This window comes from Streptomyces sp. NPDC020875 (genome assembly GCF_040641415.1).
Classification (GTDB): Bacteria; Actinomycetota; Actinomycetes; order Streptomycetales; family Streptomycetaceae; genus Streptomyces.
Map to the genome: position 1 here is coordinate 54,129 of NZ_JBFADP010000021.1, position 56,827 is coordinate 110,955.

Consider the following 56,827-nt stretch of genomic DNA (forward strand, 5'->3'; position numbering starts at 1 on the left):
CACCGGGCATCGGCTGCTGTCCGGGGCCGCCGGGACCACCGGGCACGGGCGGCAGATACGCCGTCTGCTCGGCGGCCGACCCGGGACCACCGGGCGCACCGGGGCCAGTGCCGTACGCCTGGCCACCGGGCGTCGGCGGCGCGTACGGCGCCTGCCCCGCGGGTGCGCCGGGCGTGCCGGGATGGAAGACGTATCCCTGGCCACCGGGCATCGGCTGCTGTCCGGGGCCGCCGGGACCGCCGGGCACGGGCGGGAGATACGCCGTCTGCTCGGCAGCGGACCCGGGACCACCGGGACCACCGAAACCAGGGCCGGGGCCGGGGCCGCCCGGGATCGGGGGAAGATACGCGGTCTGCTCGGCGGCGGACCCGGGGCCGCCGGGAGCGGCGGGACCACCGAAGCCGGAGCCCTGCGGCGCGTAGGGGGCCTGTCCGGTGGACGGACCGGGCGCACCCGGTCCGCCGGGGCCACCGGGCACGGGCGGCAGATAGGCCGTCTGCTCGGCGGCCGACCCGGGACCACCGGGACCACCGAAACCAGGGCCGGGGTCGGCGGGGACGGGCGGCAGATACGCGGTCTCCGCCGCGGCCGACGACGGCGGCTGCGGATAGCCGTAGGAGGGTGCCGGGCCCGCGGGCGGTACGGGGGGCAGGTAGGCCGTCTCCTCGGCGGGGCCCGTACCGAAACCGGGCACACCGTCTCCGGGGCCGTACCCCTGCATCGGACCCGGACCCGGACCCGGACCATTCGGACCGGCACCCGGAACCGGCGGCAGATACGCCGTCTGCTCCGCCGGGCCCGCCCCGGCCGGTCCGCCCGGTCCGGCCGGGGGCAGACCCGGCTGGTACTGGGTGTCCCAGGTGTCGCCCTGCCAGGTCTGCGCGGGCTGCTGCGGCTGCGCGGGCTGCGGATATCCGTAGGAGGGCGCCTCCTCCGGCTCAGGCCGCCGGTGCGGATCGTACGGATCGTACGGGTAGTGCTGATCGCTGCTCATACTCTCCGGATCACCCTCCTGCGAACGGCGGCAGCACCTCGACCGTGCCGCCTTCCGCAAGCCGTACGGTCTCATGGTCACGTGTGCCGACGGGGTCGCCGTCGACGAGGAACGAGCAGCGCTTCAGGACCCGCGACAGCTCGCCCGGGTGGCGCTCGCGGACCGCGTCCAGCGCCTCGGCCAGCGTCCCGGCCGCGTACGGCTCCTCCGCCACCCCGGCGGCGGCCCTCGCCGCCGCCCAGTAGCGGATGGTTCCGGCGGGCATGCGCCGCTCCCCTCGTCCCTCGGTCGTCTCTGCCATCTCAGCCAACCCGGCCAACCCGGCCAACTCTGTGTATCCCTCGTCCGCGCCGCGCGCCCGCCCGGGGCGCGCGCGTCGCACGGTTCTCCATCATGAGCCATCCGAGGGGGCCGCACGGTCCGCCAGCCAGCCCGCGAGGCGCTCCAGCAGCGGGCCGGGGGCGGCGTTCTCGGCGTGGCCCATGCCCGGTTCCAGCCACAGCTCGGCCGGTCCGGCGGCGGCGAGCGACCTGGGGTGGTCGAGCGGGAAGTACGGATCGCGGTCGCCGTGCACGATCAGCAGCGGGGTGGGGGCGATCAGCGGGACCGCCTCGACCGGGGAGAGGGGGACGGGATCCCAGTCCCGGCGCTCGATCCGGGTCCGCAGTCCGTAGCGGCCGACGGCCCGGCCGAGGGGGCGCGAGATCACCCAGTGCACCCGGCGCATCTGCGGCGTACCCCGGTAGTACCAGCGCGCGGGGGCGCTTACGGACGCGACGGCATCAGTGCGTGCTTCCGTACGCCCCCCGCGTGCGGCGGAGTAGAGGGCCGCGTGCCGGAGCGCGACGGAGCCCCCCATGGAGAAGCCGACGGTGGCGACCCGGTCATGGCCCAGGGCGCGGGCCCATTCGACGGCCGCCGCGAGGTCCAGCACCTCCCGGTCGCCGACCGTGGACCGGCCGCCGGACCGGCCGTGACCTCGAAAGGAGAAGGTCACGACGGCCGCGTGGGCGGCGAACGCGGCGGCGGCCCGGCGGACGGCGGGCCGGTCGGCCGAACCGGTGAATCCATGGGCGACGACGATCGCGGGCGTACGGCTCCGCTCCGGGCCGCCCCTCAGCCCGCGACCCGGTTGATAAATAGCCTCAATACGGACATCATCGGAGGTTCGGAGCAGGGTGCGCCGGACTCCGGACGTGATCGGGTCGACATCCACTGGGTGAGATCGGCCCTCCGGCTCGGAACGCATGTGGGCTATTCTGCTGGGAATGAGGATCCGGGCGACGCAGCCCCCGGGTCCTTTTGCGTTTTCGGCCTGTTGTTACAGGCAGGTGAACCGGCGGGGCCGCCGGAGCCGCGCGAAACCACGTCCTCGCAGGGACCGAGGAGGAACCGACGACATGGGCGAGCCAACCGTGCACGACAGCTGTACGAACGGGACGGACCGGGGAGCGGGTGAGCGGCGATGAGTTCCTTGCTGCTGCTGACCAACGCCCTCCAGCCGTCCACCGAGGTCCTGCCCGCCCTCGGGCTGCTGCTGCACAACGTGCGGGTGGCCCCGGCCGAGGGACCGGCCCTGGTCGACACCCCGGGCGCGGACGTGATCCTGGTCGACGGCCGGCGCGATCTGCCGCAGGTGCGGTCGCTCTGCCAGCTGCTGCGGTCCACGGGACTCGGCTCCCCGCTGATCCTGGTGGTCACCGAGGGCGGCCTCGCGGCCGTCACGGCGGACTGGGGCGTGGACGACGTCCTGCTCGACACGGCGGGCCCGGCGGAGGTCGAGGCCCGGCTGCGGCTGGCGACCGGCCGCCGCCAGATCGGGCTCGACGACTCCCCCATGGAGATCCGCAACGGCGATCTGTCCGTGGACGAGGCGACGTACAGCGCCAAACTGAAGGGCCGGGTCCTCGATCTGACCTTCAAGGAGTTCGAGCTGCTGAAGTATCTGGCCCAGCACCCGGGCCGGGTCTTCACCCGGGCCCAGCTCCTCCAGGAGGTCTGGGGCTACGACTACTTCGGCGGTACGCGGACGGTGGACGTCCATGTACGACGGCTGCGGGCGAAGCTGGGCCCGGAGCACGAGTCGCTGATCGGAACCGTACGGAACGTGGGATACCGGTTCGTCACACCGGAGAAGTCGCCCGACAAGGCGGCGGAGAAGCCGGCGGTGGAGAAGCCGGAGCGCGTGACGGCGCGCGCGGGGTCGCGTACGGGCGCGGAGTAGGCGGCGGGGCCGGGACGGAGCGCCTACGGGCTCTCCGCACGGGTGCCGTTCCGGTACCGGAGAGTAACCGGGAGGCTCCCCCGAGCGCTCGCCGCAACCCTCCCCTCCACGTTGTGAGATAACGCGAACGACCTGCCCGGAAGCGGGTCACCCCGCGTAGACTGCGGCGCGTGGCCAAGGTGACGCGGGACGACGTTGCGCGACTGGCGGGGACATCGACCGCCGTCGTCAGCTACGTCATCAACAACGGACCCCGGCCGGTCGCCCCGGCCACCCGCGAGCGGGTTCTCGCCGCGATCAAGGAACTGGGTTACCGGCCCGACCGGGTCGCCCAGGCCATGGCCTCCCGCCGGACCGACCTCATAGGAATGGTCGTCCCCGACGCCCGGCAGCCGTTCTTCGCCGAAATGGCGCACGCCGTCGAACAGGCCGCGGCGGAACGCGGGAAAATGGTCCTCGTCGGCAACTCCGACTACCGCCGCGAACGCGAGGTCCACTACCTGCGGGCCTTCCTCGGCATGCGGGTCTCCGGACTCATCCTGGTCAGCCAGGGCCTGACGGAAAGCGCGGCGGCCGAGATCGAGGCGTGGGAGGCGCGGGTCGTACTGCTCCACGAACGCCCCGAGGCGATCGACGACGTCGCGGTCGTCACCGACGACATCGGCGGCGCGCAACTCGCCACCCGGCACCTGCTGGAACACGGCCACCCCTACGTCGCCTGCCTCGGCGGCCCCGACACCACACCGCCCGTCGGGGACCCCGTCACCGACCACGTCGAAGGCTGGCGCCGGGCCATGCTGGAATCCGGCCGGGACGTGGAGGGCCGCCTCTTCCAGGCCCCCTTCAACCGGTACGACGCCTACCAGATCGCCCTCAAACTACTCTCCGGCCCCGACCGGCCCCCCGCGATCTTCTGCTCCACCGACGACCAGGCGTTCGGGGTGTTGCGGGCCGCCCGCGAACTCCGGATCGACGTCCCCGGGGAGCTGGCCGTCGCGGGCTTCGACGACGTCAAAGAGGCACATCTGACGGATCCGCCGCTGACGACGGTCTCGTCGGACCGGCCCGCGATGGCCCGCGCGGCGGTGGACCTGGTCCTGGACGACAGCCTCCGGGTCCCCGGCTCACGCCGCGACCGGGTCAGACAGTTCCCCTCGGGCCTGGTCATCCGCCGCTCCTGCGGCTGCGCCTGAGCTTCTGGGGGGTCCGCGCGCCCAAGCCCTCCGGGGCGCTGCGCCGAATACCCGGGTCGCGCCCGGGGGCCTGGTGTTGTCGGCGGTCTGCACCACCGTCGTGGCCGTTCGCGCAGTTCCGCCCCCTATGCCTCCGGCAATGGGGGGACCCCCAGCGCCTTGGCTCTCCGGGGCACCGCCCACAACCCGGCTCTCGCCCGGGGGCCTGATGTTGTCGGCGGTCTGCGGACCGCCTGTGGCTGGTCGCGCAGTTCCCCGCGCCCCTAAATGCTCTCCCCCGCAATGGCCCTGCAAGGGGCAGCCTCTGATAGGAGGGCCCGTCTCTTTCCGAAGGCCGTCAGGAGGAGCAACCAGGGGCGCGGGGAACTGCGCGACCAGCCAGCCACGGTCCGCAGGCCGGGGAAGACCTGAGGGCGCCGGGCGCGCGGCCCCCCGGGAAGCTCAGGCGCAGCCGGGCGGGTGGCGCGGCCGGGTTCGGAGAAGGCGGCAGCTTCAAACGTGGGCGTCGTGGGCGCCGCGCGCCGCCGGGTGCGCGGGGGCGACCGTCGCGACGTAGTCGGAGAAGTCCCGCGGCTCCCGGCCCAGCGCCTCGCGGACCCCGTCCGCCGGTGCCGCGCCCCGCTCCTCGCGGATGTGCCGGAAGAGGGTGACGTAGATGTCCGCCCCCTCCGGCGGAGCCTCCGCGTCGCCCGCCGCCAGTTCGGCCCGGAACTCGTCCTCCGTGACGGGCACGAACCGCATCCGGCGCCCGGTCGCGGCGGCGAGTTCCGCGACGGCTTCCCCGAAGCTGAGGGCCTTGGGCCCGGACAGGGTGTACGTACGGCCCGCGTGTCCGTCCTCGGTGAGCGCGACGGCCGCCACTTCCGCGAGGTCGTCGAGGTCGACGAAGGATTCCCGGCCGTCGCCGGTGGGGAGCCGCAGTTCGCCGTCCCGTAGCGGGGTGACGAAGAACTCCAGCTCGGTGAAGTTCTGCGAGAACCAGGTGGGGCGCAGGATCGTCCAGCCGAGCCCGGTGCCTTCCGCGGCCTCGCGGACCGCGTTCTCGGTGTCCAGGGCGCCGGGTACGTCCAGTTCGCCCCAGACCCGGGCGGACAGCAGGACGAGCCGCCGTACGCCGGACCGCCCGGCCAGTTCCACGAACGCGCGGACTTCGGCGGGGGCGTCCGGGCCCTGGGAGTCCACGACGTAGACGGCGTCGACGCCGTCGAGGGCGGGTTCCCAGGTCGAGGGGTCGGCCCAGTCGAAGCGGACGGTGCCGGGGCGGTCCTCACCGCCGGACCGGGACGCGACGACGGCGGTACGGCCCCGCCGCCGGAGTTCGTCGGCGACCCGGCGGCCGGTCTTCCCGGTGCCGCCGAGTACGAGTACGGAGGCGGGGCGAACAGCGGATGCGGATGTCGAGGATGTCGTCATGTCCGCCAGTACACCGGCCCGGAAGGGGACGGTCGATGGTTGATCCTCTCGGTTCGATGTCCGATCGTCTCGCGTCGGGTCGTCGTGTCGTCGGGTCGTCGGGTCGTGTCGCGTCGGGCGGTCGCCCCGAGAGGATCTCGCCGGACTACTCGGCCGGTGGCTGGAATCCCTCCGGCGGGGAGCCCTCCACGAACAGCAGCCCCAGCCGGACCCCGCCTTCCCGGATCTCCCGGGCCCGCCGGTACTCGGGCGAGTCGTACCAGGTGTGGATCCGTTCCAGGTCGGGGAACTCGATCACCACCAGCCGTCCGGAGTCCCAGCTCCCCTCGACCGGCTTCGGTACGGGTGTCGCGACGAGATAGCGTCCGCCGTGGCGGATGACGGCCTCCGCGGCCAACGGCGCGTACGCCATGGCCGCCGCTTCGTCGTCCACATCGATGGTGGCGATGACATATGCGGGCATGGATTCCCCCTGTCCTCTGCGTGCGTACGGAACGACGCGCGGACGGTCCATCCGCCGTCCCGGCCGAGGCTAGTCAGAAGCCGGCGGCCCGGGGAAGGCCCGGAACGGCCACCGCGAGCCCCTAAAACGGCCATCCCGGCGACCGCGGCGGTCATACGATCTGATGCCATGGATGACGCCTTGTCGAGCCTGCTGCACGGAGTCCGGCCCCGGGGCGCGATCTTCAACCAGTCCGTACTCGATCCGCCGTGGGGGCTGAGGTTCCTCGACCGCGCCCCGGTCTCGGTCCTCAGCGCCCTCGTCGGCGACGCGTGGATCGTGCCGGACGGCGGCGAACCCGTACCGCTGCGGCGCGGCGACATCGCGATCGTGACCGGCCCGGAGCCGTACACCGTCGCCGACTCCCCCGGCACCCCGCCGCAGGCGCTGGTCCACGGGGACGACCGGTGTACGACACCGGAGGGCGCGCTGGTCCTCGGCGATCTGCCCTGGTGCGGCTCGGACCCGCTCGGGGGCGGACCGGGCGGCTCCGGACGGTCCCTCGACGACCCGGGCGCGATCCTGCTGAAGGGCTCCTACCAGGCCGGTGGCAGCGTCTCCCAGCGGGTGCTCGGCGCGCTGCCCCGGATAGCGCTGGTTCCGGCCGGGCCCGACAACTGCCCGACCCTGTTGATGATCGAGAAGGAGATCGCCCGGGACGTTCCGGGGCAGCAGGCGGTCCTGGACCGGCTGCTGGATCTCCTGCTGGTGTCGTCGCTGCGGGAGTGGTTCGAACTCCCCGGCGCGCATGCTCCGGCCTGGTACAGCGCGCATGCCGACCCCGTGGTGGGCCGGGCCCTGAAGCTGATCCACGGCGATCCGGCCCGGCCGTGGACGGTCGCGTCGCTGGCGGCGGAGGCGGGGGCGTCGCGGGCCAGGTTCGCCCGGCGGTTCACGGATCTCGTGGGGCAGTCGCCGATGGCCTATCTGACCGAGTGGCGGATCTGCTGGGCGGCGGATCTGCTGGCCACGACGGACGCGACGGTCGACGCGGTCTCGCACCGGGTCGGCTACGCCAACGCGTACGCGCTCAGTGTCGCCTTCAAGCGGACCATGGGGCTCCGGCCGACGGAGCACCGCGCGCTGGCCCGCGTCCCGGCCTGACGGCGGGGGCCGGGAGCCCGAAGCCGTACGGACCCGAAGCCGTACGGGAGCGAGCCCGCACACCCCCGTACCGCCGCCGCCCTTATAGGGGGCATACGGAACTCTGCCCCCGTTCTCACCGCGCCCTCAGATCCTTCTCAGACTCGGCGGCGAGAGTCGATGACATGACCGACGACTACCGCCACCGCACCGACGCTCCCCCGTCCGCCTGGCCCGCGCCGCCCGCCGCGCCGCCTCAGTGGCAGCAGGAGTCCCAGTCCCAGTCCCATCCGCAGTCCCAGCCGCAGCCGCATGCGCGGCCCAGGGCGCGGCGGCCGGTCGCGCTGATGGTCGCCGTGGCGATCGCGGCGGCGGCCGTCGGCGGCGGGGTGTCGGCACTGGTGGACCGGGCGACCGAGGACCGGGCCGCCCCCGGGCGGTCCGGCGGGGTCGCCGGGACCGGGATCTCCTCGGTCTCCACCGGGACGGTCGCCGGGGTCGCGGAGGCCGTGTCGCCGAGCATCGTGGAGATCACCGCGACCGGCGGAGGCGGGAACTCCACCGGCTCCGGTGTGATTGTCACGGCGGACGGGGAGATCGTCACCAATAGCCACGTACTCGGCGGCGCCGACACCGTCCGGGTCCGGCTCGACGGCGGCAAGACCTATCTCGCCGATGTCGTCGGCACCGCCCCCGAGAAGGACCTCGCCCTGATCAAGGCGCGGGGCGCGAGCGGTCTCAAGGCGGCTCAGCTGGGCGATTCCGACGCGGTACGGGTCGGGGACGAGGTCGTCGCCATCGGCTCCCCCGAGGGCCTGACCGGCACGGTGACCAGCGGTATCGTCTCGGCGCTCGACCGGGACGTGACCGTCGCCAAGGACCAGGAGCGGCCCCGGCAGCAGGAACGCGGCTGGCCCTTCGAGTTCGGCGGGCAGCAGTTCAACGGGGAGACCGGCGGCGCGACGACCACGTACAAGGCGATCCAGACGGACGCGTCCCTGAACCCCGGCAACTCCGGCGGCGCGCTGATCGACATGAACGGGCGGATCATCGGCATCAACTCGGCGATGTACGCGCCGAGCGCCGCGAGCGGGTCGGCCGCGGCCGGCAGTGTCGGGCTCGGCTTCGCGATCCCCGTCGACACGGTGAAGAGCACCCTCGCCGAGCTGCGCGCCGGTGCCTGACGGGACCCACGGACCGGCCGGGTCCGGACTCAGATCGGGGTCATGGTCCGGGTCCAGGTCCGAGTCCGGGTCCAGGTCCAGGTCCGCGTCATGGTCCAGGTCCAGGTCCGGGTCATGGCCCGGGTCCGAGGAGGCGGGCGCGGGGGCCGCCCGAGCGGTGGCCGCGCCCGGTCCCGGTGCCCTTCGGGGCGCCCGCGCGCCCGGTCCCGGGGAGTTCGCGAGGCCGTGCGAGGCTGACGGTATGACCGAGAGCCGCGACCGCGACCGCGACACCGACCACGCCCCCGACCGCGTACTGATCGTGGACGACGAGCCCGCCGTCCGCGAGGCCCTTCAGCGGAGCCTCGCCTTCGAGGGGTACGGCACCGAGGTCGCCGTGGACGGCCTCGACGCGCTCGCGAGGACGGCGGAGTACGGGCCGGATCTGATCGTGCTCGATATCCAGATGCCCCGGATGGACGGGCTGACGGCCGCCCGCCGGATCCGCGCGGGCGGCTCCACCGTGCCCATTCTGATGCTGACCGCCCGGGACACCGTGGGCGACCGGGTCACCGGGCTCGACGCGGGCGCCGACGACTATCTGGTGAAGCCGTTCGAGCTGGACGAGCTGTTCGCCCGGATCAGGGCCCTGCTGCGGCGCAGCTCGTACGCCTCCCCCGCGCCCGCGCCCGGCGACGCCACCGGGTCCGGGGAGCCGGGGGACGTCCTGCGGTTCGGCGATCTGACCATGAACCCGGCCACCCGCGAGGTGTACCGCGCGGACCGGCCGGTCGAGCTGACCAGGACCGAGTTCACCCTGCTCGAACTGTTGCTGACGCATCCCCGGCAAGTACTGACCCGGGAGCAGATCCTCAAATCGGTCTGGGGCTTCGACTTCGAGCCCAGCTCCAATTCCCTGGATGTTTATGTGATGTATCTGCGGCGGAAGACGGAGGCGGGCGGGGAGCCCCGGATCGTGCACACCGTACGGGGTGTGGGGTACGTACTGCGGGCGCCCGGAGGCGAGGAGTGACCTACTCGGGGCCGCCGCCGTCGCCGCCCGTACCGCCCACGCCGCCCTCCACGCCACCGCCCACCGGTCCGACCGGCCCCACTGGCCCCGTCGGCCCCGCCCGTCGGAGTCGCCCCGGCCTGGTCCACCGGTTCCGCCGCCTCCCGCTGCGCTCCCGGCTGGCCCTGCTCGTGGCGGTCGCCGTGGCGCTCGCCGTCGCGGCCGTCGCCGTCGTCTCCTGGGTCCTGACCCGGGCCCAGCTCAACGCCGAACTGGACCGGTCCCTGGAGAACACCAGGGCGCCGCAGAAGCTGGTGGTCGAGGCCCTGAAGAAGTGCGCGGTCACCGCCGAGCCGGTCCCCGTCGACGAGGACCAGGAGTCGTTCGCGTACACCCAGATCGTCGCCCCCGACGGCTCCCGGTGCGTCACCGACTACAGCCAGCCGGTGAAGGTCACCAAGCTCGACATCGGGGTGGCCGACGGGCGGCTGGACAGCGCGCTGCACAGCGGAACCACGGACTCCGGCCGCAAGGTCCGGACGCACACCACGGCGATGGAGCTGGCCACGGGCGATATCGCGGTCTCCGTCTCCCGCCCCCTGGACGAGATCGACGCGTCGCTGAACCGGCTGGCGCTGCTGCTCACCGGGCTCGCCGGGCTCGGTGTGCTGGGCGCGGGCGCGGCCGGGTTGTGGGTGGCGCGGGCCGGGCTCCAGCCCGTGGACCGGCTGACGGACGCGGTCGAGCACGTGGCCCGTACCGAGGATCTGACGGTACGGATCCCCGCCGACGGCGACGACGAGATCGCCCGGCTCTCCCGCTCCTTCAACGCGATGACCGAGGCCCTGGCGTCGTCCCGGGACCGGCAGGCGCGGCTGATCGCCGACGCGGGCCATGAGCTGCGTACCCCGTTGACGTCGCTGCGGACCAATATCGATCTGCTGGCCAGAAGCGAGCGGACCGGGCGGGCGATCCCGCCGGAGGACCGCCGGGCGCTGCTCGCCAGTGTGCAGGCGCAGATGAAGGAGCTGGCGGCGCTGATCGGGGACCTCCAGGAGCTGTCCCGGCCGGACGTGCCGAACGGCGACGGCGGCCCGGCGCGGGTCGTCGCCCTGCACGAGATCGCCGCCACCGCCCTCGACCGGGCCCGGCTGCGCGGCCCCGAACTCACCTTCACCGCCGATCTCGCGCCCTGGTACGTCCGGGCGGACCCGGCGGCGCTGGAGCGGGCGCTGGTCAACATCATGGACAACGCGGTGAAGTTCTCGCCGCCGGGCGCGGAGGTCTCGGTCGTCCTGCGGGACGGCCGGCTGACGGTCCGCGACCACGGCCCCGGGATCCCGGCGGACGAACTCCCCTACGTCTTCGAACGCTTCTGGCGCTCCCCGTCGGCACGGGCGCTGCCGGGCTCGGGTCTGGGCCTGTCGATCGTGGCCCGTACGGTCGCGGCGGCGGGCGGCGACATCCGCCTGGACCCGGCCCCGGACGGCGGCACACTGGCGGTGGTCCGCCTCCCGGGCGCGGTGTCGCCGCCCCCGTCGGAGACACCGGGCGTCGCATAGGACCGACCAGGTGTGCCGGAACCCCCGCCGCCGACCCGGTGAAGGGCCCGGGCGGTCTCGGCGCGCGGCTACCCGGCCGGGGGCCGCTCGTACTGGTACCGGTTCGGTTTGCCGCTGAGGAGCGGAGTGGCACCGTCGGTGCAGCCGGTGGTGAAGGCTTCCTCGTGCTCCGGGATGTCGGTGGTCACGGCGTCGGTGTCCGTGTAGTCATCGGCCGCCCGCTCGCAGAGGATGTCGGCGACGGCACCGTCCGCCGCGAACGCGCTGCCCCGGGAACCGTCGTACCGGGGCAGCCGGTCGCGTTGGGCGGGTGAGAGCGTGACCTCCGCTTTCTCGGTGAGTGCCTTCTCGCCGACCGCGTAACCGGCCTCGTAGGACTCGCACAGCGAGTTCGTACACGGCTCTTCCGGCCGCTCTCCCGCTGCGGACTTCCCGTCGCCCGAAGCGCATCCCGTACCCGCGAGGCCCAGAACGACCATGCCGAGCAAGAGGTTTGCGGCCTTCCGCATACGCGACGCTCCTGTCTCCCGACGGCGATTCGCCATGCTAGTCAGTGCCCGGGCATCCGGGGTGCCGGATGCCCGGAACGGGCCCATCGGCGGCCCATCGGCGGCCCGTCGGCGGCCCGTTGGCCCGGCCCGGACGGCGGCACTCTGGCCGGTGGTCCGCCTCCCGGGCGCGGTCTGGCCGCCCCGTCGGAGACACCGGGCGCCGGATGCCGAGGGCCCGCGATTCGTCACCCCACGCGCCCACCACATCACTCACAGTCGAGGACTTGTCGATTATCGATATGCCGGGCTAGAGTCGGCATATCGAAAATCGATAGGCGCCCAGCGATGGGCGTGACGGCCGTGGAGGCGATGCCATGAACAACCGACTCACCAGGAATCTGGCTTCGGCCTCCCTCGGACTGTCCGCGCTCTGCGGGCTCGTCTTCAGTGGTAAGGCGTTCTCGCGGCTCATCGACACGGGGGACATCTGCGTCGAGACCGACTTCTGGCGCAACCCGGCACTCGTCGGCGAACTGCCGGTCAACCCGGGGGTGGAGGGGTCGGGCAGTGCCGTCCGGCTCTGCCAGGAGGCGCCCGCCGTGGCCCAGCGGGTCGCCGATCTCGGCAGTACGCTGCCCTGGCTGCTGTTCGGCGCGATCGCCCTGCTGTTCTTCTCCCGGCTGCTCAAGGTCGTGGTGACGGAGGGGCCGTTCACCACCAAGGCGGCGGGCGGGCTCACCGCACTCGGCTGGTTGGTTACCGTGGGGACGCCGCTGACGGGTCTCGTCGCCGGCTGGTCGCACTCCTGGCTGGTCCACAGCATGGCGCCGATCGTGGACTCCGGGCCCGAATTCTCCGGACCGCTGGTGCTGACGCTCGCCGGGCTGGCCGGGGTGGTCATGGGCAAGGTCACCCAGGAGGGCGTCCGGATGCGAGAGGACCTCGAAGGGACCATCTGATGGCCGAGGACGAGCCCCATGGGATCCGGATCCATCTCGACCGGGTCCTCACCGAACGCGGTATGACCCTCACCGAACTCTCCGAGCGGGTCGGGATCACCGTCGTCAATCTCTCGGTACTGAAGAACGGCCGGGCCAAGGCCGTCCGGTTCTCCACCCTGTCGAGGATCTGCGATGTGCTCGGCTGCCAGCCGGGGGATCTCATCACCCACGACCCGCACGGCGCCGACGGCCCGGCCTGACGACCCACCGGGCCCCGCCCCGCACAAGTACTTGTCACGCGCCACCCCGTGCCCGGCCCGACCCGGCCGGACCCGGCACACGTACGGCCCCGGGCGAGCGCCCGGGGCCGTACCGCGTCGATCGTCAGGGACCGGGAATCACCGGACTATGGTGATCCGGCCCGTCGCCGGGGGTGCCAGCGGGGCCGACGGGGTGCCGTTGGCCGTCAGATAACCGATGAAGACATCCAGGTCGGACGCGCCGACCAGCTTGTTCTTGTGCTCCTTGAAGACCGCGAAGCCGTCGCCGCCACCGCTCAGGAACTCGTTCATCGCGACCCGGTAGGTCTTCGCCGGATCGATCGGCTCACCGTTCAGCCGGACCGAGTCGGCCACGATCCGGTCCGCGCCCGCCTTCGTCAGATCCAGGGTGTAGGTGAAGCCCTTGGAGACCTGGAGGATCTTGGGGGCCGCCTGGTTGGAGCCGCTGACCTGCTGGCGCAGTGCGGTAATCAGCTGGGCGCCGGTCAGATCGACCACATTCATCATATTGGTGAAGGGCTGGACGGTGAACGCCTCGCCGTAGGTCACCACCCCGTCGCCCTCGGCGCCGGACGCCTTGTGGACCAGGGGCGCCCGGATGCCGCCGGGGTTCATCAGGGCGAGCTGGGCGCCGCCCTTGTCGGCCGGGGAGAGGGCCGCGAGCTGGGCGTCCGCGATCAGATTGCCGAGGGGGCGCTCCTCCGCGTTCAGCGGATTGTCGATATCCGACCCGATGTGCGCGACCGGCCGGTTGGCGATCGGCGCGGCCAGCGCGTTCCAGCGGTCGATCAGCCGGGTCATGTCCGGGGCCTTGGGCACGTCGCGGGTGACGACGTGGTTGGTGGCGTCGACCGCGGTCCGGACGATGTCCTTGGTCCGCCGGTCGTAGGTGAGGGTCGTCTCGGTGTAGAGCCGTCCCGCCGACGCCGCCGACGTCACCGTGCGCGGCTTGCCCGCCGGGTCCGGGATGGTGCAGGCGTACGCCTGGTGGGTGTGCCCGGTGACCAGCGCGTCGACCTGCGGGCTGACCTTCTTCGCGATGTCCACGATCGGGCCGGAGATGCCGTCGCCGGGGCCGGGGCTGTCGCAGTTGTAGTTGTACGAGTTGGAGGCCGGGAAGCCGCCCTCGTGCAGCAGGGCGACGATGGACTTGACGCCCTTGCGCTCCAGCACCTTGGCGTACTTGTTGATGGCCTCGATCTCGTCGCCGAACTTCAGGCCCTTGATGCCCTCGGCGTTGACGATGTCGGGGGTGCCTTCGAGGGTGACGCCGATGAAGCCGATCTTCACACCCTTGTGCTCCCAGATGTAGTACGGGTCCAGCAGCGGCCGGCCCGACTTCTCATGGGTGACATTGGCGGTCAGATAGGGGAACTCCGCGCCCTCGAACTCCCGGCCGGGCTGGAAGCAGCCCGCGGTGGGGTGGCAGCCGCCGTTCTGGATCCGGGCCAGCTCCTTGGCGCCCTCGTCGAACTCGTGGTTGCCGACCGAGGAGACGTCGAGGTCGAGCCCGTTGAGCGCCTCGATGGTGGGCTCGTCGTGGAAGAGCCCGGAGAGCATCGGGGTGGCGCCGATCAGATCACCGGCGGCGGCGGTGACGGTGTACTTCTCGCCCTTGCGGGCCTCCCGCAGATGGGTGGCCAGATATTCGACACCGCCCGCGTCGATGGTGCGGGTGGTGCCGTCGGGGTTGGTGTGGGTGACCCGGCCACCGGAGCCCGAGGGGGGCTGGAGATGGCCGTGGATGTCGTTGAAGGAGAGCAACTGGACGTCGACCGTACGGCCGTGGCCGTGGCCCTTGCCGCCCTTGTCGTCGCGGTCGCGCTCATGGGCGCCCGCGGTGCCCGCGGGCAGCGCCGCGAGCAGGGCGCCGACGGTGGCGAGTCCGGCGACGGCACCGAGCGCCCGGCGCGTACGGCGGCTCCGGCGGGCCCGGTCCGGTCTGCCGGGGACGCGGATTCCCGGCTCCTGTGGAGTGGCTGACATCTTTCCCTCGGATTCCCCTCGATCGGCACGGCTCAACGGCTTGGCCGCCCCGGCAGCCTAGGGTCAACGCGCGTAGCTGGACAGAGGTCTATGGGTCACAACTCGGCCATCTCGTCCCGTCTATCAACCATCGACGCCCCTTGTGTGGTCATTTCCCCCGATGGCCAGTCGGCAGCAAGACCAGCGGGGAGTGCGCGGATGACGGTGACGAGGACCGGGGCGGCCGGGACGACGGCGGTACGGCGACGGCGGGCGGCCCGCACGGGGGCGGCGGCGCTCATCGCGGGCGCGGTGGCGATGGGCACGCTGGCCGCCGCCCCGGCCCGGGCCGGTGAGCGCGACGACCGCGAGGGTGGACATTCGGCCACTCAGCGGGCGATCGAGGCGATGGTGGCGGGGGGCGTGCCCGGGGTCACCGTCACGGCAACGGACGCGAACGGGGTGTGGAAGAGCGCGGCGGGCGTCGGGGATCTGCGGACCGGCAAGAAGCGCGGCGAGAACGACCGGTTCCGGGTCGCGTCCATCACCAAGACCTTCGTGGCGACCGTCCTGCTCCAGTTGGAGGACGAGGGCAGGCTCGACCTGGACGACACGGTCGAGAAGTGGCTGCCCGGCCTGGTCCGGGGCAATGGACACGACGGCCGGAAGATCACCGTCCGCCAGCTCCTCAACCACACCAGTGGGGTCTACGACTACACCGAAGACCCGGACTTCCAGCAGAAGTACTTCTTCGAGGGCTTTCTGAAGCACCGGTACGACACCGTGCCCCCGGAGTACCACATCGCGGTCGCCATGGCGCATCCGCCGAACTTCAAGCCGGGCGCCGAGCACCGCTACTCCAATACCGGCTATGTCCTGGCCGGTCTGATCATCGAGAAGGTCACCGGTACTACTTATGAACACCAGGTCCGGAAGCGGATCATCAACCCGCTGAAGCTCCGGGCCACCACCAATCCCGGCAATACGTTCCATCTGCCTCAGCCGAGCAGCCGGATGTACTCCAAGCTCTCCCCCGACCCCAACGCCACCACGATCCACGACACCACCGTGATGAACGGCTCCCAGGGCTGGGCGGACGGCGACATCATCTCCAGCGCCGCCGATCTGAACCGCTTCTACCGGGCGCTGATGCGGGGCGAGCTGCTGTCGCCGAAGCAGCTCGCGGCGATGAAGACGACCACGGCCGAGGGGTACGGGCTCGGCCTCTACAAGACGTCCACGAGCTGCGGTAAGACACTCTGGGGCCATGGCGGCGGGGCGATGGGCAGTCTCTCCGACGCGGTGACCACCGAGGACGGCCGCCATCAGCTGGCGTTCAACGCCAACGGCGACTACGACGTCACACCGGCGGCCTTCACCCGGGTGGTGAACGCCGAGTTCTGCGGTGACACCTCCGGCACACCCGCGAAGTCGGCGGGCGAAACCGGTGCCGACGCGCCGTACGGCAGCCGGAACCGGTGACGGTCCGTACGGCCCGGCGGCGGGCGGCCGTCGTCTTGGTCGCCGGGGCGGTGGCGGCGGGCACACTGGCCGCCGCCCCGGCCCGGGCCGAGGAACCCGGCGACCGCCGGGGCACGCACACCGCCACCCAGCGGGCGATCGAACTGCTGGTGGCGGAGGGCGTGCCGGGGGTCACCGTCACAGCGACGGACCCCAGCGGCGTGTGGAAGAGCGCGGCCGGTGTCGGAGACCTCCGTACCGGCGAGAAGCGCGGCCGGAACGACCACTTCCGGATCGCCTCCGTCACCAAGACCTTCACCGCCACGGTCCTGCTCCAACTGGAAGCGGATGGCAGGCTCGACCTCGACGACACCGTCGAGAAATGGCTGCCGGGCGTGGTCCGGGGCAACGGACACGACGGCCGCGACATCACCGTCCGCCAGCTGCTCAACCACACCGCCGGGATCTACGACTACATGCTGGACCCGGACTTCCAGCGGGCCTATGTCCACGAGGGCTTCCTGGAGACCCGCTACGACTCCGTCCGCCCCGCCGAACTCGTCCGGATCGCCATGACGCATCCGCCGTACTTCGAGCCGGGCGCCGGATACCACTACTCCAACACCGGTTACGTCCTCGCCGGTCTGATCATCGAGAAGGTCACCGGTACTCCTTATGAACACCAGGTCCGGAAGCGGATCATCAACCCGCTGAAGCTCCGGCACACCGACAACCCGGGGCGGACCGTACGGCTGCCGGAGCCGAGCGGCCGGGCGTACTCCAAGCTCTCGCCCGACCCGAACGCCACGACCGTCCACGACGTCACCGAGCTGAACGCGTCACCGGGCTGGGCCACCGGCGACATGGTCTCCACCGCGGCCGATCTCAACCGGTTCACGGGCGCGCTGCTGGGCGGCGAACTGCTCCCGCCCCGACAGCTCGCGGCGATGCGGACCACCACACCCGGCGGCTACGGACTCGGCCTCCAGAAGGTCCCGACGAGCTGCGGGGCCGCCGTCTGGGGCCACGGCGGTATCGGTCCGGGCTCCCTCTCCTACGCGATGACCACCGAGGACGGCCGCCACCGGGTGGCGCTCAACGCCAACGGCGACTGGTCCCTGACCCGGCAGAGCTTCCGCCGGGTGGCCGACGCCGAGTTCTGCGGGATCGACCCGGGGCCGCCACCGGCCCCGTAGACCCGGGAGACCCGGGAAACCGGCGACACCGGCAGTACCTACAGACCTACAACAGCGGGCAGGGCCGGTACGGGGGACCGGCCCTGCCCTCGTACGGGAAGGAACGACCGACCATGAGCACGACCACCGCCAGAAGACGCCGTACGGCCACGATCGCCCTGATCACCGGAGCGCTCGCGGCCACCGCCCTGGCCGCCGCCCCCGCCCAGGCCGGACCCGCCACCGCCGATATCACCGCCGCCGGTACGACAAGCGGCACCGACAGGACCGCCACCCGGACCGCCCTGGCGACCATCGTCGCGAACGGCCACCCGGGGGTCACCGCCACCGTCACCGACGCGAACGGAGTGTGGAAGCACGCCACGGGCGCCGGGAATCTGCGTACCGGCAAGAAGCGGGGCGAGAACGACCGGTACCGGATCGCCTCCATCACCAAGACCTTCGTCGCCACCGTCCTGCTCCAACTGGAGGCGGAGGGCAAGCTCGACCTCGACGACACGGTCGACAAGTGGCTGCCGGGCGCCGTACAGGGCCATGGCCACGACGGGCGGAAGATTACCGTCCGCCAGCTCCTCAACCACACCAGCGGCGTCTACGACTACCTGGCCGACGCCGACTACCGGACCAAGTACCTCTCCGTACCCGGCTTCGCCAAGCACCGGTATGACTATCGGAGTCCCTGGGCGGCCGTACGGTACGCGATGAAGAACCCGCCCACCCATCAGCCGGGCGCGGGCCACACGTACTCCAACACCAACTACGTGCTGGCGGGCCTGATCATCGAGAAGGCGGGCGGCCGGACGTACGAGAAGGAGCTGCGGGACCGGATCTTCAAACCGCTGAAGCTCCGGGCCACCAGCAGCCCCGGTGACAGCAGTCTGATGCCGCGACCCAGCAGTCGGGCGTACACCTATCTCGCCGAGGAGCCGACGGGCGCTCTCATCGACGCCACCGTGCAGAACGCCTCCCAGTCCTGGGGCGACGGCGAGATGATCTCCGACGGTGCCGATCTCAACCGCTTCCTCGGCGCCCTGATGCAGGGCAAGCTGCTGCCGCCGGAGCAGCTCAAGGCGATGAAGACCATCATCCCGGACCCGGAGTGGCCGGGCTCGGGCTACGGACTCGGCCTGACGGCCTTCCCCACGAGCTGCGGCAAGACCGTCTGGGGGCACAGCGGCGGCTGGATCGGGTCCCTCTCGTTCGCGGTCACCACCGAGGACGGCCGCCATTCGCTGTCGTACAACACCAACGGCGACTGGCGGAACCCGGCGCTCTTCGCCCCGGTCGAAGCCGAGTTCTGCGGTACGACCCCGAAGCCCGCCGCCGCCGGCGCCCTCGACAAGAGCGCCTCCCTACGGATCGGAGACCGTTCATGACCACCGCCCCCACGCCTCGGCCCCGGCCCCGGCGCCGTACGGCATCCATAGCCCTGATCACCGGGGCACTCGCGGCCACCGCCCTGGCCGCCGCCCCCGCCCAGGCAACCACCGGCAGCACCGGTACGACAAGCGGGACCAGCACCGCCACCGGTACGACAAACGGCACCGACAGGACCGTCACCCGGGCCGCCCTGACGAAGATCGTCACGGATGGACTGCCGGGGGTCACCGCCACCGCGCAGGACGCGAACGGCGTCTGGCGGGCCGGAATCGGCGTCGGCGATCTGAAGACCGGCAAGAAACGGGGCGAGACGGACCGCTTCCGGATCGCCTCCATCACCAAGACCTTCGTCGCCACCGTCCTGCTCCAACTGGAGGCGGAGGGCAGGCTCGACCTCGACGACACCGTCGAGAAATGGCTGCCCGGCCTGGTCCACGGCCAGGGACACGACGGCCGGAAGATCACCGTCCGCCAGCTGCTCAACCACACCAGCGGCGTCTTCGACTACCTCGGCGACCCGGAGTTCAACTCCGTATACGCCGCCGGTCCGGGATATCTGAAGAACCGCCACGCCTCGCACGAACCGGAGGAGCTGGTCGGGTACGCGATGCGCAATCCGCCCACCCAGCAGCCGGGCGGTGTCCATCAGTACTCCAACACCAACTACGTCCTCGCGGCGCTGATCATCGAGGCGGTGACCAGTGACGCGTACGAGGACGAGATCCGGGAGCGGATCATCGACCCGCTGGGGCTGCGCGCCACCCTCAACCCCGGTGACCGCACCACCCGGCCGAAGCCCGGCAGCCGGGCCTACAGCACCCTGACACATCTGCCAGGACCCGAGATCTGGGACATCACCAGCTCCAACGCCAGTTCCGTGTGGGGCGCCGGGGACATGATCTCCGACGCCGCCGATCTCAACCGGTTCTTCCGGGCCCTGCTCCAGGGCAAGCTGCTGCCCCCGGAGCAGCTGGCGGCGATGAAGACCCCCGCCCCGAACCCCATGGAGATCGGTTACGGCTACGGCCTCGGCCTGGAGCAGTACACGACGAGCTGCGGCACGGTCGTCTGGGGCCACACCGGTGGCTGGAAGGGGTCGCTGACGATGTCCATGAGCAGTGAGGACGGCCGCCGCTCCCTCACGTTCAACACCAACGGCGACTGGCGGTTCGACGGTCTGATGCGGCCGGTCGACGCGGAGTTCTGCGGTACGGCGCCGAAGGCGGGAGCCGGTGCCGGAGCCCGTGCCGGAGCCGATACGGGAGTCGCGGAGACTCCCCCGTCCCTCAGGGCACTCGCCGACCGGGCCCGAACGGCGGCCGGTTCATGAGCGGGGCTCGGCGCCCCTGGCGTACGGCCGTGGCCGCCGTGATCACCGGCGCGACGGCCGCCACCGCCCTGGCGGCGACCCCAGTGGGCGCCGAGCCCCGCCCGGCGGGCGACCGCGACCGCCACACCGCGACCCGGGTCGCGATGGAACAGGCGGTGGTCGCGGGCGGCCCGCCCGGCATCACGGCGGCGGCCGTCGACGGGCACGGCCTGTGGCGGCACGCGGAGGGCACCGGCGATCTGAGGACCGGACGGGAACGCGGCGCGGACGACCGGTTCCGGACAGCCTCCCTCACCAAGACCTTCACCGCCACCGTGCTCCTCCAGATGGAGGCCGAAGGCGAACTCGACCTGGACGACACCGTCGAGAAGTGGCTGCCGGGCGTGGTGCGCGGCAACGGGCACGACGGGCGCCGGGTCACCGTACGGCAGCTCCTCAACCACACCAGCCGGATCTTCAACCACCTGGAGGACCCGGAGTTCCACGCCCGGTACGGCGGCGGCGAGGGGTTTCTGAAGAACCGGCACCAGTACTTGTCGCCGAAAACCCTGATCGGCTACGCGCTGCGCAACGCGCCGTACGACATTCCGGCCGGGACGCACCGGTACTCCAACACCAACTACGTCCTCGCGGCGCTGATCATCGAGAAGGTGGCCGGGACGTCGTACGAGCGGCAGATCCGGGAGCGGATCATCGAGCCGCTGGAGCTGGACGCCACCTCCAACCCGGGGGCTAGCACACGGATTCCGAAGCCGAGCGCCAGGAACTACTCCACCCTCGACGACGGGCCGCCGGGACCGGTCCACGACGTCACCGCGATGAACGGCTCCCAGGCGTGGGGCGGCGGGGACGTCATCTCCGACACGGCCGACCTCAATCGCTTCCTGCGGGCCCTGCTCCGGGGCGAGTTGCTGCCGCCGGAGCAGCTGAAGGCGATGAAGACGCTGGTTCCGCAGCCCGGCAGCACGGGACCCGGTTACGGGCTCGGACTGGAGACCTTCACCACGAGCTGCGGCAAGCAGCTCTGGGGGCACGGCGGCCGGCTGCGCGGCAATGTGGCGCGGATGGTCGCCACCGAGGACGGGCGGCACTCACTCGCGTACCACGTCAACAGCGACTGGGGGCGGGACAAGCCGCGTCGGCTGCTGGACGCCGAGTTCTGCGGTACGACCCCGGAGGCGGCTCCGGCCGCCGCGCGGGCGGACGCGCTCGGAAAATAACACCGGGCCCGGATGCGGCCGGGCCCGGTGTCGGCCCGGCCGCCCGGCCGCCCGTCGGCGCGTCGGCTCCCCCGGCCCTCAGGGGGAGCCGACGGGCTCGGCGCCGGGTCTGCCGTCGGAAGCGGCCTCGGCGACACCCTGATCCAGTCCCGCCGGGCTCGGTCCCGCCGGGTCCGGCAGGCAGTACTCCCGGAGCGGCCGGTTGGCCACCGCGACCAGGGCGACCGCCAGCACCGCCGAGAGCCCGCCGGTGACCAGGGAGAACGACGCGGAGGTGGCGGATGCCACCGCACCGCCCCGGAAGTTGCCGAGTTCGGGACCTGCGACGCCGATGACGTGCTCCATCGAGGAGACCCGGCCCCGGTAGGCGTCCGGGGTCTCCAGTTGGAGCACCGAACTGCGGCTGATGACCGAGGTGGTGTCGGCGGCCCCGGCGACGGCCAGACAGCCGAGGGCCAGCCACAGGGGCCCGGCGAGTCCGAATCCGGCCAGGGCGAGTCCCCACACCCCGGCCGCGAGCAGTTGGGTCCGGCCGGCGCGGCGGCCCCGGGTGATGGTGCCGGAGAGCAGCCCGGCCGTGATCCCGCCGACCGCCACGGCCGACAGGAAGAGGCCGAGGGTCCGTGGATCGCCCCCGAACCGGGCCTCGTTGACCAGTGGGAAGAGCGCGATCGGCATGGCGAGCAGGGTCGCGGCCAGATCGGTGGCGAGACAGCCCCAGAGCGTCGGCCTGCGCAGGGCGATCCCCCAGCCACCGGGCTCGGCCCGCCGTCGGCCGCCCGCCGCGATGCCCTCCGGCCGCATCGCGGGCAGCCGGATCAGGGCGAGCGCCGCGACGGCGACGGCCGCCGCCTGGACGGCGTAGGCGGCGGGGAAGCCGCCCCGGGCGATGATCAGCCCGGCCACCGCGGGCCCGGCCAGCATCGCCGCCTGGAACGAGATGTTGTTCAGCGCCAGACCGGCCGGGACCTGGTCCCCGGGCAGCAGCCGGACCGCGAAGGTACGCCGGGCGGGGGCGCCGAGCGCGCCGCAGGCGGCCGAGAGGGCGATCAGCGCGAAGAGCACCGGCACACTGCGGTTGTCCGCCAGCGCCTGGGCGCACAGCCCGGCGGCGGCCAGGAGTTGCCCGACGGTGGTGGCGCGTACCACCGCCCGGCGGTCGACCGAATCGGCCAGCACCCCGCCGAGCAGCCCGAACACCACCATCGGCACCCCGGTGGCCAGCCCGATGGCCCCGGTGCCCAGCGGGCTGCGGGTCAGCTCCCACACCTGGGCGAGTACGGCCACATTGGCGATCTGGCCGCCGAGTTGGGAGGCGGCCAGGCCGATCACCACATCGCGGAACGGCGGGCTGGTCCGCAGCGGCCGGAGGTCGACGAGCCGTCCGCCCCCGCTCGTCCCGCTCATTGCGGCGGCTCGATCAGATGGTCGAGGACCCGGCGCCGCATGGGCCGCCTGGCCAGTGCCCGCCGTACGTCGGCGACGACCGCGGTCATCGCGTACGGGGTCTCCCGGTCCAGCTCGGCGACGGTGGCGTGGGTGGCCCGCCACTCGGCCTCCAGGAACGGCACCAGGGACCGGCCGTACTCGGTGAGGGCGATCCGCCGGGTCCGGGCGTCGGGCCCCGGCTCGGAGCTGACCAGCCCCTCCTTGCGCATGGCTGCGACGGTCTGGCTGATCGCCGAGTGGGAGCGGTTCAGGGACTCCGCGAGTTCGCGGATGGTGAGCGGCCCGGTATGCGCGAGCCGGATCAGCGGATAGGCGAACCGGGGCCGTACGCCCTGGATGCCGTGCTCGGTGTAGACCTGCTCGATCTCGGCGTCCATGGCGGCCAGCAGTTCGTGCAGGGCGTGCCAGGGGTCGGGCAGTTCGGTCGGATCGGAAACTGTCACAGCGCTAATATAACAGCGCTGTGACAATTCTGTCCGGTGAGGAATCCGGTCATAAAAATGACCCGCCCCCTGTATGAGTCAGGGGGCGGGTCACCAGTCGGCCGGTCAGACCAGCGGATACCCTCTCGGCACCACCTGGAGGGTGGCCATCAGCTCCTCCGCCAGGGTCGCCACCTTCCGTGTGTGCGCCATATTGCGCCAGGTGAAGGAGGCCAGCACCAGACTGCGGAAGCCCGGCGGAAGCACCGCGTACGTCAAAGACCCGGTGTCGTGCCGGACCAGTCCGAGCAGTTGTCGCGTCCGCACCTGGGAGAGGACCCGGACGGCGGGCCCCGCGGGCAGATCGGGGTACGTCACCTCGGGCGTTCCAGCGGTACCGCCACCGGCCCAGTCCAGCAGCAGCGTCCTGGCCTGGTCGAGTCCACGCCTCGGCGGATCCGGGTCGTCCGCCGCGTCGGTATCGTCCACCGCGCCCGTCTCCTGCTGATCGAGATAGGTGTCGATCACGAAGTCGGCGACGGCCTCGCCGGTACCGGAATAGAAGACGGCGGCCATTACGGGCCCGTCGGCGTTCAAGTCCATGGCCCGATCGGCCACATCGTCGAAGAGCGCCTGCTCCTCGATCCTCAGTCCACGCGGTCCGTAGACTTCCACGGCCCGCCTGGCCAGCGCCTCCGCCTCGGTGCGGACACCCGTCGCGAGTGTCAGATCGACCCATCCGGGGCCGAGCCCGACACAGCACACGAGTTCTTCGACCGGGGGAGCATGTTCGTCCTGTGCGGTCACAATCCCTGTACTACCAGAGGGGGGAGCGCGCTGTCCGTGGTTACGCGATTCAGGCTTGTTGGCTGAAACGTTCCGTACGGGTTCGGCGTGATATCGGCACCGGACCGTCCTCGCCGACCGGGTCACCGAGCCGTTTCGGCGGCCAGATCGACCACGGCGCACCCCATCAGCCGGGTCACGGCGAGATCGGCCAGCAGCCAGGGCAGCCGGGGGTCCTCGTGGGGCAGTTGTACGGGTTCCCCGGCGGGCCGGAGGTCCGTGGTGTGCAGGACGCCCCGATAGCCCCAGGCTCGGGGGTAGCGGACCCGTACCGCCGTATGCCCCCGGGCGAGGGCCGGGCACTGCGCGACGGCGAGCAGCGCGCACGGATCGGGGCAAAGGGGCGGCCCGAGCACCAACGCGTCCTCCGCCGGATGGTCCGCCGCCCCGGGCAGCAGCCATAACAGCCCGCGCGGCGACGGCGGCGGCCGGCGCCCGCAGATCTGGCAGAGCAGCAGATCGGCGGCGTGGTGCTGGCGGCGGGGGTCGACCTGGTCGTAGAGGGGCCGCCCGCCGCCGCCCGGCGCGCGCCGGGCGCGTCCCCGGCCGAGCAGCACACCGTCGTACGTCCGGTCCCGCACGCCCTCGTCGGCGTACGCGATCCCCCGCCCACCGGGCGCGAGAACCAGCGGCTCCGGCAGGGTCGGCCCCCCGGACCAGGGCGTTATCCAGGGCACGACGCGCCCCTGGAACCGGGGCAGCTCGGGTCGGTTCACCGGATCACCTCGACATCGCGGGCGCGGGGCGCGCCGGTGTAGGCGTCGAGGATGTGCTCGGGGCAGACGACGACCCCGGGCCGCACCTCGACGGCGGCGGTGGTCTCCCGCGCACAGACCCGGCACACGCAGGCGCGCGGCGGCGGGAGTTCGGCGAGCAGGCTCTCGGTCTTCACGCGCCACCACTCCCGGCGGATACGGGGATCCGGCTCCACACGGTCAGCCCGTCGGCGCTGATCCCCCACCCCGACGAGAGCGCGGCGACGATGACGAGCCCCCGCCCGCTCTCGTCGCCGACCCCGGCCCGCCGATGCGCCGCCAGAACCGGATCGCGCCCGGTCACCTCGACGCAGATGTCCCGCCCGGAGCCGGTCACCCGAAGCGCCACGGGCCCGCGCCCGTGCCGGACGGCGTTGGTCACCAGCTCGGAGACGACCAGCTCGACGTCGTCGACGACTCCGGGGGCGTGCCCCCATCGACCGAGTCGGCCGCGAGCCAGCCCCCGCATCTCCCGCACACACAACTCGTTTGTCTCACAAATGACTTCGAATGCGTCACCGCCCGCCGGACGCGCCGTGGGCGGCATATCCCCGACCGTCGCGCCGGGCCGCCACAGCGTGTGGTTCGGCCTGGTGAGTCCCATCGCCCTACCTCCGTCGGGGATGCGGGCCCGCGCGGGGCGCGGGTCCTCGTGGGGTTCGACGCGGCTTCCCGTACCGGCTGTCGACGGGGCGCGTCCGCGGCCCGGAGCCGCCCGGGACGGTGGGACCGTTCGGGCGGGCGCAGACGAAGGCCGCACGGCAGGCATCTCCACCAAACCGCCCAACTACCGTGCGGCATGTGCGATTTACTGTGCAAGCGAACTCTCGGAGGCGTCGAAAGTGGCACATGCCAGGACACCGGACAGGGGTCTCTCCGAGAGCGGACAGGGGGTGTCGGGGCCCGGCACAGGGGCCGTCGCGACACCTGGCACAGGTCACGTTGAGCACCGACAGGACCGGGGAAAGGGTTAGGACAGTGGCAGCAAAGCGTGGAGCGACATTCCGCCGCCGCGAGCTCGGCAAGGAGCTTCGAAAACTTCGGGAGGAGAAGGGCATGACACTGCAATCGGTCTCCGACGCGCTCGGCTTCTCGCACTCGAAGCTGGCCCGCGTCGAGGTCGGTGAGAACGATCTGCCGCGCGTGGCCGACCTACAGCGGCTGATCGCCCATCTCGACCCGGAGATGAGCGAAGACGACCAGGAGACCCTGCTCCGGCTGCACCGGGAGTCCCTGAGCAAGGAGCCGTGGACGCCGTACAAGGCGTACATGCCGTCGAAGATGCCGACGTTCAGGGGGCTGGAACAGGACGCGACGGTGATGCGGGCATGGCAGCCGTCCTTCGTCTACGGACTGTTGCAGACCGAGGACTACTCGGCGGCGCTCTACCAGATCGCCAAACCGGTCGACGAGACCACGACCGAGTACATCGAACAGAACGTCCGGCTGCGGATGGAGCGGAAGGAGCTGATCACCCGCTCCGAGAACCCGCTGGAGCTGCGGGTCATCATGGACGAGGCGGCGGTTCGCCGGATCGTCGGCGGCTACGACATCATGCGCGCCCAGCACCGGGAGATCGTGGAGCTGGCCGAGCTGGACAACGTGACCGTCCAGGTCCTCCCGCACGATGTCGTCACCTATCGAACGGAGAGCAACTTCACGCTGCTCGACTTCGCCGAAACCCTGGCCCCGGTCGTGCAGACCGACATGTGGAACACGATCAGCGTCACGGACGAACGACGTGAGGTTCTACGGAGCGTCCGCCGCTTCGACGCCATGCGTGACAGCGCCCTGCCCCCGGCCAAGACGGCCGGGTTCCTCGAACAACTCACACGAGAGTGGACGTAGCCATCAACACCAACAACACGGCTTCCGAGCCGACCTGGTTCAAGTCTTCTTACAGCAACGACTCCGGAGGCAACTGCGTCGAGATCGCGGACCTCAGCGACGGCATCGGCGTCCGCGACTCCAAGACCCCCAGCGGCCCGGCCCTCCGGTTCACCCCGAACGCCTTCGCCCACTTCCTGACCACCACCAAGCAGACCGCACCCGACCAACACTGACCCACCGGTCATATGAAATGGCCCGTCTCCCCCGGCCCATAACTGGGGGAGACGGACCATCGCCATCAGCCCTACCCACCGGCACCCTCCGATACCGTCGATTCACCTCATTCCACGAAAATGTCGAGGGAGTCGAGATGGCGGGCACGGTCACCGGCATGGTCGCGTACATCAAGGCACGTATCGACCGGAGCACCCTGAAGGCGGGTGAACAACTACCGCCGACATCTGCCCTGATGAAGCAGTTCGAGTTGAGCGAGAGCGGCGTTTACCGAGGCATCTCCCTCCTGAAGGCGGAGGGCTATGTCCATGGCAAGCAGGGCAGGGGTGTATTCGTCTCCGACCGGCGGAAACTGATCTCGGGCCCTCAACGGATCAACAGCGGAATCACCCAGCAGGGTGAGACGATCGACCACAAGAGCAGCCTGCGGATTCCGGCTCCGCCGGACTGGGTCGCCGAACACCTCGGGCCGGGCGAGTGCGTCAACCGGGTCCGTACCGTCAACCGCGATGATCTCGTCCTTCAGGCGTCCCAGTCCTGGGTGCACCTCTCGGTCGCCGAGTTCGTCCCCGAGATCGAGGAACCGCGAGCGCTCGACCCCACCTGGCAGGCGGTCTACCAGGACAGGTCCGGCCTCACGGTGGCCGTCGCCTCGAAGACCGTGAATGCCCGGATCACCAGCCCGGAGGACCGCGAGGCCCTCCGCCTCGACCATGACGCGGCCGTCCTGGTCATGCGCAGCGTGTATATGACGGGGAATACGGTGATCGGGGTCGGTGAGGGTGTCTACGCGCCGGGGCACCCGATCGTCATCGGATAACGCCGGGGCCTGCTCAGGCCCCGTCATCAGGCCCATCCCGACCGAGGAGACCATGAGCGACACCCGGACGATCACCGCAGACGAGCAGAGGCAGGCCCACCTCATCAGTCGCCTCATGTGACCGGAGACTTCGATGAGGATCGAGCCGGGTCCTGTTTCCGCCTTCTGGGCCCGTGCGACCCCTCGGTAGGGTGACGCGACTGTCTGGAGGGGGAGTTGAGTATGAAGCGGTCCGCGTTACGAGCGGTAGTCGTCCTGGGCATATCGGGGGCGCTGATCACCGGATGTACCGATTCCGACGGCGGTGAGCGCTCCTCGGGCAGGTCCACAGAACGGACTTCGGCGGAGGAAGCGGCGAGGGCTTCGCGGGCGAAGATCGCCGAAGAGGTGAAGCGCGCCGTCGAGGGGCGCCTTTCGGTGGATGAACTGAAGTACGGGTCCGGCACGAACTCGCCCTGCTCGACGTCGTCGGCTCAGATGTTCGGCGCGAAGTGCCAGGCGGCCGCCGATGCCACATCCGCCGCCGCCGACGCGGCCCTGAACGCGATCAACGGGCGCCGGGGGTTCGCGACGCTCGACGGCGTCGCCCACAAGCTCAAGGACGCGATTCGCAGCTACGACGAGCTGGGCTGCGCCAAGGGGCCGACGGCGGTGAAGACGCGTACCGCCTGTCTCAAGCCTGCCGCCGTCATCGCGCAAGGGTTCTCGGATCTGCGGGACGGCGCCAATATGGGGCTGTCCGGTCAGTAGGTCGTACGAATGACGGCCGCCCGTCGATTTATATGACCGGGGCCGGGGTCGCGTCGGCCCCCGCGACCGGCGCTCCCACGGGAAACGGAACACGTCGCCGTAGGCTTTCCCCATGACGACAGACGGAGTGCTCCCGGAGCCCGGACGGCGGATCGACAGCCTCGACGTCCTCACGGCCGACCAGGCCGATGCCGTACTCGCCCTGCTCGAAGCCGCCACCGCGGCGGACGGAACGCAGGCCGTGTCCGAGCAGGGGCGGCTCCGGCTGCGCGGGGGAAAGCGGGACGGCGTACGGCATCTGCTGCTCTCCGCCGGTGGTGAACTCGTCGGCTACGCCCAGCTGGAGGACGTCGATCCCGTCGAGGCGCCCGCCGCCGAGCTGGTCGTACATCCTTCGCACCGGGGGCGCGGGCACGGGCGGGCGCTGGGGAGCGCGCTGCTCGCCGCGTCGGGGAAGCGGCTGCGGGTCTGGGCGCACGGCGGGAAGTCCGCCGCCCGTCATCTGGCGCAGGTCCTCGGGCTCACCCTCTTCCGCGAGCTGCGGCAGATGCGCCGACCGCTGGCCTCCCCCGACCGTCCCACCGAGGTCCCGGCCGATCTGCCGGAGCCGGTCCTGCCCGGCGGGGTCACCGTACGGACCTTCGTACCGGGTACGGACGACGCGGCGTGGCTCGCGGTGAACGCCGCCGCCTTCGCCCATCACCCCGAGCAGGGGTCGCTGACCCAGCGCGATCTCGACGACCGGATGAACGAGCCGTGGTTCGACCCCCGGGGCTTCTTCCTCGCCGAACGCGACGGCGAGATCATCGGCTTCCACTGGACCAAGACGCACGCCGCCGAGCAGCTCGGGGAGGTTTACGTCGTCGGCGTACGGCCCGACGCGCAGGGCCTCGGGCTCGGCAAGGTCCTCACCGCGATCGGGCTGCGGCATCTCGCCGCACAGGGGCTGCCGACGGCGATGCTGTACGTGGACGCCGACAACACGGCGGCCGTACGGGTCTACGAACGCCTCGGGTTCCGGACCCACGAGGTGGACCTGATGTACCGCACCGAGTCGTAGAGCCCCGAATCCGCCAGGCGCCCGGACCAGCACCAGGCGCCCGGCGTCGCGGACCGGTGCCGGAGTCCGGAGTCGTAGAAGCGTCAACCATGTCCGGGAGCCGTACGCGTACGGACACGTACCGCTCCCGGGCCGCACACGACCGGGGCGCACCCCGGCGCGGCCCCCGGGAAACGCCCGCCCGCCGCACGCCCCCGGGCACCCGAACGGGCCAACCCCGGCCACCGGCCGATTCCCGGACGTCATGTGGTCTTCACCGGCCATTCAGACAGCGCTGGGACCCTCACCCAATGCAGCCATCCGTATCCGGCCCCGCCTTCGGTCCCTCCTCCGGGTCCGGCCCGGAGTCCGTACGAATGCCCGCAGCCCGGTCCGACGCGCCCATCACGCGCCTGACGCGGAAGAATGGGTTCATGAGTCAGCAGCCTGCCGAGGCATCGGTCCAGCACCCCCAGCCGTCCGTCGGCTCCATCGCCGCCCACCGGCCCCACACCGTGGCCGCCACGGTGTCCGATCTGGAACCCGATCTCGACGCCGACCTGGACTCCTACGAGGAAGACCACCACGGCAACGGCGCCGAGCTGCCCCCCGGCCGCTTCCTGGACCGGGAACGCAGCTGGCTCGCCTTCAACGAGCGCGTACTGGAGCTGGCCGAGGACCCGGCGACCCCGCTGCTGGAGCGGGCGAACTTCCTCGCCATCTTCGCCTCCAACCTGGACGAGTTCTTCATGGTCCGGGTCGCCGGACTCAAGCGGCGGATAGCGACCGGTGTCGCCACCCGCTCCGCCTCCGGCCTCCAGCCGCGCGAGGTCCTCGATCTGATCTGGACCAGGTCGCGGGAGTTGATGGCCCGGCACGCCGCCTGCTACCAGCAGGACGTCTCCCCGGCCCTGGCCGAGGAGAGCGTCCATCTGATCCGCTGGCCGGATCTGACCGAGAAGGAGCAGGCCGGTCTCTTCACCCTGTTCCGGCAGCGGATCTTCCCCGTGTTGACCCCGCTCGCCGTCGACCCGGCGCACCCCTTCCCCTATATCTCCGGCCTCTCCCTCAATCTGGCCGTCGTGGTCCGCAACCCGGTCAGCGGCCACCGCCACTTCGCCCGGGTCAAGGTGCCGCCGCTGCTCAACCGCTTCCTGGAGGCGTCGCCGCAGCGGTACGTACCGCTGGAGGACGTGATCGCGGCTCATCTGGAGGAGCTGTTCCCCGGGATGGAGGTGCTGGCGCACCACATGTTCCGGGTCACCCGCAACGAGGACCTGGAAGTCGAGGAGGACGACGCCGAGAACCTGCTCCAGGCCCTGGAGAAGGAGCTGATGCGGCGCCGGTTCGGGCCGCCCGTACGGCTGGAGGTGGAGGAGTCCATCGACCCGTACGTCCTCGATCTCCTGGTCCGCGAGCTGAAGATCACCGACGCCGAGGTCTATCCGCTGCCGGGACCGCTGGACCTGACCGGCCTCTTCGGGATAGCGGCCCTGGACCGGCCCGAGCTGAAGTACCCCAAGTTCATCGCGGGCACCCACCGCGACCTCGCCGAGGTCGAGTCGGCGTCCGCGCCCGATATCTTCATGGCGCTGCGGGAGCGGGACGTCCTGCTCCACCACCCGTACGACAGCTTCTCCACCTCCGTCCAGGCGTTCCTGGAGCAGGCCGCGGCCGACCCTGACGTCCTGGCGATCAAGCAGACCCTGTACCGGACCTCCGGCGACTCGCCGATAGTCGACGCGCTGATCGACGCCGCCGAATCCGGCAAGCAGGTCCTCGTCCTGGTCGAGATCAAGGCCCGCTTCGACGAGCAGGCCAACATCAAATGGGCCCGCAAGCTGGAGGAGGCGGGCTGCCACGTCGTCTACGGCCTGGTCGGTCTGAAGACCCACTGCAAGCTGTCCCTGGTGGTCCGCCAGGAGGGCGAGACGCTGCGCCGCTACTCGCACGTCGGCACCGGCAACTACCACCCCAAGACCGCCCGGCTCTACGAGGACCTCGGGCTGCTCACCGCCGACCCGCAGGTCGGCGCCGACCTCTCCGACCTGTTCAACCGGCTCTCCGGCTACTCCCGCCGGGAGACCTACCGCAGGCTGCTGGTCGCGCCGAAGTCGCTCCGCGACGGACTGGTGGCACGGATCAACAAGGAGGCCGCGCACCACCGGGCCGGGCGCCCGGCCTACGTCCGGATCAAGGTCAACTCCATGGTCGACGAGGCGATCATCGACGCCTGCTACCGGGCGTCGATGGCGGGTGTCCCCGTCGACATCTGGGTCCGCGGCATCTGCGCCATCCGCCCCGGCGTCCCCGGTATGTCCGACAACATCCGGGTCCGTTCCGTACTCGGCCGGTTCCTGGAGCACTCCCGGGTCTTCGCCTTCGGCAACGGCGGCGAACCCGAAGTCTGGCTCGGCAGCGCCGACATGATGCACCGCAACCTGGACCGCAGGATCGAGGCGCTGGTCCGGGTGGTCGACCCGGCCCACCGCGCCGCCCTCACCCGGCTCCTGGAGACGGGCATGTCCGACACCATCTCGTCCTGGCACCTGGGCCCGGACGGCTCCTGGACCCGGCACTCGACGGACGCCGACGGGCAGCCGCTGCGGAACGTCCAGGAGATGCTCATCGACGCGCGGAGGCGCCGGCGTGCACAACCCTGACCCGATCCCGTCCGGCCACCCCGGCCACCCGGTCCGGACCGGCCGTCCCGGCTCGAACGGCCCGTCGGCGCCCGCGCGCCCCGGCGGGCCGCAGGACCCGTTCGCCGCGGTAGCGCCGACGGGACCGGTGGGACCGACCGACCCGCCGGTCACGGGGGCGGTGCCGGGCGCGGTGACGGTACGGGCCCCGGGCGGCGGCCCGGCACCGATCCCGGACCCCGTCCCGGATCCAGCGGCCGTACGGGCCTTCGGCGGGGCGGCGGCCGGGCCCGCCGGAAGCGGCGCGGGCCCCCGGCCGTACGGGGACCCACCGGCCCCGGCCCCTGCCCCGGGCCCCCGTTACGGCGCCGACTCCCCCGCGGGCGACGCCCTCGCCGGGTATCTGCATGCCAGGGCCGCCGACTTCCTGCGCGGACTGCGGCTGTACGAGGAGAGCCGGGCCACCGGCGCCGACGCCGAGGCCACCGAGCGGGCCGCCCGCGCGCTGCGGATGGCGTCCCGCCGGATCGGCGGCACCCTGCACACCTTCCGGCCGCTGCTCGACCCCGGCTGGGCCGACGGGCTCCGCACCGAACTCGCCTGGCTCGCCGAGACCCTCACCCGGGAACACGCCTGCGCCTCCCGGCTCGGCCGCCTGCTCGACGCCCTCGCCCGGCTCTCCGGTACGGCCCCGGCCACGGCGCCGGGCGCCGTACCCGTACCGCGTCACACCGCCCCCGGCCCCGCCGCGGGCCGGAGCGGCGCGCTCGCCGCTGGCACCGCCCGCGCCGGGGCCCTGCTGGAACGGCGGCTCACCCTCGCGAAGACCAGGGCCCACTCCGCGACGCTCGACGCCCTCGGCTCGGCCCGCTTCCACGCCGTCGCCGACGCCGTCGCCCTGCTCACCTCCGACCTCCCCCTCAGGCCACCGGCCGCCGCCCGCGCCGGGGACGTCCTGCTGCCCGTCGCCGACGACGCCGAGCGGCGGCTCGTGGAGGCCGCCGCCGCCCTGCCGCTGGGCCGCGCCGGGCACCCGTACACCGGGGACACCCCGTTCACCGGGCTCCCCGCCGAAGCGGCCCAGGACGCGACCTGGAACCGGGTCCGGCAACTGCTCCGGCTGCACCGCTACGCGCTGGAGGTACTGGAAGCCCTCCGGCCGGGCGCGGCACCGCCCGCCCTCAACCGCGCGAGCGGCCTCCTCGACCGGCACCGCGACGCCGCCGAAGCGGCCGAGGCCGCCGCCGAAGCCGCCGGAACGCCCAGGATCGCCCCGGCGACCGCGTACGCGCTCGGAGTCCTCCACGCCGACCAGCGCCACGAGGTCGAGGCCGTCCGGTTCGCCTTCCAGGAGGTCTGGCCCGGCTCCCTCGCGGTCCGGACGAGGATCCCGTGACCACGCCGCCGCCGGGCGGGCCCCCGGCTCCGGAACCGGACCTCCGGTCGGCGGAGCCGCCCCCGGACCCGGCCGCGAAGCCGATCCTGGCCGGGGGCTGCGTCCTGTGGCGGGCCGCCCCGGGCACCCCCGAGGGCCTGGAGATCTGCCTCGTACACCGGCCGAAATACAACGATTGGTCGCATCCGAAGGGCAAGCTCAAACGGGGCGAGACAGCGTACGCGGGCGCACTGCGGGAGACCCTGGAGGAGACCGGGATGGAGTGCGCGCCGGGGCCGTCCCTGCCCACGGTCCGCTATGTCGTGGAGGGGCGCCCCAAAGAGGTCCGCTACTGGGCCGCCGAGGCCGTCGGAGGCGTGTTCACGCCGAGTGACGAGGTGGACGAGGTGGTCTGGCTCGCGCCCGCGTCCGCCCGGGACAGGCTCAGTCAGGAGCGGGACCGGGACCTGGTCACGGCCCTGCTGACGGCGCTCGACAGCTGAGCGGGCGCCCCCGGCGCACGGCCGGGGCCCGAAGCCGCGCCCGGCGGGGGCCGCCCACGGCCCGGCCATGGGGCGAGAACGCGCCCCGATGGCCCGAACGCGTGCCACTCGTACGGGTAACGGCGGCCACGGCACCCGCCTTCGCGCGCTAGGTTGCGGACGGCGGTGACAGCACCGGCGTACCACCGGTATCACCCCGCCCACCAGCCCGTTCACCAGTTCGTACGCCCATACTTCCGTTCGCCCACCGTCGGGTGAGGGCACCCCCCTACGGCCCGCCGTACCCGAAACCCCGCCGTACCCGCTTCCCCCCACCGTTTCCCCCTCCTCCCCCCTTTTTCTCCGCCTTTCCGTCCCCGTTCCGTACCCTCCCGGCCCCCACGACCGCTGCCACCCAGCCGCCCGACACGGTTCACCTGCCGTTCATCCACCCCCTCGGGGCACTTCACCTGTTCTGCCTAATTTCGGCCCTACGTGGTGACCGGCACCGGGCCGGCTCCCCCCACCCCCGACCCACGCCGCCCGACGTCCCGGCACCGGAACCCCGGCGGCTTCTGGAAGGAACACCCGAAAGTGAAGCTTCAGCGCAAGAACGGGCTTCGCGCCACCGCATTCGGCGCCCTCGCCGTCACCGGGGCCCTGGTCCTCACGGCGTGCGGTTCGGACGACAACACGAACGGCACCGGCAACGGCGGCAAGACCTCCGCCGCGTCGAACATCAAGTGCGACGGCGCCAAGGGCAAGCTGCTGGCGTCCGGGTCCAGCGCGCAGAAGAACGCCATGGACCTGTGGGTCAAGAACTACATGGCCGCCTGCTCGGGCGTGGAGATCAACTACAAGTCGTCCTCGTCCGGTGAGGGCATCGTCGCCTTCACCCAGGGCACGGTCGGTTTCGCGGGCTCGGACTCGGCGCTGAAGCCCGACGAGGTCGCCGACTCGAAGAAGATCTGCAAGACCGGCCAGGGCATCAACCTGCCCATGGTCGGCGGCCCGATCGCGATCGGCTACAACCTCCCCGGGGTGGAGGGGCTGACGCTGGACGCCGCCACCATCGCCAAGATCTTCAACAACAAGATCACCAAGTGGAACGACCCGGCGATCGCCGAGCTGAACAAGGGCAAGGACCTGCCCGACACGGCGATCCAGGCGTTCCACCGCTCCGAGGACTCGGGCACCACGCAGAACCTGGGCAAGTACCTGGGCGCCACCGCCGACGCCGACTGGCCGTACGAGGCCGAGAAGAAGTGGCCCGCCCCCGGTGGCCAGGCCGCCTCCGGCTCCTCCGGTGTCGCGGCCCAGGTCAAGCAGGTCGAGGGCGCGATCGGCTACTTCGAGCTGTCGTACGCGACCTCGCAGTCCATCCCCACGGTCGACATCGCCACCGGTGCCGCCGCCCCGGTCAAGGCGACCTCGGAGAACGCCTCCAAGGCCATCGCCGCCGCCAAGGTCAAGGGCACCGGCAAGGACCTGGCCCTGGAGCTCGACTACGCCACCAAGGCCGACGGCGCCTACCCGATCGTCCTGGTCACCTACGAGGTCGTCTGCGACACCGGCAACAAGGGCGACACCCTCGACACGGTGAAGTCGTTCCTCACCTACACCGCGAGCGACGAGGGCCAGAAGGTCCTGTCGGACGCCGGTTACGCCCCGATCCCGGCCGAGATCAACGCGAAGGTCCGCGAGACGGTCGCCGGACTGAGCTGACGCCGGAACGGCACGGCGCCCGAAGCGCCCGAGGCTTCCGTATCGGCACCCCCGGGGCAGCGCCCCCGGCCCCCGGCCACGGCCCACACCGGGCCCGGCCGGGCCCCGAACGGCGGGGCGGTCACGGCCGGCCGCCCCGCCTCCCGCCCGCCCCCGTCCGCCTCTTCCGTCCGTCCGCCCATCCGGTGCACCGCCGCCAGGGGAGCCCATCCCCCACACAGACCGGAAAGACCATGGCTTCCACGACACCCATAGAACCACTGGACTCCCCGCCCCCCGGGGCGGCCACCGGCACGCTCGCCGCCCGCGGCGGGTCCACCGGCCGCGCGGGCGACAAGGTGTTCCTCGCCCTGTCGCGCGGCTCCGGCATCCTGCTGCTGGTGATCATGGCGTCGATCGCCGCCTTCCTCACCTACCGCACGGCGATCGCCCTCTCGGAGAACGAGGGGAACTTCCTCACCACCTTCGACTGGAACCCGGCCGGTGACCCGCCGGTCTTCGGCATCGCCGTCCTCCTCTTCGGCACCGTCGTCAGCTCGGTGATCGCCATGCTGATCGCGGTCCCCGTCGCCGTCGGCATCGCCCTCTTCATCTCGCACTACGCGCCCCGCAGGCTCGCCGCGCCGATCGCCTACGTAGTCGATCTGCTGGCCGCCGTGCCGTCGATCATCTACGGCATCTGGGGCGCCCTCTTCCTGGTCCCGTACCTGGAGGGGCTCAACCTCTGGCTGGACCAGTTCTTCGGCTGGACGTACGTCTTCGAGAAGACCGAGATCGGCGTCGCCCGCTCCCTCTTCACCGTCGGCGTCCTGCTGGCGATCATGATCCTGCCGATCGTGACCAGCGTCAGCCGCGAGGTCTTCCTCCAGGTCCCGAAGATGCACGAGGAAGCCGCCCTGGCCCTCGGCGCCACCCGCTGGGAAGTCATCCGGATGTCGGTCCTGCCCTTCGGCCGCTCCGGCGTCATCTCCGCCTCGATGCTCGGCCTCGGCCGGGCCCTGGGCGAGACGATGGCCGTCGCGACCGTACTGTCGCCGAGCTTCCTGATCTCCGGACATCTGCTCAACCCCGGCGGCGGCACCTTCGCCCAGAACATCGCCGCCAAGTTCGACGAGGCCAACGAGCTGGGCCGGGACGCGCTGATCGCCTCCGGCCTGGTGCTCTTCCTCCTCACCCTGCTGGTCAACGGCGGCGCCCGCATGATCATCGCCCGCCGCAAGGAGTACTCGGGGGCCAACGCATGAGCCAGACAGTGACCAAGGACAGCGCCCCGGCGCCCGTCAGCGCCCCCGGAACCGGCGCACTCACCGGCCGCTCCCTGCCCCGCTGGGCGCCCCTCGGCTTCGCCGCCGCCGGTACCGCCCTCGGCTGCGGACTCGGCGCGGTCGCCGGCTGGCACAGCGAAGTCCAGTGGGGACTGCTCTCCGCGATCTTCTTCATGGCGATCTCGTACGCCGTCACCTCGGCGGTCGAGAACCGGCGGCAGGCCCGCGACAAGCTGGCCACCAGCATCGTCTGGGTCTGCTTCATCCTCGCCGTGGTGCCGCTGTTCTCCCTGATCTGGGTGACCGTCAGCCGGGGCATCAAGGTCCTCGACGGCTACTTCCTCACCCACTCCATGGCCGGAGTCCCCGGCTTCGAGCCCGGCGGCGGCGTCTACCACGCCCTCGTCGGCACCCTCCAGCAGGTCGGCCTGGCCGCCCTGGTCTCGGTACCGCTCGGCCTGCTCACCGCGATCTACCTGGTCGAGTACGGCAAGGGCGCCCTCGCCCGGGCCGTCACCTTCTTCGTCGACGTGATGACCGGCATCCCGTCGATCGTCGCGGGCCTCTTCCTGCTCTCCATCATGCTGATGTTCGAGCTGAGCCCGTCCGGTCTGATGGGCGCGCTGGCGCTGGCGATCCTGATGCTCCCCGTCGTGGTCCGGTCCACCGAGGAGATGCTGAAGCTGGTACCGAACGAGCTGCGCGAGGCGTCACTGGCGCTCGGCGTACCGAAGTGGCGCACCATCATCAAGGTCGTCGTCCCCACCGCGCTCGGCGGCATCACCACCGGTGTGATGCTGGCCGTCGCCCGGATCGCCGGCGAGACCGCCCCGATCATGCTGCTGGTCTTCGGCAGCCAGCTGATCAACACCAACCCCTTCGAAGGCGCCCAGTCGTCGCTCCCCTTCTACATCTGGGAGCAGTACCGGGTCGGCAGTGAGGCGTCGTACGACCGCGCCTGGGCCGCCGCCCTGGTCCTGATCGCCTTCGTCATGCTCCTCAACCTGGTGGCCCGCGGCATCGCCCGCTGGAAGGCCCCGAAGACCGGCCGCTGAGCGCGGCGACTGGGAAGTGATCTGAACTCATGGCCAAGCGAATCGACATCAGCGGACTGACCGCCTACTACGGCACCCACAAGGCGATCGAGGACATCTCGATGACCGTGGAGCCCCGCTCCGTGACCGCCTTCATCGGCCCCTCCGGCTGCGGCAAGTCCACCTTTCTGCGCACCCTGAACCGGATGCACGAGGTGACCCCCGGCGGCCGGGTCGAGGGCAAGGTGCTGCTGGACGACGAGAACCTGTACGGGTCCTCCGTCGACCCCGTCGCCGTACGCCGCACCGTCGGCATGGTCTTCCAGCGGCCCAACCCCTTCCCGACCATGTCGATCTTCGACAATGTCGCGGCGGGCCTGCGGCTCAACGGCTCGTACAAGAAGAACGAGCTGGCGGAGGTCGTGGAGAAGTCGCTGCGCGGCGCGAACCTGTGGAACGAGGTCAAGGACCGGCTCAACAAGCCCGGCTCCGGCCTCTCCGGCGGTCAGCAGCAGCGGCTCTGCATCGCCCGCGCGATCGCGGTGGCACCGGACGTGCTGCTGATGGACGAGCCCTGCTCGGCGCTCGACCCGATCTCGACCCTGGCGATCGAGGACCTGATCGGCGAGCTGAAGGAACGGTTCACGATCGTCATCGTCACCCACAACATGCAGCAGGCGGCCCGGGTCTCGGACCGTACCGCCTTCTTCAACCTGGCGGCCGTCGGCCAGCCCGGGAAGCTGGTGGAGATCGACGACACCGAGCGGATCTTCTCCAACCCGTCCGTGCAGGCGACCGAGGACTACATCTCCGGCCGCTTCGGCTGAGCCGTACGGCTCCGGACCCGGCTCGGCGCCACCACCACCGGCGCCGCCGCCGCCGGCCGTCCTGCGGTGCTGCATGGCGGTGCCACCGCACGACGAAGGGCCCGCCCCTCCACTTCCCGGGGGGCGGGCCCGCCTCTTTGCCATCGGCGTCTTTCGGGGGCTATCAGGGCCCGGGGGGGGGGCGTTGATACGGCCCGGGGGCGGTCAGCGCCCTTCGGGGGCGTGCTCGCGCCCCACGACAGCGCCCCCGCCACCCCGGCCCCGACACCCCGGGCGTCCCGGGCGTCAGGCGAAGGCCAGCCAGATGATCGCGTAGCCGGCCGCCGCGACCGCCGCCGCCGCGGGCATGGTGATGAACCAGCCCAGAACGATGTTCTTGGCGACGCCCCAGCGGACCGCGTTGACCCGTTTCGTGGCGCCCACGCCCATGATGGCGGAGGTGATCACATGGGTGGTGGAGATCGGCGCGTGGAAGAGGAACGCCGAGCCGAACATGATGGACGCGCCGGTGCTCTCGGCGGCGAAGCCCTGCGGCGGATCCAGTTCGATGATCTTGCGGCCGAGGGTACGCATGATCCGCCAGCCGCCCGCGTACGTACCGAGCGACAGCATCACCGCACAGGCGATCCGCACCCAGACCGGGATCTCGTCGCCGGACTGCTGCACATCGGCGATGACCAGCGCCATCACCACGATCCCCATGGTCTTCTGGGCGTCCTGGAGGCCATGGCCCAGCGCCATCGCCGCGGCGGAGACCGTCTGCGCGATCCGGAAGCCGCGCCGCGCCTTGTTGGGGTTGGCCCGCCGGAACATCCACATGATCGCGACCATCACCAGATAGCCCGCGATCAGACCGACGAACGGGGAGACGAACATCGGGATGATGATCTTCTCCAGCACCCCGGACCAGATGACCTCCGTACCGCCCGCGAGAGCCGCGCCGACCATCCCGCCGAACAAGGCGTGCGAGGACGACGACGGCAGACCGAAGTACCAGGTGACCAGGTTCCAGACGATCGCGCCGAGCAGCGCCGCGAAGAGGATGCCCATCCCCTTGCCGCCGGACGGCGGGGTCTCGATGATGCCCTCGCTCACCGTTTTCGCGACGCTCTGGCCGAGAAACGCCCCCGCCAGATTCATCAGCGCCGCCATCACCAGCGCGACGCGCGGGGTCAGGGCCCGGGTGGAGACGGAGGTCGCGATCGCGTTGGCGGAGTCGTGAAAGCCGTTGGTATAGGTGAAGCCGAGCGCGACACCGATGGTCACGACCAGGGCGAAGGTGTCCACGAAGGTCAGGACTCCTTGACCGCGATGGTCTCCACGGTGTTGGCGACGTGTTCGAAGGCGTCCGCCGCTTCCTCCAGCACATCCACGATCTGCTTGAGCTTGAGCACCTCGATGGCGTCGTACTTGCCGTTGAAGAGGGTGGCCAGCAGTTTGCGGTGGATCTGGTCCGCCTGGTTCTCCAGCCGGTTGACCTCGATCCAGTATTCGGTGAGATTGTCCAGAGTCCGCAGATGCGGCATCGCCTCGGCGGTCAACTCGGCCGCCCGGGCCAGTACCTCGATCTGCTGCTCGACGCCCTTGGGCAATTCCTCGATCTGATAGAGGACGACGAGGTCGACGGCCTCTTCCATGAAGTCCATGATGTCGTCCAGGGACGACGCGAGGGCGTAGATGTCCTGGCGGTCGAAAGGCGTGATGAACGAGGAGTTGAGCTGGTGGAAAATGGCATGGGTGGCGTCGTCGCCCGCGTGCTCCGCGGCCCGCATCCGCTCCGCGATCTCGCTCCGCGAGGAAGCGTCGGCCCCGAGCAGTTCCATCAGGAGCTTGGAGCCCGTGACGATGTTGTCCGCGGAGGCCGCGAACATGTCGTAGAAGCTCGTCTCCCTGGGGGTCAGACGAAATCGCACGTGGGGTCCCTGGGGTGCTTTGGATTCGGACAGGCTGATGCTAGGCGCATTCATCCGGCCACGGCCAACCGGCATTACTCAGTGTCGCCGATGGGGTGCCTTGATCAGCACGGGCCCGGCACCGAAGGTTTTGCGACGATGTCGGCGGGGCGCCCCCGGGGCGGGACGGCGATCCGCCCCGTGATCACGGCCCAGCCGGTACCATATACCCATGAGGGGTATACGAACCCCGCACTGAAGAACGTTTCCGTCCACAGCAGTACGCGCGGTATCACTCCGCGTGTCCACGACCACGGGAGGTCCCGATGACGACCACCGACGCGGCCGGCCCCCCGGTCACCGCGCCCCCAGCCCTCGACGTGCCGGTCACCGACCACGACCTCGGCATTCACGGCTACCACAAGGACAAGGACGAGCACCTCAAGCGGCTGCGCCGGATCGAGGGCCAGATCCGCGGCCTTCAGCGGATGGTCGACGAGGACGTCTACTGCATCGACATACTCACCCAGGTCTCCGCGTCGACGAAGGCGCTCCAGTCCTTCGCGCTCCAGCTGCTGGAGGAGCATCTGCGGCACTGTGTCGCCGACGCGGCCGTCAAGGGCGGCGCCGAGATCGACGCGAAGGTCGAGGAGGCCACGAAGGCCATCGCCCGGATGATGCGTACCTGACGATTACGGTCGGGATCCGGGCGGAATCCGGTCGCCGGTCGCGGTCGGTTCGGTCCCGGGGGCCGACCAGGACCGGGCGGAATCCGGTCGGCCCGTTCGTACGGACGCCGGTGGGGCGGGCACATCGCGAGATGTTCCCGCCCCACCGGCGTCTTCGTACGCTGTCGTGCTCCGCCGTACGCCCTCGTACGGTCGTCATGCGCCTGTCAGTCGACGGCGGCCGGTCGCCGTAGGTCTTCCGGCTGTCATCCGTATCGGTCGGTCCGCGCCGGTCCGTGTCGGTCGCTCCCGGGCGGCCTCGTCGCCGCCGGGGCCGCGGGTCAGTCCTGCCGCGCGAGCGCCGAGCGCTCCGCCGCGACCTTCAGCACCTCGTCGATCCGGGCCGGGCTCAGCCGTTCCCCGTCCGCGGCGGACGCCGCGATGATCAACTCACCACACAGTTCGATCTCGGCGAGGGCCACGTGGTCCTGGACCAACGTCGTACTGGGCGGAGCCACGTGCGTTCACCTCTTCCTCCGGTGTCGACTTCCTAGCGTAGGCAGTGCTCCACGGACCGCGCATGGCACGTCCGGACCATTTAGCTTCTGATCCTTCCGGCGTAGATATCACCCGGATCGGGCAGCCGGACCGTCACCGGCACGCCGAAGTCGTAGAGCGTCGTGGTCGAGGTCACGGCCACGGTGGTGGTGCCATTGCTGAAGCTGAAACGGTGGCGCACCTTCCGCAACCGCCCCTCGTCGTCCACATACGCGTCGAACGGCACGGTCACCGTGGTGAACCCTTTCGCCGCCGCCCTGAGCGCCCCCCGGGCGTGCGGGCGGGCGATCCGGGCCGCCCGGGCGATATCGGCGGTGCCCCGGAAGTGGCGCAGCTCGGTGCCCTCGATCCGCTCGCGGCCCAGGAACGCGACCTCACGGACGCCCCGCAGCAGTTCGGCCGCCGCGAGGGGGTCGGTCGCGCCGCCGGTGACCAGATTGCCGTCCTCCAGGGTCGTGGTGTCGACCCGGACCCACTTGTCGGCGGGCACCCCGGCGCCCCGGTTCTTCATATAAAGGGCCCCCGGTGTGAGGAGTTCGGTCACCGGAAGGTGTTCCTCCGCCCCGGCGGGGTCCCGGGGCAGAACCACCGTCAGCCGCCCGGTCCTGCGCCGGAAGTCATAGCCGCCCTCGCCCCGGATGGTCACCCGGGTCCCGCCCGCCGCGGTCTCCATCGCCGTCCTGGTCCGGGCGCTGCCCGCGCCGAGCAGACCGTCGGCGGCGGCCGTCAGCACCGGATCGCCGGTACCGGGCCGTTCGTCGGCGACGGGCTGCACCTGCGGCCCGGCCGCCCCGCCCTGATCGGCGCGGCCCGCACAGCCGGTGACCGCGATCGCCCCCAGAACGACGGCGGAGACGGCGACCGCCCCGCCCCTGCGTCCGTGCCGCTGCACCACCATGCTCCGCTCAACCCCCAACACCGGACCCGCCGTCCGGTCACGAGAGACCTCCACCCGCTCCCCATAACGACCACACGGACCCTCCGTCACGCGCCCCCGTGCCCCGCCACGCCCGCCCCCGGGGGCGCGTCGGAGCGTTCCCACCCCGGCGGTAGCGCCCGCACGCCGGTGGGGCCGCACACCGTGGACCCGCTTCCGGTGGGAACCGCGCCCGTAGGTACCGGGCGCCCGGGAGGGGCCTCCGGCCGCCGGGACCAGTACCGTGGTGCCGTGCCCTCGCAAGCCTCCACGGACCACGGTCCCGCGCCCGCGCACCACCACCCCCACCACGACACGACCACGGTCGAACGCGGCTCGTTCGCCCTCGCCCGCTGCGTCTGCGGCTGGTACGGGGCCGCCCGCCGGTCCCGCGACCGGGCCCGTACGGACGCCGCCGAGCATCTGACGTCCGCGCACCCGGCCGCCGCGCCGGAGGCCGCGCCTCTGTAGAGCCGCGCACGCCCCCGGCCGGGCGCCCCCGGGTGCGCCGCCCGGAGATGAGACGTACCGCATCGGGGTACGTATCCCCGAGTACGGATCACCGGGCCCGGGCCACCGGACGATCCCGGTGATCCCGGATGACCCCGGATGATCAGCCGACTCGCCGCGCGCCCGTCCCCGCGCGCCCGGCGGCACCCCGAAGGGCGGGAGGCCCCATGGACCGGCGCGCGCTGCTCGCCTCGGCGGCGGCCGTTCTCGCCGCGAGCGCCGGATGCACCCCGAGCGGAGGCGATGGTTCCGCCGCCCCTTCCCCTTCCGTACCGGCGCCCCGCTCCCCCTCGCCCACGGCCGGCCGGTCCGTACCGGCCCACGGCGGGCGGCCCGGCCGCGCGCCCCGCTGGCGGGCTCTCGGCGAGGGTCTCGACGGACGGCTGGTCCTCCCCGGCGACGCCGACTACGCCACCGCCCGCCAGCTCTACAACACCCGCTTCGACCGGCTGCGGCCCGCCGCCGTGGCCTATGCCGAGGGGGTCGAGGACATCCGGGAGTGTCTGCGGTTCGCCCGCGACCACGGGGTCCGGGTCGCGATCCGGGGCGGCGGCCACTCGTACGCGGGCTGGTCCTCCGGCGACGGGCGGCTGATCATCGACGTCTCACCGCTGGACACCGTCACCGCGGACGGCCGGGACGCCGTCGACGTCGGCGCCGGGGCCCGGCTGATCGGCCTCTACCGGACCCTGGACCGGGTGGGCCGTACCGTACCCGCCGGATCCTGCGCCTCGGTCGGGGTGGCCGGGCTCGCCCTCGGCGGCGGACATGGTGTCACTTCCCGGGCGTACGGTCTGACCTGCGACAACCTCATGGCCGCCACGATCGTCACCGCCGACGGCACGGTCCGGGAGGTCGACGCCCGCCGGGAGCCCGAACTCTTCCGGGCCCTGCGCGGCGCGGGCAACGGCAACTTCGGCGTGGTGACCGGGCTGCGGTTCCGTACCCATCCCGCGCCCGACGTGGTCACCGGCTATCTCACCTGGCCGTGGGCGCGGGCGGCGGCCGTACTGGCGGCCTGGCAGCGCTGGGCGCCCGAACTGCCGGACGAGATCTGGTCCGGCTGCCATCTGGGCGCGGCCCCCGGCAGGGGCGGCCGGGTCGAGCCCACGCTCTCCGTCTCCGTACTCTCCCTCGGTACCGAGGGCGCGCTGCGGAACGCCGTCGACCGGCTGGCCGACGCGGCGGGCGCGTCCGCCTCCGGCGTCTTCCTGCGGCCCAGGACCCATCTCGACGCCATGCTCGGCTACGCGGGCTGCGCGGCCCTCGGCGACGAACAGTGCGCCCTGCCCGGCGCCACCCCCGGCCGCAGCCGGGCGGGCGCGCTGCCCCGGGAGACGTACGCCGCCTCGTCCGACTTCTACGACCGGGTACTGCCCGGGCCCGGGGTCCGGGCGCTGATCTCGGCGGCCGAGGCGTTCACCCGGCTCCCCCGGGGCCGGGGCGAGGCGACGATCCAGCTGACGGCGCTGGGCGGCGCGGTGAACCGGGTGGACCCGCGGGCCACCGCGTTCACGCACCGCCGGTCCCGGGTCCTGGCCCAGTACACGGCGGCCTGGGCACCGGGTACGGCGGGCCGCGCCGAACAGGAGTGGCTCAGCCGGACCCGTACGGCACTGCGGCCGTGGGCGTCGGGGGCGGCGTACCAGAACTACACCGACCCCCGGCTGACGGACTGGCGGCGGGCCTACTACGGCCGGTCGGCGGACGGGCTGGCCCGGCTGAAGTCCCGGTACGACCCGGACCGCGTCTTCGATTTCCCCCAGGCGCTGTAGGTCCGGGCGGGGGGGGCGTTCGCGGCCGGGGTTCCGGGGCATGACGGGGTCCTCGGGCCGCCCGGTCCGTCGCTCGAACGGGTGTACCCGGATGGCGGGGCGCGGGCGGCGCAGGTGAGCTGGGAGCAAGGGGTGGCGCAGAGGTCCCCGGCGGACGTCCCGTCACCCCGTGGTCGTACGCCGCCCCGTCCCTCTGTTGTACGGGCCCGGCGGCCGTCCGGGCCCGTAGGCCCCGCTTCGCCCGCCCCGCTCCGTACGAACCGGACCGCCCGCCCCGCTCCGTACGCACTGCTCCGTACGAACCGCCGTCCGGACGATCGCCCGGACCGTCACCGATCTGAGGACCCCGCCATGCCCGGAACCCCGGCCCCGGCCGCCGCCGCCCGAATAGCCGCTCTCACCGCCGTCACCGCCGTCACCGCGTTGGCCGTGGCGCTGCCGGTGAGCCCGGCAGCTGCGGCTCCCGGACCGTCCTCGCAGGTGGCCGCCAAGCCGGACGGTCCGATCGAGAGCTCCCTGTCGGTGGGCGCGACGGGCATAGCCGTGGCGGCGGGCACGGTCTTCATCGTCCGCCGCCACCAGCGCCGCCAGCGCGGCCGCCGCTGACTCCCGGCCCGGTCCGGTCCCGGTCCCGTACGCCTCCGGGCAGCCGAAAGGCCCGGAGCCGTACCGCTGTGGCGGCGGGCTCCGGGCCCTTCCTCGTACTCGTGTCCGCCCCGCGCGGGGCGGGGCGGGGGCGTCAGGGGCCGGTCAGGCCGCGAGGCCCTTCTCGCCCGCGCCGTCGCCCCGGGGCTCCGGGATGCCCAGCGGCTCGGCCCGGCCCGGGCCCGCGTTCTTGGAGCGCACCATCCAGACGCCCTTCGACGATCCGGCGATCGCCCTGGTGACCGGGGTGAGCAGCAACTGGGCGAGGGGCGCGAGCAGCAGGGTGACCGCCGTACCGAGGGCGAAGCCGCCGATGACGTCGGTGGGGTAGTGCACGCCCATGTAGATCCGGAGGAAGCCCTCCGCGAAGGCGAGGCCGAGGGCCGCCCAGCCGAGCTTGCGGTGGGCGAGGAAGATTCCGACGGCGATCGCCATCGCCATCGTCGAGTGGTCACTGACGAACGAGAAGTCCGTCTTGCCCTCGACCAGGACTTCGAGCGACTTGTCATGGACGAACGGACGCGGCCGTTCCACGAAGCCGCGGATCGGGATGTTGATCACCAGCGCGACGGCCGCCGACAGGGGCGCCCACATCAGCGCCGTGAACCCGTTGACGGAGTCCTCCATCGTCCCGGGCCGGCTCCGCGCGGACCACCAGGCCCAGAGGCCCACCACGACGAGGCCGAGCATGATGCCGTACTCGCCGATGAAGCCCATGATCCGGTCGAGCCACGGCGGTGCCGCCTTCGCCAGACCGTTGATGTCGTGGAGCAGGCCGACGTCGAGGCCCGCGGACCCTCCCGACTCCGCCAGGGAGACCGTCCCCGCCGAACCCGCCTCCGACTCCGCCGGGGATACCCCTGTGGCGAGTCCAGCCATCTCCTGCTGCCCCTTGCCTTCCATACGGCCCTTTAAGGCCCTCGATTGCCCTGTCGTCGACGGTGGCGCGCCCTCGCACGGCGCCCGCCGTCAGCACCCCCGTGCTGTGTGGTCCCGTGACCGGCCGTACGGCCCGTCGGACCGGCCCGCCCGTGGGGCGGCCCGGGAAGCTCCCGTACGGCCGCTCACCGCCCGGCCGCCCGGAACACACCGGCCGCCCGGACTGCCCGGACCACCATGATCTCTGCGTTCTCCATGAGCTTTGTGATCTCCGCCCGTTCGAGAACCGACGCCCACGGGCCCGGTGCCGGTTCCGGCGGGCGCCGCGGCCGCTCCGTCCAGGGAACGGCCCGTCGAAGGTGTACGTTCCAACCTCCACCGAACGATCACCATGACGTTATCGAAGAGATACCCGTCATCCCAGTTCAGCGGGGCGCCCCCGGGGCCCGGCCGGACCCCGCCGGACACCTTTCGGCCAGCGGCGGGCAGGACCCGCCCCGGCTTCGGACCCCGCCCCGCCACCGGGTGCCGCCGCCCCGCCGGACGCTCCGCCGGGGCGGGCCGGCAGCGGGCCGGTGGTGAACCCGGCGCGCAGCGGAGCGGCGGACCCGGCGCTGAGCGTCGGCGTCCGGTCCGCCCGTCAGGCGGACGGCGGATGCGTCGGCAGCGATTTCGCGCCATCCTCGGTGACTCTGGTCGCGCCGAAGTAATCCGGGGTGTCGATCTTGTCGAACCGGATCACGGCACCCGGTCTGGGGGCATTGATCATGTACCCGCCTCCGACGTAGATCCCCACGTGCCGGATGGCCCGTGAGTTGGTGAGATCGTCCGAGAAGAAGACCAGATCCCCGGGGAGCAGCTCGTCCCTGGGGGGATGCGGACCGGCGTTGTACTGGTCGTTCGCCACCCGGGGCAGTTCGATGCGTACGGTGCGGTACGCGGCCTGGGTCAGCCCCGAACAGTCGAACCGGCCGCCGTGCTCCGGTGTCCCGTTGCCGCCCCAGAGGTACTTCTTGCCGAGCTGCTGCTGGGCGAAGTTGATCGCCCCGGCGGCCTGCCGGGAGGGGTCCACCCGCCCGACGGGCCGGGCGAAGCTCTTCTCCAGGGTGCGGATGATCCGGACGTAGTTCTGGGTCTCCTTGTACGGCGGGACGCCGCCGTACCGGATGACCGCGTAGGCACCCGCGTTGTAGGCGGCGAGCATATTGTTCGTCGGATCCCCGGGGACCTTCTTCACATATCCGGCGATCTTGCAGTCGTAGGTCGCGGCGGACGGGATCGCGTCCGCCGGATCCCAGACGTCCCGGTCGCCGTCGCCGTCGCCGTCGATGCCGTGCGCCGCCCAGGTGCCGGGGATGAACTGGGCGATGCCCTGCGCCGCCGCGTGGCTCTGGGCCCGGGGATTCCACCCGGACTCCTGGTAGAGCTGGGCGGCGAGCAGCGCCGGGTTGATCGCCGGACAGAGATTGCCCCAGCGCTGGACGAGTGACTGATAGCGAGCGGGTACGGCCCCCTTGGCCAGGGCCACCGCCCCGCCGGAACCACCCACTCCGGTGGTCCCCGCGGCAAGTGAGTACGTACCGACGACGAGCAATGCGAGAAAGGCCAGACACCCCCCGACGGAGACGCCCGCGACCAGCCACGCCTTACGCACCGTCAACCGCCTTCCACGCGACCGGAGTCCACGAGCGCCAGTGTAGGCGGGTGACACACGGTTCAGGAGGTGGACGGAGGCGCGCGCCATCGCACAGCGGTTCGCGCCCCTGCGCCCGCCGGGTCCCGGCCCGGCCACCGTCCGCCCGGGTCGCCCGCGCGGACGGGCCTTCTCCCTCCCTGCGCTCCCCGTGCGCCCTGTTCCGGCCGTGTGACGGGGGTGACCATGGCGGCACGCCGGGCGGACGCGCCGGGCGAACCGCCCGCCCCGGCCTCCGCACCCGACCTTCGCCCCGACCCTCCGTCAGCACCCCTCAGGCACACCCCAGGCACCCCACCGGGACTCCGTCGTCACACCACGACCGCACCCGCGAACGCACCCGCGGCCCGTCCGAAACGTGAGGAGCGCCCCAAAGGTGGATCAACGACAGTCATTGCCCGGAGTCACGCTCCGTGATACATAGAGTGACGGTACGGGCTCCACTCGATGATCGCGAACCCCTTCGCCGCAGGTCAGAGGGGCAATGATCGGTCATACGTGCGGAGATCGGGTAAAGAGACCCGCCAAGTCGGCATACTCGGGCGGTTTCATCAGCGAAGATAGAGCGATGGCCCATGCCGAGGGGCACGGGCGGCGAACAACCCGACATGGGCGGTGAGTTACAGATGATCCTGGCAGCTGAAAAGGGCGACATCAACACCATCATCGGCGGCATCGCGCCGAACTGGGGCCCGTTCGGGAGCCTGGGGAACGAGGCCCGGGTGATGATCGAAGTGGTGATGGCGATCGCCATCCTCATCTGCCTCGGCATCGCGATCTGGGGCGCGGCCAAGCAGCGCATCGGAGCGACGGCGCTCCGGGACACCTTCAGCGCCGAACAGGGCAAGGGCCTGATCGTCGCCGGACTGACCGGCGTCTTCATCATCGGGTCGCTGGGGACGGTCTTCACCATCGTGTACGGGATGGCCGTCTGACCCGACCTCATCCCCGGACCCGACCCGCTTCCCACACCGAAGCGCCCCGCTCCCTATCCTTTGAGTCTCCTATCCGATTTGTCCGCGATACGGCTACAGCTACAGACCCCGAACCCGGCCGGGTACGCGGACCCTCACCCGCGTCTCCCAGCTCCCAGCCCGTAACCCAGCCGACCCGAGAGTCCGGACCACCCTCAGAGGTTGCGACCCCCCGATGTCCTCGACGCCCCCGATTCCCCCGACGACCTCGCACCCCGCGACGTCCCCGAACCCTCTGACGGAGGGTCACCGCCCGGCCGCGCCGCACGGCGCCGGACGGCGCGGCGCCGTACCCGTCGCGGGACGTACGGCGGAGACACGGGCCGCGGAGCGCGCGGGACGGGACGGCACCGGGGGGCGCCAGCCCCGTCACAGGCCCCGGGGGACCCGGGGGAAGGCCGCGCGATGAACCCGCCCGACGACCACGGCTACCGCTCCGGCGGCGCCCCCGACGACCCGTACGGCGGCACCGGCCAGACCCGCACCCGGCTGCCCGGCGCCCTCGACGACGACCTCCACGGCCCCGCCCGCCGCCCGGTCCGGCCCTCCCGCTCCCTGATCACCGTCGTCGGAGTCGTGGTGCTCCTCATCGCCGCGATCGCCTTCGCCAACCAGGGCGGCGACGACGACCAGAACGCCTCGGGCGGCACCAACGACGGCCGGGCCACCTCCCCGACCGCCCCGACCGGCGTCCGACCCGTCAAGGGCAAGACGGACGGCATCCCCACCGGCTACTCCCGCGACACCCAGGGCGCCCAGAGCGCCGCCGCGAACTACACAGTGGCCCTGGGCTCCGACGGCATGTACGAGAAGGACCGCCGGAACCTGATCGTCGACACGGTCTACGCCCCCGATGTCGCCGACGCCCGGCGGGGCGACCTCGACAAGGCGTACTCCGGCAAGGAACTGCTCTCCGGAATCGGCCTCAACCCCGACGGCACGGTCCCCGACGGCCTCACCTTCGTCACCCGCCACAACCCCATGGGCGCCAAGGTCGAGAGCTTCGGCAAGAACGAGGCCAAGGTCTCCGTCTGGTACTCCGCCCTGTTCGGGCTCGCCGGGGAGAACTCCAGGAACCCGGTCACCGAGAGCTGGTACACCAGCACCCTCCAGCTCCGCTGGGCCGACGGCGACTGGAAGATCGTGAACCACACCCAGAAGGACGGCCCCGTGCCGGTCGGCCGCGACCAGACGGCATCGGGCTCCAAGGAGATGGCGGACGCCGTCCAGCAGTTCGGAGGGTTCACCTATGCCCGCTAACCGCCCCGCAGGCCGGCACGGCGGCACGGCGTTCCGGGCCCTGCCCGCCGCGACCGGGATCACCGCCGCGCTGGCCGCCCTGCAGACCTCGGTCGTCCTGCTGGCGGCCCCCGCCGCGGCCGAGCCGACGCCCACCCCGAGCCCCAGCTCCACCGGCAACCCGGAATGCCGGATGCTCAGCGGCCCCTCCCGGGCCCGCTGCGAGGGCGGCGAAGGCTCCGTCGGCACCACCAACTCCCCCGGCGACGTCGTCGACTCCCCGCTCACCATCCTCGCCCGCGGCTGCGCCGAGGCCGCCGCCTGGACCGTCGACACCCTCGCCAAGGCCGTGAAGTCCACCGCCGAGGTCGACTTCACCAACTCCACCTTCCTCTCCCAGTACGCCGTCGTCTTCGCCGCCGCCACCGTCCTCACCCTGATCATCTGGCTGCTGGCCGTCGCCAAGCGCGCCATCCGCGGCGTACCGCTGCTCACCGCGATCTCCGAGGCCATCGGCTTCCTCTGGCTCACCGTCCTGGCGTCCGCCTTCACCCCGCTGATCCTCTACACCCTGGTCTCGGCGACCGACGGGATCTCCGAGGTCATCGCGGGCGGCACCAAGGACGAGACCGACCAGTTCTTCGGCGCCTTCTCGGAAGCCCTGAAGAAGGGCAACGACATCGGCGGCGGCCCGATCATGCTGATCGTGGTCTCGATGGTGACGATCATCGCCGCCGGAGTGCTCTATCTGGAGCTGTTCATCCGGGCCGTACTGCTCTACGTCGGCGCCCTCCTCGGCGTCGTCGTCTACTCCGGGCTCGTCGACAAGAACATGTGGGGCCACGTCCGCCGCTGGGCCGGAATCATGATCGCGATCATCCTGGTCAAACCGGTGATCCTGATCGTCCTCGGACTCGCCGGAGCCCTCGCGGGCGACGACGGCCCGGACTCCTTCTCCGCCGTCGTCTCCGGCCTCGCGATCGTCATCCTGGCGATCGTCGCCTCCGCGATGATCTACCGCTTCGTCCCCGGCTTCGGCGACGAGATCGTCGCCGCCCGCAACAACCGCGTCCAGGGCGGAGTCGAGAACCGTGCCGCCGCCGTGATCAGCTCCCCCGCCGCCCTGGTCTCCCAGGGCATCAAGACCCACAGCACCCGCTCCGCCTCCGGCGGCGAAGGCGGTGGCGGAGCCGCCGCGGCCCGCCCCGCCAACCCCGTGGGCGGCGGAGTGGCCGCCCATGCGAGCCGCCCCTCCGGCGGTGGTACGGGCGGGGCCGCCGCGCCCCCGCCCCGTAGCGCGGCGCCGAGCACCAACACCCCGCACAGCAACCGCAAGAGCACAGGTACAGGAGGTGGAGGGCGTTGACCACCCACTCCCATCCCATCGCGCCCCGCCGCACGTATCTCATCGGCCGGGCCCGGCCGAACGCGATCATCGGCAAGAACCGCGAGACCGGCGAAATCGCCCTGATCATCGCCGGTGCGTTCCTCGGCATGATGAGCGGACTGCTGGTCCCCTATCTCGTACCCCGGATCGTGCTGCTGGCGGGCTTTCCGATGATCGCGCTCGCCGCCGTCTACCTCCCGTACAAACACCGCACGTTCTACCGCTGGTTCGAGATCAACCGGAGCTTCAAGCGGACCCTTCGCGGCGGCACGCTCTACCGCTCCGCCGCCCAGGAGGCCGGAACCCGGCTCGACGGCCGCGAGATCGAGATCGGCCCGCCGCCCGGCATCGGCCGGATCAGCTGGCTCTCCGCCCCCTTCGGCCCCGACGAGATCGCCGTACTCCTCCACGCCGACCGGCGGACCGTCACCGCCGCCATCGAGATCGAGGGCCCCGGCGTCGGACTGCGGGACAGCGAGGACCAGGAAGCCCTCGTCGACCGCTTCGGCACCCTGCTGAAGCACGTCGCCAACGGCGACGGCTTCGTCACCCGGATCCAGATGCTGGCCCGCACCCTGCCCGCCGACCCCGACGCTCACGCCAAGGACGTCGCCCAGCGCGGCGACGAGCGCGCCCCCGAATGGCTCCGCGACTCCTACGACCAGCTCCAGTCGATGGTCTCCACCTCCAGCGAGCAGCACCGGGCCTATCTCGTCGCCTGTATGCACTACTCCCGCGAACTCGCCGCCGAGGCCCACGCCATGGCCCGGGCCGCCCGCCACAACGGCAAGGGCCGCAAGCTCGACAAGGACGCCGGACTCGCCGTCGTCATGGCCCGCGAGCTGACCGATATCTGCGCCCGGCTCGCCGAGGCCGACATCCGGGTCCGCCAGCCCCTCGGCCAGGGCAGGCTGGCGTCCCTCGTGCACTCCATGTACGACCCCGACCACCCCATCGACCACATCCAGGCCATGACCAAGCGGAACGCCTGGCCCGCCGAGCTGGACGCCGTGGAGCCCACCTATCTCCAGGCCAAGACCCGCGAGTCCGCCACCCGCGCCCCCTGGTGCCACGCCACCGCGTGGGTGAAGGAGTGGCCGATGACCCCCGTCGGCGTCAACTTCCTCGCCCCCCTCCTCGTCCACACCCCGGACGTGATCCGTACCGTCGCCGTCACCATGGATCTCGAACCCACCGAGGTCGCCATCGAGCGGATGCTCACCGAGAAGACCAACGACGAGGCCGACGCCAGCCGCGCCGCCAAGATGAACCGGACCGTCGACCCCCGTGACATCGCCGCCCACGGCCGACTCGACCAGCGGGGTGAAGATCTCGCCTCCGGCGCGGCCGGGGTCAATCTCGTCGGGTACATCACGGTGTCGTCCCGCTCGCCCGAGGCCCTGGCCCGCGACAAGCGGACCATCCGGGCGTCGGCCGGCAAGTCGTATCTGAAGCTGGAATGGTGCGACCGCGAGCACCACCGGGCCTTTGTGAACACGCTGCCGTTCGCGACCGGCATCCGCCGTTAGGGGCCACTTGTGCGAGATCCGCTGTCCGCCGTCACCGAGGCGTTCACCTCCTTCGTCATCGGCAAGGTCGAGACCACCCGGCTGCCGGTCCGTACCTCCACGGGACAGGCACAGGCCGTCTACCTGCCCACCGCGGCGCCCGGCCTCGGCGACTCCGGCGTGATCATCGGGCGGGAGGTCTACAGCGGCAAGGGCTATATCTACGACCCCTTCCAGCTGTACGGGCAGCAGCTCCCCGCACCCCACTGGCTGGTCCTCGGCGAGTCCGGCAACGGCAAGTCGGCGCTGGAGAAGACCTACGTCCTGCGGCAGCTCCGGTTCCGCGACCGCCAGGTCGTCGTCCTCGACGCCCAGGGCGAGGACGGCGTCGGCGAATGGAACCTCGTCGCCGAACAGCTCGGCATCACCCCCATCCGGCTCGACCCGATGACGGCGCTCGACGGCGGGATCCGGCTCAACCCGCTGGACCCGTCGATCACCTCCACCGGCCAGCTCGCCCTGCTGCGCACCATCATCGAGGTGGCGATGGGCCACGGCCTGGACGAACGCTCCGGCTTCGCCCTCAAGGTCGCCCACGCCTATGTCAACGAGACCATCACCGACCGCCAGCCCGTCCTCACCGACATCGTGGAGCAGCTCCGCCACCCCGAGGCCGAGTCCGCCGAGTCGATGAACGTCGACATAGACGACGTACGGGCCTGGGGCCTCGATGTCGCCCTCGTCCTCGACCGGCTCGTCGACGGCGATCTGCGCGGCATGTTCGACGGCCCCACGACCGTCGGGATCGACCTCGACGCCCCGCTGATCGTCTTCGACCTCTCGCACATCGACCGCAACTCCATCGCCATGCCGATCCTGATGGCGATCGTCGGCGTCTGGCTGGAGCACACCTGGATCCGCCCCGACCGGAAGAAGCGCATCTTCCTGGTCGAAGAGGCGTGGCACATCATCAACAGCCCCTTCGTGGCCCAGCTCTTCCAGCGGCTGCTGAAGTTCGGCCGACGGCTCGGACTCTCCTTCGTCGCCGTCGTCCACCATCTCTCCGACGTCGTGGACGGCGCGGCGGCCAAGGAAGCCGCCGCGATCCTCAAAATGGCCTCCACCCGGACGATCTACGCCCAGAAGGCCGACGAGGCCCGCGCCACCGGCCAAGTCCTCGGACTGCCCCGCTGGGCCGTCGAGATCATCCCCACCCTGACCCCCGGTATCGCCGTCTGGGACGTCAACGGCAACGTACAGGTCGTCAAACACCTGGTCACCGAGGCCGAACGCCCCCTCGTGTTCACGGACCGGGCCATGACGGAGTCGTCCCGTCCGCTTCCGGAGGAGATCGAGGCCGCGGAATGGGAGGCGGAGCAGCGGGCGGCGCTGATGGAACGCCAGCGCCGACAGTACGGCGAAGGCACGGCGGACGCTTCGAACGCCTCCGAATCGACGGTCGCCTGACGTGCGGTACGAGCACGACCGCCACCCTCGCCCGGGCCCCGGCAACGGCCGGCGCGCGGGTGGCGGCGGCGTCCCCGACGGTCTGATCGTCGGGGTGATCGGACTCGGCGTCACCGCCCTGTTCCTGGTCTGGTCCGCCACCGGGCTCGCCGGACTGCTCGCCCACGGCTCCTGGCCCACCGGTGTCACCTTCACCAACACTCCTCCCGCACTGCGGTCCCTGATCGGCGCCCCGGGCGAACTGCCCGCGGCCTGGCCCGGCACCCCGCCGGGCGAACTCTCCGGCTACGGCCTCTTCTGGGGCCTCGCCATCGGCCAGTTGATGCTGCTCGCCGTGCTGACGGTCTTCGTGGTCGGCACCCTCGCCCGCTGGAAGGCGGTACGCGCGAACCGGCGGGCGGCCGACGAGCGACGGCCCACCCGGCACGAGCGGTACGACCCGCACGACCGGTACGAGACCGACGAGGCCCACCACGACCCGGACCCCGCGGCGTACGAAGCCCATCGGGAGCCGTACCGCGACCCGTACGGCAAGCGCCCCGGCCCCGCCGTACCCCCACGGAGCCGACCGGAACCGACCCCCGCACCGACCTCCTCCTCCGCACCGGCGGCGCACCCGGATCCCGGACCGTCCCCGTACGCCGGAGCCGCCCCGCCGCCATCGCCTCCGGCCACGGCGACAACGGCCCCTCACCACGACCCGCACCCGGACCAGGACCCCGCGGCCGTCCCGGCGCCCGCGGTCCCGGCCCCCCGGGACGCAACCACCCCCCGGGTCTTCTTCGGCGCTCCCTCGGCCCGCCGTCCCGCCGCCGTCAAGGCGGTCCGGGAGGCCGAGGGCCCCCTGCTCGTCGTTACCTCCGATCCCGCTGTCTGGACCGAGACCAAGGACGCCAGGGCCAAACTCGGCCCCGTCCTCGTCTACGACCCCGGCCATCTCTGCGACGCCCCCGCCCGGCTCCACTGGAACCCGGCCGCGCACTGCGAGGACGCGTCGACCGCCCAGGCCAGGGCCGTCGCCCTGCTGGCACCGGTCCGGCCGCACGCCCGGATCGACGCCGCCATGGCCGATACCGCCGAAACGCTGCTCCGCTGCTGGCTGCACGCCGCCGCCGTGGACGGCCGCCCCTTCAAGCAGGTCCACCGCTGGGCGCAGGGCATCAACACCCAGGAGTCCGTACGGATCCTCCGCACCCACACCAAGGCCACCGCCGGACTCGCCGGACTGCTGGAGGCGGCCCTCACCGCCCACCCCGAACGCCGGGAGATCGCCCAGCAACTGGTCGCCCGCGCGCTGGCGTCGCTCTCCTCCATCCATATCCGTGAGGCGTGCACGCCCAATCGAACCGACGCGCTCACCCTGGAATCATTTATCGCCGAGGGGGGAACCCTCTATCTGGTGGGCGAGGCCATCGAGGACCCCAAGGCCCACCCCGGAGCGATGCCTCTGCTGACGGCACTGGCGTCAGACGTGGTCGAGCACGGCCGCCGCATGGCCGCACGGTCATCCGCCGGCCGGCTCGACCCACCACTCGCCCTCGTCCTCGACGACGCGGCGGCCGTCGCCCCGCTCCCTCAGGTCCCGGCCCTCCTCACCAGCGGCCCCGCTGTCGGCCTGCCGGTATTCGTCCTCCTCCGCTCCCCGGAACAGGCCCGCGCCCGCTGGCAGGACCCCCTGCCCCACTGAGGGCCCCGATAGCCCCACCCGGCACCGCCGTTCCCCGGAGACCGGACCGCCGCGCCCGCGCCCACTCGTCGCCCCTCACGGGCCTGCTCGCGTACTCCATGGCCCGATCTTCCAAGCCACCCC

Annotated in this window: 54 protein-coding genes (1 of these 54 running past the window's edge); 35 read left to right on the forward strand and 19 right to left on the reverse strand. The window is 71.7% G+C overall.

Features of this window, described 5'->3' with window-relative positions; translation table 11 throughout:
- The 3 genes from AB0G74_RS14525 to AB0G74_RS14535 form a co-directional block, all read right to left on the reverse strand.
- Window positions 1-211 carry the beginning of a hypothetical protein gene (locus AB0G74_RS14525; RefSeq protein ID WP_361145319.1) on the reverse strand. 1,241 nt of this gene lie to the left of the window's left edge, so 211 of the gene's 1,452 nt are visible here — the first part of the coding sequence; its start codon is at window positions 209-211; its stop codon lies beyond the left edge, outside the window.
- A gap of 793 nt (window positions 212-1,004) precedes the next feature.
- Window positions 1,005-1,259, reverse strand: coding sequence for a MoaD/ThiS family protein (locus AB0G74_RS14530; protein WP_361145181.1), 255 nt, complete (start codon window positions 1,257-1,259; stop codon window positions 1,005-1,007).
- A 126-nt stretch (window positions 1,260-1,385) separates the two neighbouring features.
- Window positions 1,386-2,243, reverse strand: a complete 858-nt coding sequence (locus AB0G74_RS14535; protein ID WP_361145183.1) for an alpha/beta fold hydrolase — start codon at window positions 2,241-2,243, stop codon at window positions 1,386-1,388.
- Between the two features lie 216 nt (window positions 2,244-2,459).
- On the opposite strand from AB0G74_RS14535, the gene AB0G74_RS14540 reads away from it, so the two are divergent.
- A complete protein-coding gene (locus AB0G74_RS14540; protein ID WP_361145186.1) occupies window positions 2,460-3,218 on the forward strand; it encodes a response regulator transcription factor in 759 nt (252 codons plus the stop codon).
- Between the two features lie 170 nt (window positions 3,219-3,388).
- A complete protein-coding gene (locus AB0G74_RS14545; RefSeq protein WP_361145189.1) occupies window positions 3,389-4,411 on the forward strand; it encodes a LacI family DNA-binding transcriptional regulator in 1,023 nt (340 codons plus the stop codon).
- Between the two features lie 492 nt (window positions 4,412-4,903).
- On the opposite strand, the gene AB0G74_RS14550 is transcribed toward AB0G74_RS14545, so the two are convergent.
- Complete coding sequence (locus tag AB0G74_RS14550; RefSeq protein ID WP_361145191.1) at window positions 4,904-5,824, reverse strand: NAD(P)H-binding protein; 921 nt, start codon at window positions 5,822-5,824, stop codon at window positions 4,904-4,906.
- Between the two features lie 145 nt (window positions 5,825-5,969).
- On the reverse strand, window positions 5,970-6,287 hold the full coding sequence (locus AB0G74_RS14555; RefSeq protein ID WP_361145194.1) for a DUF1330 domain-containing protein: 318 nt from the start codon (window positions 6,285-6,287) through the stop codon (window positions 5,970-5,972).
- Between the two features lie 168 nt (window positions 6,288-6,455).
- On the opposite strand from AB0G74_RS14555, the gene AB0G74_RS14560 reads away from it, so the two are divergent.
- The 4 genes from AB0G74_RS14560 to AB0G74_RS14575 all read left to right on the forward strand — a co-directional run bounded on the left by AB0G74_RS14560 (window position 6,456) and on the right by AB0G74_RS14575 (window position 11,146).
- A complete protein-coding gene (locus AB0G74_RS14560) occupies window positions 6,456-7,430 on the forward strand; it encodes an AraC family transcriptional regulator (protein ID WP_361145196.1) in 975 nt (324 codons plus the stop codon).
- A 164-nt stretch (window positions 7,431-7,594) separates the two neighbouring features.
- Complete coding sequence (locus AB0G74_RS14565; RefSeq protein ID WP_361145199.1) at window positions 7,595-8,593, forward strand: trypsin-like peptidase domain-containing protein; 999 nt, start codon at window positions 7,595-7,597, stop codon at window positions 8,591-8,593.
- Between the two features lie 241 nt (window positions 8,594-8,834).
- Complete coding sequence (locus tag AB0G74_RS14570) at window positions 8,835-9,605, forward strand: response regulator transcription factor (protein WP_361145202.1); 771 nt, start codon at window positions 8,835-8,837, stop codon at window positions 9,603-9,605.
- A gap of 119 nt (window positions 9,606-9,724) precedes the next feature.
- Window positions 9,725-11,146, forward strand: a complete 1,422-nt coding sequence (locus tag AB0G74_RS14575; protein WP_361145322.1) for a HAMP domain-containing sensor histidine kinase — start codon at window positions 9,725-9,727, stop codon at window positions 11,144-11,146.
- Between the two features lie 68 nt (window positions 11,147-11,214).
- Here the strand turns inward: AB0G74_RS14575 and AB0G74_RS14580 are convergent, their stop codons facing one another.
- Window positions 11,215-11,655: a hypothetical protein gene (locus AB0G74_RS14580; RefSeq protein ID WP_361145205.1), complete on the reverse strand. Its 441-nt coding sequence runs from the start codon at window positions 11,653-11,655 to the stop codon at window positions 11,215-11,217.
- Window positions 11,656-12,011: 356 nt separating this feature from the next.
- Here AB0G74_RS14580 and AB0G74_RS14585 point away from each other — a divergent pair, with 356 nt between their 5' ends.
- On the forward strand, window positions 12,012-12,596 hold the full coding sequence (locus tag AB0G74_RS14585) for a DUF2975 domain-containing protein (protein ID WP_361145208.1): 585 nt from the start codon (window positions 12,012-12,014) through the stop codon (window positions 12,594-12,596).
- On the forward strand, window positions 12,596-12,838 hold the full coding sequence (locus AB0G74_RS14590; protein ID WP_361145211.1) for a helix-turn-helix transcriptional regulator: 243 nt from the start codon (window positions 12,596-12,598) through the stop codon (window positions 12,836-12,838). Before AB0G74_RS14585 ends, AB0G74_RS14590 begins: the two co-directional genes overlap by 1 nt.
- A gap of 138 nt (window positions 12,839-12,976) precedes the next feature.
- Here AB0G74_RS14590 and AB0G74_RS14595 read toward each other — a convergent pair whose 3' ends face one another.
- Window positions 12,977-14,845 (reverse strand): bifunctional metallophosphatase/5'-nucleotidase, encoded by a 1,869-nt coding sequence (locus AB0G74_RS14595; RefSeq protein WP_361145213.1) that lies wholly within the window; start codon window positions 14,843-14,845, stop codon window positions 12,977-12,979.
- Window positions 14,846-15,043: 198 nt separating this feature from the next.
- Here AB0G74_RS14595 and AB0G74_RS14600 point away from each other — a divergent pair, with 198 nt between their 5' ends.
- The 5 genes from AB0G74_RS14600 (at window position 15,044) to AB0G74_RS14620 (ending at window position 21,411) form a co-directional block, all read left to right on the forward strand.
- Window positions 15,044-16,306, forward strand: a complete 1,263-nt coding sequence (locus AB0G74_RS14600; protein WP_361145216.1) for a serine hydrolase domain-containing protein — start codon at window positions 15,044-15,046, stop codon at window positions 16,304-16,306.
- A complete protein-coding gene (locus AB0G74_RS14605) occupies window positions 16,303-17,481 on the forward strand; it encodes a serine hydrolase domain-containing protein (RefSeq protein WP_361145218.1) in 1,179 nt (392 codons plus the stop codon). Before AB0G74_RS14600 ends, AB0G74_RS14605 begins: the two co-directional genes overlap by 4 nt.
- A 113-nt stretch (window positions 17,482-17,594) precedes the next feature.
- Window positions 17,595-18,857 carry a serine hydrolase domain-containing protein gene (locus AB0G74_RS14610; RefSeq protein WP_361145221.1) on the forward strand — a complete coding sequence of 421 codons (1,263 nt, stop codon included), beginning with the start codon at window positions 17,595-17,597 and terminating at the stop codon, window positions 18,855-18,857.
- Complete coding sequence (locus tag AB0G74_RS14615; protein ID WP_361145224.1) at window positions 18,854-20,191, forward strand: serine hydrolase domain-containing protein; 1,338 nt, start codon at window positions 18,854-18,856, stop codon at window positions 20,189-20,191. The genes AB0G74_RS14610 and AB0G74_RS14615 overlap by 4 nt, the downstream gene beginning before the upstream one ends.
- Complete coding sequence (locus AB0G74_RS14620; RefSeq protein ID WP_361145226.1) at window positions 20,188-21,411, forward strand: serine hydrolase domain-containing protein; 1,224 nt, start codon at window positions 20,188-20,190, stop codon at window positions 21,409-21,411. Before AB0G74_RS14615 ends, AB0G74_RS14620 begins: the two co-directional genes overlap by 4 nt.
- Window positions 21,412-21,489: 78 nt before the next feature.
- On the opposite strand, the gene AB0G74_RS14625 is transcribed toward AB0G74_RS14620, so the two are convergent.
- The 6 genes from AB0G74_RS14625 to AB0G74_RS14650 all read right to left on the reverse strand — a co-directional run bounded on the left by AB0G74_RS14625 (window position 21,490) and on the right by AB0G74_RS14650 (window position 25,352).
- The gene (locus AB0G74_RS14625; RefSeq protein ID WP_361145229.1) at window positions 21,490-22,818 is read right to left on the reverse strand and encodes an MFS transporter; all 1,329 of its coding nucleotides are present in this window, start codon (window positions 22,816-22,818) and stop codon (window positions 21,490-21,492) included.
- Window positions 22,815-23,303: a MarR family transcriptional regulator gene (locus AB0G74_RS14630; RefSeq protein WP_361145231.1), complete on the reverse strand. Its 489-nt coding sequence runs from the start codon at window positions 23,301-23,303 to the stop codon at window positions 22,815-22,817. Before AB0G74_RS14630 ends, AB0G74_RS14625 begins: the two co-directional genes overlap by 4 nt.
- A gap of 105 nt (window positions 23,304-23,408) precedes the next feature.
- Complete coding sequence (locus tag AB0G74_RS14635) at window positions 23,409-24,089, reverse strand: hypothetical protein (RefSeq protein ID WP_361145234.1); 681 nt, start codon at window positions 24,087-24,089, stop codon at window positions 23,409-23,411.
- Window positions 24,090-24,211: 122 nt separating this feature from the next.
- Window positions 24,212-24,844 (reverse strand): hypothetical protein, encoded by a 633-nt coding sequence (locus AB0G74_RS14640; protein ID WP_361145237.1) that lies wholly within the window; start codon window positions 24,842-24,844, stop codon window positions 24,212-24,214.
- On the reverse strand, window positions 24,841-25,020 hold the full coding sequence (locus AB0G74_RS14645; RefSeq protein WP_361145240.1) for a hypothetical protein: 180 nt from the start codon (window positions 25,018-25,020) through the stop codon (window positions 24,841-24,843). Before AB0G74_RS14645 ends, AB0G74_RS14640 begins: the two co-directional genes overlap by 4 nt.
- On the reverse strand, window positions 25,017-25,352 hold the full coding sequence (locus AB0G74_RS14650; RefSeq protein ID WP_361145325.1) for an ATP-binding protein: 336 nt from the start codon (window positions 25,350-25,352) through the stop codon (window positions 25,017-25,019). Before AB0G74_RS14650 ends, AB0G74_RS14645 begins: the two co-directional genes overlap by 4 nt.
- A gap of 509 nt (window positions 25,353-25,861) precedes the next feature.
- On the opposite strand from AB0G74_RS14650, the gene AB0G74_RS14655 reads away from it, so the two are divergent.
- From AB0G74_RS14655 to pstB, 12 genes are all read left to right on the forward strand, one after another.
- Window positions 25,862-26,731 (forward strand): helix-turn-helix transcriptional regulator, encoded by an 870-nt coding sequence (locus AB0G74_RS14655; RefSeq protein WP_361145243.1) that lies wholly within the window; start codon window positions 25,862-25,864, stop codon window positions 26,729-26,731.
- A complete protein-coding gene (locus AB0G74_RS14660) occupies window positions 26,722-26,946 on the forward strand; it encodes a DUF397 domain-containing protein (protein WP_361145246.1) in 225 nt (74 codons plus the stop codon). Before AB0G74_RS14655 ends, AB0G74_RS14660 begins: the two co-directional genes overlap by 10 nt.
- 137 nt (window positions 26,947-27,083) lie before the next feature.
- Window positions 27,084-27,767 (forward strand): GntR family transcriptional regulator, encoded by a 684-nt coding sequence (locus tag AB0G74_RS14665; protein WP_361145249.1) that lies wholly within the window; start codon window positions 27,084-27,086, stop codon window positions 27,765-27,767.
- Between the two features lie 222 nt (window positions 27,768-27,989).
- On the forward strand, window positions 27,990-28,517 hold the full coding sequence (locus tag AB0G74_RS14670; RefSeq protein ID WP_361145252.1) for a hypothetical protein: 528 nt from the start codon (window positions 27,990-27,992) through the stop codon (window positions 28,515-28,517).
- A 112-nt stretch (window positions 28,518-28,629) separates the two neighbouring features.
- Window positions 28,630-29,577: a mycothiol synthase gene (gene mshD, locus AB0G74_RS14675; RefSeq protein ID WP_361145254.1), complete on the forward strand. Its 948-nt coding sequence runs from the start codon at window positions 28,630-28,632 to the stop codon at window positions 29,575-29,577.
- Window positions 29,578-29,990: 413 nt separating this feature from the next.
- Window positions 29,991-32,219: an RNA degradosome polyphosphate kinase gene (locus AB0G74_RS14680; RefSeq protein WP_361145257.1), complete on the forward strand. Its 2,229-nt coding sequence runs from the start codon at window positions 29,991-29,993 to the stop codon at window positions 32,217-32,219.
- A 382-nt stretch (window positions 32,220-32,601) separates the two neighbouring features.
- A complete protein-coding gene (locus tag AB0G74_RS14685) occupies window positions 32,602-33,594 on the forward strand; it encodes a CHAD domain-containing protein (RefSeq protein ID WP_361145328.1) in 993 nt (330 codons plus the stop codon).
- Window positions 33,595-33,677: 83 nt separating this feature from the next.
- Entirely contained in the window at window positions 33,678-34,076 is a 399-nt protein-coding gene (locus AB0G74_RS14690; protein ID WP_361145330.1) for an NUDIX hydrolase, read from the forward strand.
- Between the two features lie 573 nt (window positions 34,077-34,649).
- Complete coding sequence (pstS, locus tag AB0G74_RS14695) at window positions 34,650-35,780, forward strand: phosphate ABC transporter substrate-binding protein PstS (RefSeq protein ID WP_361145260.1); 1,131 nt, start codon at window positions 34,650-34,652, stop codon at window positions 35,778-35,780.
- Window positions 35,781-36,013: 233 nt separating this feature from the next.
- A complete protein-coding gene (pstC, locus tag AB0G74_RS14700; RefSeq protein WP_361145262.1) occupies window positions 36,014-37,024 on the forward strand; it encodes a phosphate ABC transporter permease subunit PstC in 1,011 nt (336 codons plus the stop codon).
- The gene (gene pstA, locus AB0G74_RS14705) at window positions 37,021-38,100 is read left to right on the forward strand and encodes a phosphate ABC transporter permease PstA (RefSeq protein ID WP_361145265.1); all 1,080 of its coding nucleotides are present in this window, start codon (window positions 37,021-37,023) and stop codon (window positions 38,098-38,100) included. The genes pstC and pstA overlap by 4 nt, the downstream gene beginning before the upstream one ends.
- Window positions 38,101-38,129: 29 nt before the next feature.
- Window positions 38,130-38,906 carry a phosphate ABC transporter ATP-binding protein PstB gene (pstB, locus tag AB0G74_RS14710; RefSeq protein WP_358823212.1) on the forward strand — a complete coding sequence of 259 codons (777 nt, stop codon included), beginning with the start codon at window positions 38,130-38,132 and terminating at the stop codon, window positions 38,904-38,906.
- Window positions 38,907-39,191: 285 nt separating this feature from the next.
- Here pstB and AB0G74_RS14715 read toward each other — a convergent pair whose 3' ends face one another.
- Together AB0G74_RS14715 and AB0G74_RS14720 are read right to left on the reverse strand one after the other, a co-directional pair.
- Entirely contained in the window at window positions 39,192-40,193 is a 1,002-nt protein-coding gene (locus AB0G74_RS14715; RefSeq protein ID WP_361145268.1) for an inorganic phosphate transporter, read from the reverse strand.
- Window positions 40,194-40,198: 5 nt separating this feature from the next.
- On the reverse strand, window positions 40,199-40,819 hold the full coding sequence (locus AB0G74_RS14720) for a DUF47 family protein (RefSeq protein ID WP_358823215.1): 621 nt from the start codon (window positions 40,817-40,819) through the stop codon (window positions 40,199-40,201).
- A 305-nt stretch (window positions 40,820-41,124) separates the two neighbouring features.
- On the opposite strand from AB0G74_RS14720, the gene AB0G74_RS14725 reads away from it, so the two are divergent.
- Window positions 41,125-41,487 carry a metal-sensitive transcriptional regulator gene (locus AB0G74_RS14725; protein WP_361145271.1) on the forward strand — a complete coding sequence of 121 codons (363 nt, stop codon included), beginning with the start codon at window positions 41,125-41,127 and terminating at the stop codon, window positions 41,485-41,487.
- Window positions 41,488-41,807: 320 nt separating this feature from the next.
- Here the strand turns inward: AB0G74_RS14725 and AB0G74_RS14730 are convergent, their stop codons facing one another.
- Window positions 41,808-41,984: a hypothetical protein gene (locus AB0G74_RS14730; RefSeq protein WP_358823217.1), complete on the reverse strand. Its 177-nt coding sequence runs from the start codon at window positions 41,982-41,984 to the stop codon at window positions 41,808-41,810.
- A gap of 80 nt (window positions 41,985-42,064) precedes the next feature.
- The gene (locus AB0G74_RS14735) at window positions 42,065-42,922 is read right to left on the reverse strand and encodes a hypothetical protein (RefSeq protein ID WP_361145274.1); all 858 of its coding nucleotides are present in this window, start codon (window positions 42,920-42,922) and stop codon (window positions 42,065-42,067) included.
- 270 nt (window positions 42,923-43,192) lie between these two features.
- On the opposite strand from AB0G74_RS14735, the gene AB0G74_RS14740 reads away from it, so the two are divergent.
- The 3 genes from AB0G74_RS14740 (at window position 43,193) to AB0G74_RS14750 (ending at window position 45,831) form a co-directional block, all read left to right on the forward strand.
- Window positions 43,193-43,411 (forward strand): hypothetical protein, encoded by a 219-nt coding sequence (locus AB0G74_RS14740; protein WP_361145277.1) that lies wholly within the window; start codon window positions 43,193-43,195, stop codon window positions 43,409-43,411.
- Between the two features lie 206 nt (window positions 43,412-43,617).
- Window positions 43,618-45,225, forward strand: coding sequence for an FAD-dependent oxidoreductase (locus AB0G74_RS14745; protein ID WP_361145280.1), 1,608 nt, complete (start codon window positions 43,618-43,620; stop codon window positions 45,223-45,225).
- Window positions 45,226-45,576: 351 nt separating this feature from the next.
- On the forward strand, window positions 45,577-45,831 hold the full coding sequence (locus tag AB0G74_RS14750; RefSeq protein WP_361145283.1) for a hypothetical protein: 255 nt from the start codon (window positions 45,577-45,579) through the stop codon (window positions 45,829-45,831).
- Between the two features lie 144 nt (window positions 45,832-45,975).
- Here AB0G74_RS14750 and AB0G74_RS14755 read toward each other — a convergent pair whose 3' ends face one another.
- Window positions 45,976-46,749, reverse strand: a complete 774-nt coding sequence (locus AB0G74_RS14755; protein WP_361145286.1) for a phosphatase PAP2 family protein — start codon at window positions 46,747-46,749, stop codon at window positions 45,976-45,978.
- Between the two features lie 640 nt (window positions 46,750-47,389).
- Window positions 47,390-48,403: a bifunctional lytic transglycosylase/C40 family peptidase gene (locus AB0G74_RS14760; RefSeq protein WP_361145333.1), complete on the reverse strand. Its 1,014-nt coding sequence runs from the start codon at window positions 48,401-48,403 to the stop codon at window positions 47,390-47,392.
- Between the two features lie 665 nt (window positions 48,404-49,068).
- Here AB0G74_RS14760 and AB0G74_RS14765 point away from each other — a divergent pair.
- The 6 genes from AB0G74_RS14765 to AB0G74_RS14790 all read left to right on the forward strand — a co-directional run bounded on the left by AB0G74_RS14765 (window position 49,069) and on the right by AB0G74_RS14790 (window position 56,704).
- On the forward strand, window positions 49,069-49,377 hold the full coding sequence (locus AB0G74_RS14765) for a hypothetical protein (protein WP_358823248.1): 309 nt from the start codon (window positions 49,069-49,071) through the stop codon (window positions 49,375-49,377).
- A gap of 444 nt (window positions 49,378-49,821) precedes the next feature.
- Window positions 49,822-50,676, forward strand: a complete 855-nt coding sequence (locus tag AB0G74_RS14770) for a hypothetical protein (protein WP_361145289.1) — start codon at window positions 49,822-49,824, stop codon at window positions 50,674-50,676.
- Window positions 50,666-52,021, forward strand: a complete 1,356-nt coding sequence (locus AB0G74_RS14775) for a hypothetical protein (protein WP_361145292.1) — start codon at window positions 50,666-50,668, stop codon at window positions 52,019-52,021. Before AB0G74_RS14770 ends, AB0G74_RS14775 begins: the two co-directional genes overlap by 11 nt.
- Window positions 52,018-53,571: an SCO6880 family protein gene (locus tag AB0G74_RS14780; protein WP_361145295.1), complete on the forward strand. Its 1,554-nt coding sequence runs from the start codon at window positions 52,018-52,020 to the stop codon at window positions 53,569-53,571. The genes AB0G74_RS14775 and AB0G74_RS14780 overlap by 4 nt, the downstream gene beginning before the upstream one ends.
- Before the next feature lie 9 nt (window positions 53,572-53,580).
- On the forward strand, window positions 53,581-55,017 hold the full coding sequence (locus AB0G74_RS14785; RefSeq protein WP_361145299.1) for an ATP-binding protein: 1,437 nt from the start codon (window positions 53,581-53,583) through the stop codon (window positions 55,015-55,017).
- A 94-nt stretch (window positions 55,018-55,111) separates the two neighbouring features.
- Window positions 55,112-56,704 (forward strand): type VI secretion protein, encoded by a 1,593-nt coding sequence (locus tag AB0G74_RS14790; protein WP_361145337.1) that lies wholly within the window; start codon window positions 55,112-55,114, stop codon window positions 56,702-56,704.
- The last annotated feature ends 123 nt before the right edge of the window (window positions 56,705-56,827 follow it).

What these genes read in the sequence shown, in the direction of transcription:
- AB0G74_RS14530 (WP_361145181.1), bottom strand. Translation starts at nt 1,259, where the DNA reads ATGCCCGCCGGAACCATCCGCTACTGGGCGGCGGCGAGGGCCGCCGCC.
- AB0G74_RS14535 (WP_361145183.1), bottom strand. Translation starts at nt 2,243, where the DNA reads ATGCGTTCCGAGCCGGAGGGCCGATCTCACCCAGTGGATGTCGACCCG.
- AB0G74_RS14540 (WP_361145186.1), top strand. Translation starts at nt 2,460, where the DNA reads ATGAGTTCCTTGCTGCTGCTGACCAACGCCCTCCAGCCGTCCACCGAG.
- AB0G74_RS14550 (WP_361145191.1), bottom strand. Translation starts at nt 5,824, where the DNA reads ATGACGACATCCTCGACATCCGCATCCGCTGTTCGCCCCGCCTCCGTA.
- AB0G74_RS14555 (WP_361145194.1), bottom strand. Translation starts at nt 6,287, where the DNA reads ATGCCCGCATATGTCATCGCCACCATCGATGTGGACGACGAAGCGGCG.
- AB0G74_RS14560 (WP_361145196.1), top strand. Translation starts at nt 6,456, where the DNA reads ATGGATGACGCCTTGTCGAGCCTGCTGCACGGAGTCCGGCCCCGGGGC.
- AB0G74_RS14565 (WP_361145199.1), top strand. Translation starts at nt 7,595, where the DNA reads ATGACCGACGACTACCGCCACCGCACCGACGCTCCCCCGTCCGCCTGG.
- AB0G74_RS14570 (WP_361145202.1), top strand. Translation starts at nt 8,835, where the DNA reads ATGACCGAGAGCCGCGACCGCGACCGCGACACCGACCACGCCCCCGAC.
- AB0G74_RS14580 (WP_361145205.1), bottom strand. Translation starts at nt 11,655, where the DNA reads ATGCGGAAGGCCGCAAACCTCTTGCTCGGCATGGTCGTTCTGGGCCTC.
- AB0G74_RS14585 (WP_361145208.1), top strand. Translation starts at nt 12,012, where the DNA reads ATGAACAACCGACTCACCAGGAATCTGGCTTCGGCCTCCCTCGGACTG.
- AB0G74_RS14590 (WP_361145211.1), top strand. Translation starts at nt 12,596, where the DNA reads ATGGCCGAGGACGAGCCCCATGGGATCCGGATCCATCTCGACCGGGTC.
- AB0G74_RS14595 (WP_361145213.1), bottom strand. Translation starts at nt 14,845, where the DNA reads ATGTCAGCCACTCCACAGGAGCCGGGAATCCGCGTCCCCGGCAGACCG.
- AB0G74_RS14600 (WP_361145216.1), top strand. Translation starts at nt 15,044, where the DNA reads ATGACGGTGACGAGGACCGGGGCGGCCGGGACGACGGCGGTACGGCGA.
- AB0G74_RS14610 (WP_361145221.1), top strand. Translation starts at nt 17,595, where the DNA reads ATGAGCACGACCACCGCCAGAAGACGCCGTACGGCCACGATCGCCCTG.
- AB0G74_RS14615 (WP_361145224.1), top strand. Translation starts at nt 18,854, where the DNA reads ATGACCACCGCCCCCACGCCTCGGCCCCGGCCCCGGCGCCGTACGGCA.
- AB0G74_RS14620 (WP_361145226.1), top strand. Translation starts at nt 20,188, where the DNA reads ATGAGCGGGGCTCGGCGCCCCTGGCGTACGGCCGTGGCCGCCGTGATC.
- AB0G74_RS14625 (WP_361145229.1), bottom strand. Translation starts at nt 22,818, where the DNA reads ATGAGCGGGACGAGCGGGGGCGGACGGCTCGTCGACCTCCGGCCGCTG.
- AB0G74_RS14650 (WP_361145325.1), bottom strand. Translation starts at nt 25,352, where the DNA reads ATGCGGGGGCTGGCTCGCGGCCGACTCGGTCGATGGGGGCACGCCCCC.
- AB0G74_RS14665 (WP_361145249.1), top strand. Translation starts at nt 27,084, where the DNA reads ATGGCGGGCACGGTCACCGGCATGGTCGCGTACATCAAGGCACGTATC.
- AB0G74_RS14670 (WP_361145252.1), top strand. Translation starts at nt 27,990, where the DNA reads ATGAAGCGGTCCGCGTTACGAGCGGTAGTCGTCCTGGGCATATCGGGG.
- mshD (WP_361145254.1), top strand. Translation starts at nt 28,630, where the DNA reads ATGACGACAGACGGAGTGCTCCCGGAGCCCGGACGGCGGATCGACAGC.
- AB0G74_RS14680 (WP_361145257.1), top strand. Translation starts at nt 29,991, where the DNA reads ATGAGTCAGCAGCCTGCCGAGGCATCGGTCCAGCACCCCCAGCCGTCC.
- pstC (WP_361145262.1), top strand. Translation starts at nt 36,014, where the DNA reads ATGGCTTCCACGACACCCATAGAACCACTGGACTCCCCGCCCCCCGGG.
- pstA (WP_361145265.1), top strand. Translation starts at nt 37,021, where the DNA reads ATGAGCCAGACAGTGACCAAGGACAGCGCCCCGGCGCCCGTCAGCGCC.
- pstB (WP_358823212.1), top strand. Translation starts at nt 38,130, where the DNA reads ATGGCCAAGCGAATCGACATCAGCGGACTGACCGCCTACTACGGCACC.
- AB0G74_RS14725 (WP_361145271.1), top strand. Translation starts at nt 41,125, where the DNA reads ATGACGACCACCGACGCGGCCGGCCCCCCGGTCACCGCGCCCCCAGCC.
- AB0G74_RS14735 (WP_361145274.1), bottom strand. Translation starts at nt 42,922, where the DNA reads ATGGTGGTGCAGCGGCACGGACGCAGGGGCGGGGCGGTCGCCGTCTCC.
- AB0G74_RS14745 (WP_361145280.1), top strand. Translation starts at nt 43,618, where the DNA reads ATGGACCGGCGCGCGCTGCTCGCCTCGGCGGCGGCCGTTCTCGCCGCG.
- AB0G74_RS14750 (WP_361145283.1), top strand. Translation starts at nt 45,577, where the DNA reads ATGCCCGGAACCCCGGCCCCGGCCGCCGCCGCCCGAATAGCCGCTCTC.
- AB0G74_RS14755 (WP_361145286.1), bottom strand. Translation starts at nt 46,749, where the DNA reads ATGGCTGGACTCGCCACAGGGGTATCCCCGGCGGAGTCGGAGGCGGGT.
- AB0G74_RS14765 (WP_358823248.1), top strand. Translation starts at nt 49,069, where the DNA reads ATGATCCTGGCAGCTGAAAAGGGCGACATCAACACCATCATCGGCGGC.
- AB0G74_RS14770 (WP_361145289.1), top strand. Translation starts at nt 49,822, where the DNA reads ATGAACCCGCCCGACGACCACGGCTACCGCTCCGGCGGCGCCCCCGAC.
- AB0G74_RS14775 (WP_361145292.1), top strand. Translation starts at nt 50,666, where the DNA reads ATGCCCGCTAACCGCCCCGCAGGCCGGCACGGCGGCACGGCGTTCCGG.